Annotated in this window: 52 protein-coding genes and 1 pseudogene (2 of these 53 only partly in view); 28 read left to right on the forward strand and 25 right to left on the reverse strand. The window is 74.9% G+C overall.

Annotated elements, in window-relative coordinates; genetic code table 11:
• Nucleotides 1-738, reverse strand: partial view of a glycosyltransferase family 2 protein gene (locus BUE41_RS15475; protein WP_200803928.1) — the start only. 750 nt of this gene lie to the left of the window's left edge; 738 of the gene's 1488 nt are visible here — the first part of the coding sequence; it begins with the start codon at nt 736-738; the stop codon falls past the left edge of the window.
• Between the two features lie 440 nt (nt 739-1178).
• On the opposite strand from BUE41_RS15475, the pseudogene BUE41_RS32435 reads away from it, so the two are divergent.
• From BUE41_RS32435 to BUE41_RS15490, 3 genes and pseudogenes are all read left to right on the forward strand, one after another.
• Nucleotides 1179-1679 (forward strand): annotated as a pseudogene (locus BUE41_RS32435) (glutathione peroxidase); the annotation flags it as partial.
• Nucleotides 1680-2154: 475 nt separating this feature from the next.
• The gene (locus BUE41_RS15485) at nt 2155-2613 is read left to right on the forward strand and encodes a peptidoglycan-binding domain-containing protein (RefSeq protein ID WP_073457817.1); all 459 of its coding nucleotides are present in this window, start codon (nt 2155-2157) and stop codon (nt 2611-2613) included.
• A gap of 158 nt (nt 2614-2771) precedes the next feature.
• Nucleotides 2772-3473: a DUF4386 domain-containing protein gene (locus BUE41_RS15490; protein WP_073457818.1), complete on the forward strand. Its 702-nt coding sequence runs from the start codon at nt 2772-2774 to the stop codon at nt 3471-3473.
• A 3-nt stretch (nt 3474-3476) separates the two neighbouring features.
• Here BUE41_RS15490 and BUE41_RS15495 read toward each other — a convergent pair whose 3' ends face one another.
• On the reverse strand, nt 3477-4802 hold the full coding sequence (locus BUE41_RS15495; protein WP_073457819.1) for an FAD-dependent oxidoreductase: 1326 nt from the start codon (nt 4800-4802) through the stop codon (nt 3477-3479).
• Nucleotides 4803-4880: 78 nt separating this feature from the next.
• Between BUE41_RS15495 and BUE41_RS15500 the strand changes: the two genes are divergently transcribed.
• The gene (locus tag BUE41_RS15500; RefSeq protein WP_159444915.1) at nt 4881-5570 is read left to right on the forward strand and encodes a TetR/AcrR family transcriptional regulator; all 690 of its coding nucleotides are present in this window, start codon (nt 4881-4883) and stop codon (nt 5568-5570) included.
• On the opposite strand, the gene BUE41_RS15505 is transcribed toward BUE41_RS15500, so the two are convergent.
• The 3 genes from BUE41_RS15505 to BUE41_RS15515 form a co-directional block, all read right to left on the reverse strand.
• Complete coding sequence (locus tag BUE41_RS15505; protein ID WP_073457821.1) at nt 5522-7921, reverse strand: phosphoketolase family protein; 2400 nt, start codon at nt 7919-7921, stop codon at nt 5522-5524. The two genes, BUE41_RS15500 and BUE41_RS15505, sit on opposite strands and share 49 nt — an antisense overlap.
• Nucleotides 7918-9114 carry an acetate/propionate family kinase gene (locus BUE41_RS15510; protein ID WP_073457822.1) on the reverse strand — a complete coding sequence of 399 codons (1197 nt, stop codon included), beginning with the start codon at nt 9112-9114 and terminating at the stop codon, nt 7918-7920. The genes BUE41_RS15505 and BUE41_RS15510 overlap by 4 nt, the downstream gene beginning before the upstream one ends.
• 65 nt (nt 9115-9179) lie before the next feature.
• Nucleotides 9180-9602 (reverse strand): hypothetical protein, encoded by a 423-nt coding sequence (locus BUE41_RS15515; RefSeq protein ID WP_073457823.1) that lies wholly within the window; start codon nt 9600-9602, stop codon nt 9180-9182.
• 267 nt (nt 9603-9869) lie between these two features.
• Between BUE41_RS15515 and BUE41_RS15520 the strand changes: the two genes are divergently transcribed.
• Nucleotides 9870-11579 (forward strand): sensor histidine kinase, encoded by a 1710-nt coding sequence (locus tag BUE41_RS15520; protein WP_073457824.1) that lies wholly within the window; start codon nt 9870-9872, stop codon nt 11577-11579.
• A gap of 179 nt (nt 11580-11758) precedes the next feature.
• Here BUE41_RS15520 and BUE41_RS15525 read toward each other — a convergent pair whose 3' ends face one another.
• Entirely contained in the window at nt 11759-12409 is a 651-nt protein-coding gene (locus BUE41_RS15525; RefSeq protein ID WP_073457825.1) for a response regulator, read from the reverse strand.
• Between the two features lie 276 nt (nt 12410-12685).
• Between BUE41_RS15525 and BUE41_RS15530 the strand changes: the two genes are divergently transcribed.
• Both BUE41_RS15530 and BUE41_RS30795 read left to right on the forward strand, forming a co-directional pair.
• On the forward strand, nt 12686-13588 hold the full coding sequence (locus tag BUE41_RS15530; RefSeq protein ID WP_073457902.1) for a universal stress protein: 903 nt from the start codon (nt 12686-12688) through the stop codon (nt 13586-13588).
• Nucleotides 13585-13725, forward strand: a complete 141-nt coding sequence (locus BUE41_RS30795; protein ID WP_159444916.1) for a hypothetical protein — start codon at nt 13585-13587, stop codon at nt 13723-13725. The genes BUE41_RS15530 and BUE41_RS30795 overlap by 4 nt, the downstream gene beginning before the upstream one ends.
• Nucleotides 13726-13996: 271 nt before the next feature.
• Here the strand turns inward: BUE41_RS30795 and cydD are convergent, their stop codons facing one another.
• The 5 genes from cydD to BUE41_RS15555 all read right to left on the reverse strand — a co-directional run bounded on the left by cydD (nt 13997) and on the right by BUE41_RS15555 (nt 21790).
• Nucleotides 13997-17434, reverse strand: coding sequence for a thiol reductant ABC exporter subunit CydD (cydD, locus tag BUE41_RS15535; protein WP_073457826.1), 3438 nt, complete (start codon nt 17432-17434; stop codon nt 13997-13999).
• Nucleotides 17431-18516, reverse strand: a complete 1086-nt coding sequence (gene cydB, locus BUE41_RS15540) for a cytochrome d ubiquinol oxidase subunit II (protein WP_073457827.1) — start codon at nt 18514-18516, stop codon at nt 17431-17433. Before cydB ends, cydD begins: the two co-directional genes overlap by 4 nt.
• Nucleotides 18517-18526: 10 nt before the next feature.
• Complete coding sequence (locus tag BUE41_RS15545) at nt 18527-19933, reverse strand: cytochrome ubiquinol oxidase subunit I (RefSeq protein WP_143172184.1); 1407 nt, start codon at nt 19931-19933, stop codon at nt 18527-18529.
• A 256-nt stretch (nt 19934-20189) separates the two neighbouring features.
• On the reverse strand, nt 20190-20609 hold the full coding sequence (locus BUE41_RS15550; RefSeq protein WP_073457829.1) for a CBS domain-containing protein: 420 nt from the start codon (nt 20607-20609) through the stop codon (nt 20190-20192).
• 122 nt (nt 20610-20731) lie between these two features.
• Entirely contained in the window at nt 20732-21790 is a 1059-nt protein-coding gene (locus tag BUE41_RS15555; protein ID WP_073457903.1) for an Acg family FMN-binding oxidoreductase, read from the reverse strand.
• Between the two features lie 999 nt (nt 21791-22789).
• Here BUE41_RS15555 and BUE41_RS15560 point away from each other — a divergent pair.
• The 7 genes from BUE41_RS15560 (at nt 22790) to BUE41_RS15590 (ending at nt 29468) form a co-directional block, all read left to right on the forward strand.
• A complete protein-coding gene (locus BUE41_RS15560) occupies nt 22790-23344 on the forward strand; it encodes an Rv1733c family protein (RefSeq protein ID WP_073457830.1) in 555 nt (184 codons plus the stop codon).
• Nucleotides 23345-23378: 34 nt separating this feature from the next.
• A complete protein-coding gene (locus BUE41_RS15565) occupies nt 23379-23825 on the forward strand; it encodes a CBS domain-containing protein (RefSeq protein ID WP_073457831.1) in 447 nt (148 codons plus the stop codon).
• Between the two features lie 13 nt (nt 23826-23838).
• On the forward strand, nt 23839-24429 hold the full coding sequence (locus BUE41_RS15570; RefSeq protein WP_084755119.1) for a CBS domain-containing protein: 591 nt from the start codon (nt 23839-23841) through the stop codon (nt 24427-24429).
• Between the two features lie 125 nt (nt 24430-24554).
• Nucleotides 24555-25466 (forward strand): universal stress protein, encoded by a 912-nt coding sequence (locus BUE41_RS15575; RefSeq protein WP_073457832.1) that lies wholly within the window; start codon nt 24555-24557, stop codon nt 25464-25466.
• A 213-nt stretch (nt 25467-25679) separates the two neighbouring features.
• On the forward strand, nt 25680-25871 hold the full coding sequence (locus BUE41_RS15580; RefSeq protein ID WP_073457833.1) for a hypothetical protein: 192 nt from the start codon (nt 25680-25682) through the stop codon (nt 25869-25871).
• A gap of 81 nt (nt 25872-25952) precedes the next feature.
• Nucleotides 25953-28628, forward strand: coding sequence for a bifunctional acetate--CoA ligase family protein/GNAT family N-acetyltransferase (locus tag BUE41_RS15585; RefSeq protein ID WP_073457834.1), 2676 nt, complete (start codon nt 25953-25955; stop codon nt 28626-28628).
• Between the two features lie 33 nt (nt 28629-28661).
• Entirely contained in the window at nt 28662-29468 is an 807-nt protein-coding gene (locus BUE41_RS15590) for a hypothetical protein (RefSeq protein ID WP_073457835.1), read from the forward strand.
• A 47-nt stretch (nt 29469-29515) separates the two neighbouring features.
• Here the strand turns inward: BUE41_RS15590 and BUE41_RS30800 are convergent, their stop codons facing one another.
• From BUE41_RS30800 to BUE41_RS15605, 4 genes are read right to left on the reverse strand one after another with little or no spacing between them, the layout of a single operon-like run.
• Nucleotides 29516-29686: a hypothetical protein gene (locus BUE41_RS30800; protein ID WP_159444917.1), complete on the reverse strand. Its 171-nt coding sequence runs from the start codon at nt 29684-29686 to the stop codon at nt 29516-29518.
• Entirely contained in the window at nt 29683-30039 is a 357-nt protein-coding gene (locus tag BUE41_RS15595) for a proteasome activator (protein ID WP_073457836.1), read from the reverse strand. Before BUE41_RS15595 ends, BUE41_RS30800 begins: the two co-directional genes overlap by 4 nt.
• Nucleotides 30036-30923 (reverse strand): hypothetical protein, encoded by an 888-nt coding sequence (locus BUE41_RS15600; protein WP_073457837.1) that lies wholly within the window; start codon nt 30921-30923, stop codon nt 30036-30038. Before BUE41_RS15600 ends, BUE41_RS15595 begins: the two co-directional genes overlap by 4 nt.
• A gap of 23 nt (nt 30924-30946) precedes the next feature.
• Nucleotides 30947-31855: a universal stress protein gene (locus BUE41_RS15605; protein WP_073457838.1), complete on the reverse strand. Its 909-nt coding sequence runs from the start codon at nt 31853-31855 to the stop codon at nt 30947-30949.
• 158 nt (nt 31856-32013) lie between these two features.
• Here BUE41_RS15605 and BUE41_RS15610 point away from each other — a divergent pair, with 158 nt between their 5' ends.
• The 3 genes from BUE41_RS15610 to ppsA are packed head-to-tail and all read left to right on the forward strand — an operon-like array spanning nt 32014 to nt 35713.
• Entirely contained in the window at nt 32014-32535 is a 522-nt protein-coding gene (locus BUE41_RS15610) for a flavodoxin family protein (protein ID WP_073457839.1), read from the forward strand.
• Entirely contained in the window at nt 32532-33419 is an 888-nt protein-coding gene (locus BUE41_RS15615; protein ID WP_073457840.1) for a universal stress protein, read from the forward strand. Before BUE41_RS15610 ends, BUE41_RS15615 begins: the two co-directional genes overlap by 4 nt.
• Nucleotides 33416-35713: a phosphoenolpyruvate synthase gene (gene ppsA, locus BUE41_RS15620; RefSeq protein WP_073457841.1), complete on the forward strand. Its 2298-nt coding sequence runs from the start codon at nt 33416-33418 to the stop codon at nt 35711-35713. The genes BUE41_RS15615 and ppsA overlap by 4 nt, the downstream gene beginning before the upstream one ends.
• Nucleotides 35714-35810: 97 nt before the next feature.
• Here the strand turns inward: ppsA and BUE41_RS15625 are convergent, their stop codons facing one another.
• The 5 genes from BUE41_RS15625 to BUE41_RS15645 form a co-directional block, all read right to left on the reverse strand.
• Complete coding sequence (locus tag BUE41_RS15625; protein WP_073457842.1) at nt 35811-36218, reverse strand: CBS domain-containing protein; 408 nt, start codon at nt 36216-36218, stop codon at nt 35811-35813.
• Nucleotides 36219-36255: 37 nt separating this feature from the next.
• The gene (locus BUE41_RS15630; RefSeq protein WP_084755121.1) at nt 36256-37284 is read right to left on the reverse strand and encodes an Acg family FMN-binding oxidoreductase; all 1029 of its coding nucleotides are present in this window, start codon (nt 37282-37284) and stop codon (nt 36256-36258) included.
• Nucleotides 37281-38135: a universal stress protein gene (locus tag BUE41_RS15635; protein WP_084755124.1), complete on the reverse strand. Its 855-nt coding sequence runs from the start codon at nt 38133-38135 to the stop codon at nt 37281-37283. Before BUE41_RS15635 ends, BUE41_RS15630 begins: the two co-directional genes overlap by 4 nt.
• A 109-nt stretch (nt 38136-38244) precedes the next feature.
• Nucleotides 38245-39693 (reverse strand): bifunctional aminoglycoside phosphotransferase/ATP-binding protein, encoded by a 1449-nt coding sequence (locus BUE41_RS15640; protein WP_073457906.1) that lies wholly within the window; start codon nt 39691-39693, stop codon nt 38245-38247.
• Nucleotides 39690-40595, reverse strand: a complete 906-nt coding sequence (locus BUE41_RS15645; RefSeq protein ID WP_073457844.1) for a universal stress protein — start codon at nt 40593-40595, stop codon at nt 39690-39692. The genes BUE41_RS15640 and BUE41_RS15645 overlap by 4 nt, the downstream gene beginning before the upstream one ends.
• A gap of 352 nt (nt 40596-40947) precedes the next feature.
• Here BUE41_RS15645 and BUE41_RS15650 point away from each other — a divergent pair, with 352 nt between their 5' ends.
• Nucleotides 40948-41613 (forward strand): CBS domain-containing protein, encoded by a 666-nt coding sequence (locus BUE41_RS15650; RefSeq protein ID WP_084755127.1) that lies wholly within the window; start codon nt 40948-40950, stop codon nt 41611-41613.
• A 181-nt stretch (nt 41614-41794) separates the two neighbouring features.
• Here the strand turns inward: BUE41_RS15650 and BUE41_RS15655 are convergent, their stop codons facing one another.
• Genes BUE41_RS15655 through BUE41_RS15665 form a run of 3 tightly spaced genes read right to left on the reverse strand, consistent with a single transcriptional unit; the run spans nt 41795 to nt 44393 of the window.
• On the reverse strand, nt 41795-42784 hold the full coding sequence (locus BUE41_RS15655; RefSeq protein WP_073457845.1) for an Acg family FMN-binding oxidoreductase: 990 nt from the start codon (nt 42782-42784) through the stop codon (nt 41795-41797).
• Nucleotides 42781-43428 (reverse strand): universal stress protein, encoded by a 648-nt coding sequence (locus BUE41_RS15660; RefSeq protein WP_073457846.1) that lies wholly within the window; start codon nt 43426-43428, stop codon nt 42781-42783. Before BUE41_RS15660 ends, BUE41_RS15655 begins: the two co-directional genes overlap by 4 nt.
• Entirely contained in the window at nt 43425-44393 is a 969-nt protein-coding gene (locus BUE41_RS15665; protein WP_073457847.1) for an Acg family FMN-binding oxidoreductase, read from the reverse strand. Before BUE41_RS15665 ends, BUE41_RS15660 begins: the two co-directional genes overlap by 4 nt.
• Before the next feature lie 186 nt (nt 44394-44579).
• On the opposite strand from BUE41_RS15665, the gene BUE41_RS15670 reads away from it, so the two are divergent.
• The gene (locus BUE41_RS15670) at nt 44580-44849 is read left to right on the forward strand and encodes a DUF1918 domain-containing protein (RefSeq protein ID WP_073457848.1); all 270 of its coding nucleotides are present in this window, start codon (nt 44580-44582) and stop codon (nt 44847-44849) included.
• 5 nt (nt 44850-44854) lie between these two features.
• Nucleotides 44855-45700: a universal stress protein gene (locus BUE41_RS15675; RefSeq protein WP_073457908.1), complete on the forward strand. Its 846-nt coding sequence runs from the start codon at nt 44855-44857 to the stop codon at nt 45698-45700.
• A 174-nt stretch (nt 45701-45874) separates the two neighbouring features.
• Here BUE41_RS15675 and gap read toward each other — a convergent pair whose 3' ends face one another.
• Complete coding sequence (gap, locus tag BUE41_RS15680) at nt 45875-46888, reverse strand: type I glyceraldehyde-3-phosphate dehydrogenase (protein ID WP_073457849.1); 1014 nt, start codon at nt 46886-46888, stop codon at nt 45875-45877.
• A gap of 274 nt (nt 46889-47162) precedes the next feature.
• Between gap and BUE41_RS15685 the strand changes: the two genes are divergently transcribed.
• The 5 genes from BUE41_RS15685 to BUE41_RS15705 all read left to right on the forward strand — a co-directional run bounded on the left by BUE41_RS15685 (nt 47163) and on the right by BUE41_RS15705 (nt 51109).
• Complete coding sequence (locus BUE41_RS15685; protein ID WP_073457850.1) at nt 47163-47396, forward strand: hypothetical protein; 234 nt, start codon at nt 47163-47165, stop codon at nt 47394-47396.
• Nucleotides 47397-47406: 10 nt separating this feature from the next.
• Complete coding sequence (locus BUE41_RS15690) at nt 47407-48096, forward strand: CBS domain-containing protein (RefSeq protein ID WP_073457851.1); 690 nt, start codon at nt 47407-47409, stop codon at nt 48094-48096.
• Nucleotides 48097-48151: 55 nt separating this feature from the next.
• Nucleotides 48152-49150, forward strand: coding sequence for a zinc-dependent alcohol dehydrogenase family protein (locus tag BUE41_RS15695; protein ID WP_073457852.1), 999 nt, complete (start codon nt 48152-48154; stop codon nt 49148-49150).
• Between the two features lie 152 nt (nt 49151-49302).
• Nucleotides 49303-50436 (forward strand): inorganic phosphate transporter, encoded by a 1134-nt coding sequence (locus BUE41_RS15700; RefSeq protein ID WP_073457853.1) that lies wholly within the window; start codon nt 49303-49305, stop codon nt 50434-50436.
• A gap of 181 nt (nt 50437-50617) precedes the next feature.
• Entirely contained in the window at nt 50618-51109 is a 492-nt protein-coding gene (locus tag BUE41_RS15705; protein WP_073457854.1) for an STAS domain-containing protein, read from the forward strand.
• Nucleotides 51110-51114: 5 nt separating this feature from the next.
• Here BUE41_RS15705 and BUE41_RS15710 read toward each other — a convergent pair whose 3' ends face one another.
• Complete coding sequence (locus BUE41_RS15710; protein ID WP_073457909.1) at nt 51115-53601, reverse strand: cation-translocating P-type ATPase; 2487 nt, start codon at nt 53599-53601, stop codon at nt 51115-51117.
• A gap of 258 nt (nt 53602-53859) precedes the next feature.
• Between BUE41_RS15710 and BUE41_RS15715 the strand changes: the two genes are divergently transcribed.
• The 3 genes from BUE41_RS15715 to BUE41_RS15725 all read left to right on the forward strand — a co-directional run.
• On the forward strand, nt 53860-54162 hold the full coding sequence (locus BUE41_RS15715) for a DUF3040 domain-containing protein (protein WP_159444918.1): 303 nt from the start codon (nt 53860-53862) through the stop codon (nt 54160-54162).
• A gap of 203 nt (nt 54163-54365) precedes the next feature.
• On the forward strand, nt 54366-55232 hold the full coding sequence (locus BUE41_RS15720; protein ID WP_084755135.1) for a universal stress protein: 867 nt from the start codon (nt 54366-54368) through the stop codon (nt 55230-55232).
• Nucleotides 55233-55302: 70 nt separating this feature from the next.
• A protein-coding gene (locus BUE41_RS15725; protein WP_073457910.1) for a SulP family inorganic anion transporter crosses the window boundary here: on the forward strand, nt 55303-55438 show its 5' portion. It continues 1607 nt past the right edge of the window; the window shows 136 of its 1743 coding nt (coding positions 1-136); the start codon lies at nt 55303-55305; the stop codon falls past the right edge of the window.

Raw genomic sequence — 55438 nt, forward strand, 5'->3', positions numbered from 1 at the left:
CGCGGCGGCGCCGCGGCCGCGCTGGGCGTGCACGAAGCGGGCGATCGCCGCGCTGGTGTCCACGTCGACGCCGGTGTCGTCGTCCATGTGCAGCACCCACACGTCGTCGCGGGCCTCGCCCTCGCGGATGCGCAGCTCGTGGGCGTAGTGGTTGGCGCGGGCCTTGAACCGGGTGCCGGCGGGGGTGCGGTAGGCCCGGGGCACGATCACGATGCGCACCTGCGGGCCGGCGAGCAGGGCGATCCGGCCGAGCGCCTCGCAGCCCTCCTCCACGACGACGTCGACGCGCATGCGGGGGAAGTGGGTGGGCAGGGCGCGGCGGTAGGAGCGCACGACCCGCTCCAACGCCGGGTAGGTCGCGAACCGACCGATCGTGGGGACGACGACCAGCAGCTTCGCGTCGTGGACCGGCGGCGGGGGCGGCTCGCGGCGCAGCCCGCGCAGGCGGCGGAGGGTGCGGATCGCGCCGGCGATGCCGATCAGCGAGGCGCTGCACGGCAACGTCCAGAGGATGGTGGTGACCCACGAGAGGGTCCCGGTCGTGGCGCCCTGCTGGGAGAAGGTCCAGCCGGAGACCGAGATCGCCACCAGGAACGTCACGACGAACGACGTCACGCCCGGCCGTACCGGGCTCGGGGGCTGCAGCCGGGGCGGGACCTGAAGCCGGACGGTGGGCTGCGGGCTCGCGGGGTACCGGGGAGTGGGTGTGGTGGCGGCGGTGCTCCCGGTCGTCGTCACGCCTCCCCCCGACGTCGATCGTGGACCGCTCTCGACAGACCGAGCAGCAGCGGCACCGGACGATGCTGCACCGATCGATGTTGTGACGGTCGCCACCGCCGCCCCGGTACCCCCGCTCGCCATGGCCGCAAGCATCGCCGTCCGGGGCCGGGAGCCGGAATGCCCGCGGCGGGACGTGATCGTCGCGCGGGCGTCAGCCTTTGCTTACCGACCGGCAACCCCGGCCGGCGCCGACGACGGTTCCTGCAGGTCAGGATCGGGTTGGCCACCGTCCGCCCGTCCACCGTCGTGTTCCTTCCCAGCGCCGACCGCCGCCCCGGCGATGCCGGTCGGCCGTTCCGGGGAGCTCCGCAGCGCCGGGGAGTCGTCCCGAAAGTCCACAATGGAATCTTCCCGCGGTCCCCGACGCGGCTCCCACCACCCCGGTCGCACCGCGCAAGATGTGCGGTGTGAGTGCTGACACGAGCGTGTTCGACGTGGACCTGGTCGCCCTCGACGGGTCCCCGCTGGATCCGGCGACGCTGCGCGACAAGGTGGTGCTGGTCGTGAACGTGGCGTCGAAGTGCGGGCTGACCCCGCAGTACGAGGGCCTCGAGGAGCTGCAGAAGCGCTACGGCGACCGCGGGTTCACCGTCCTCGGCGCCCCGTGCAACCAGTTCGCCGGCCAGGAGCCGGGGACGCCGGAGGAGATCGCGACCTTCTGCTCGGCGACCTACGGGGTCACGTTCCCGCTGCTGGAGCGGCTGGACGTGAACGGCCAGTCGCGCCACCCGCTGTTCACCCGGCTCACCGCGCACCCCGACGCGGAGGGCCGGGCCGGTGACGTGGAGTGGAACTTCGAGAAGTTCCTCGTGTCGCGGTCCGGCCAGGTGATCGGGCGGTTCCGGCCGCGCACCGCCCCGACCGACGAGGCCGTGACCAGCGCGATCGAGGCCGCCCTCGACGCGTCCACCCCGAGCGGCGAGCAGGGCTGGGAGAAGGGCGTCGCCGCCGACGTCCGGCCGGGCGACCGGGTGCGCGTGCCCGCCCGCGACGTCGAGCTGCAGGTGACCCGGATCGATCCGGCCTTCTTCGGCAACGACGCCATGGTCGCGCTGATCGAGGACACCCCGAGCCGGTGGTTGAAGGTGCCGGCGCAGGTGGACACCGAGGTGGAGATCCAGCGCGCGAGCTGACGGGTACCGCGTCACGACGGAGCCGCACGAGGACGGTCCTCGTGCGGCTTCCGTGTTCTCGGGCGCATGTTCCCGGGCGCGTGTTCCCTGCAGGGGGGGCGACCCGGGGGTCCACCGATCGGCCGACACCGGGTTCGCACTGGACACCGGCCGCTCGCCCGACGGTGCCGGAAGCCGGTTCGCGAGACCTTTGTGGCACCGGGGAAACACCCCGGGGAACACCACGAAGGAGCTGATCCAGATGATCACCACCACCCCCGCCCCCGCTGCTCCGGTCGCGCAGAAGAACGGCCGCGGCCGCGGCATCGCCCTCGCCGCCGCCGGCCTGCTCGCCGGTGCCGGGATCGCCACCGGTCTCGTGATCGGCCTGGGTGGCACGTCCGAGCAGGCCGTGCCGGCGCCGTCCGGTGCGGTCGTGATCGACGGCGGGTCCGCGCACGGCGGCAGCGCGCACCACCACGTGACCCCGCCGGTGAAGCCCTCGGCCGCGATCGAGAAGCTGCAGAACGAGCTCGCGCAGCTCAACTACTACCAGGGCCCGATCAACGGGATCATGAACGCGCAGACCAGGCAGGCGATCACGTACCTGCAGCGCGACGCGGGGCTGCCGCAGACCGGTGAGATGAACGCCGCCACCCAGGCCGCGCTGGCGAACTTCCTGGCCCACGGCAACAACCAGATGAACGGGATGAACAACTGACGCAGGGACGCCTGACAACAGAAGACGGCACCACCGCGCCGAGGAGCGACGACCCCCACCCACCGTGGACCGGTCGCCGCTCCTCGCCGTCCGCGGGTAACCCGGCGGTCGCGCCGAGCGAGTCAGAGTGGTTCCGGTATCCGCAGAGAGGCACGGCCATGACCGCCGTCGACACCGCAGTTCCCACGCAGAGGCTCGCCCGGATCGCCGGCGGCTGCTACCTGCTCACCTTCGTCTCCATCCCGACGCTGGTCCTCTACGGCCACGTGCACGAGCCGGACTTCCTCACCGGCGGCGCGCCCTGGGAGCCGGTGGTGGTCGGCGGGATCCTGGAGGTGATCGTCGCCGTCGCGTGCATCGGGACCGCTGTCGCGCTGTACCCGGTGCTGCGCCGGTACGCCGAGGCGCGGGCGCTCGGGTTCGTCGCGGCGCGGATCGTCGAGGGGACCGCGATCCTCGTCGGCGTCGCGAGCCTGCTCGCCGTCGTCGCCATGAAGCGGGTCGAAGCGGGCGAGCTGCCGGTCGCCCGGGCGCTCGTCGCCTTCTACGACGCGGACTTCCTGCTCAGCCAGGGGCTGATCCCGGCGGCGAACGCGCTGCTGCTGGGCAGCGTGCTCCACCGGTTCCACCTCGTGCCGCGGGTGCTGGCGCTGATCGGGTTCGCCGGAGCGGCGCTGCTGCTGGCGTCGGACCTCGCCACCCTGTTCGGGCTGTGGGACCGGGTGTCCCCGGTGTCCGCGCTCGCCGCCCTCCCGATCGCGGTGTGGGAGTTCTCGCTCGGCGTGTACCTGGTCGTGAAGGGCGTGCGGGTGGCCGACCCCGGGCCGGGCGGGATCCCTTCGGCGCCGGCCACGGTGTAGGGGTCAGGCTGCCGCACCGGCCCGGGCCGGATCGGCGGGCGTCTTCGGCGGTGCGCCGTGGCGCAGCGCGGCGGCCACCACGGGCGGGGCGAAGAGCGCCGCGGGCGGTGCCATGAGGTGGGTGACCGAGGTGAACGCCAGGTTCGCCCGGTCGTCGACGGCGGCCGCCCGGAGCACGCGGGACACGTAGGCGTTGATGCGGGCCTGGTCGCGCGGACGGGGGCCGGTCGTGCGGGCGTAGGTGAAGTCCGCGCCCGTCGACAGGTGCCACGGGGCATCGGCGATCTTCGCCAGCGCCTTCGGTGCGGCGGCCGCGAGCGAGGGGCCCACGCCGTACCGGTCGACGAGCCGGCCCAGCTCACGCACCTGCAGCAGCGCCGAGCTCATGCCCTGGCCGTAGATCGGGTTGACGCTCGCCACGGTGTCCCCGACCGCCACGAAGCCCGGCACCGGTCGGGCCATCCGCTCCCAGTGCCGGCGCAGGCCGCTGCGGAACGTGTACCGCCGCGGCCGGTCGAGGAACGGCCGGTCGAGCAGCTGCGCGAGGACCGGGTCGGCGAAGGCCGCGGCGGCGTACTCGCGGACCTCCGCAGGGTCGGTGGGTCCGGCCTCGCCGAAGAACGCGCCGAACCCGACCTGCCAGAGCCCGCCCTCCATCGGCAGCGCGATGCCCATGCGCGGGATGCGCGGGGTGTGCTGGACCGCCGCGACCACCGCGCCGTCGAGATCACCTTCCTGCCGCTCGACGAGGAACGACGTGTAGCGGATGTCGACGCCGACCTCCGTGACCGGCGGATCCGGCACCCCGGTGGGCACGCCGCGGCCGCGGCCACCGGCGTCGATCACGAGATCGGCCTCGATCGTCCGCCCGGAGCGCAGCGCGACGCCGTGGACGGCACCGCCGCGCCCGACGGCGGTGGTGACCGTGTCGTGCTCCCGGCGCACGTTCGGGATCCGCTCCACCGCCGCCCACATCTCCTGCTGGATCAACTCGCGGCTGCAGAGGCTCCGGCCCCGTCCGACGTCGGGGAAGCGCAGCTCGTGGCGCACCGCCCCGGCCGCGGCCCAGTGGCACGGGACGTGCGTCGGATCGGGCCCCGGTGGCACCGCACCGCGGACGCGCAGGCGCTCGTCGAGGCCGGGGAACAGCTCGTTCAGGACGAGCGCGCCGGAGAGCAGCATCGCGTGCGGCAGCCCGGCCTGCGGGGGCAGCGCAGGCGCGGGGTGCCGTTCGACGAGGACCACCTCCCCGGCACGGCGCGCCAGCACCGCCGCGGCCGCGAGGCCGGCGATCCCGCCACCCACCACGACGACCCGATCGATCTCCATCGCTGTCACCCCGTCCCTAATTTCGTTACGCTGATACGTTACGATGTAACGTTACAGGCATACGTTAGGCTGTCAAGCGTGGGACGACGGCGGGTGCACGACGAAGCGACCGGCGAGGCGCTCCTCGACGAGGCACTCGCCCTGCTGCGCGCGGGCGGGCCGGAGGCGGTGACCGTGCGGGCGGTCGCCGAGGCGGCCGGCACGAGCGCGCGAGCGGTTTACTCGGTGTTCGGGTCGATCCAGGGCATGCTCGACGCACTGGCGCAGCGCGGGTACGCGCGGCTCGTCGATCTGGTCGCCGCCGTGCCGGAGACCGACGACCCGGCCGGCGACCTGGTGACGGTCGGGATGCAGGGCTTCCGCACGTTCGCGCTCGAGGAACCGGTCCTGTTCCGGCTCACCTTCGAGCAGGTGTCGGCCGAGCTGCTCGAGAACGAGGCCGTGGCGCAGACCGCCTACGACACCTACCGGGCGCTGCGGAGCCGGGTCCGTCGGCTGCGCGCGGCCGGCGGTGTGCACCCCGACCGGACGGACGTGGCGTGCTGCTTCGCCTTCCACGCCACCTGCCAGGGGCTGTGCTCGTCAGAGATGTCCACCTGGCAGCCGCCGGACGGCCCGGGCTTCTGGGGGATGCTCCACGGCGCCGATCTCGCGCCCGTCTGGCACGACACGCTCACCGGGCTGGTGGCGCGGTTCCGGCACCCGCCGGGCGAGGCGGATCAGCCGGGCCAGACCCAGTCGGCGACGTCCGGGGCGTCCACGCCGTAGGTGTAGGCGTGGCGGCGGCAGCGCAGCCGCTCGTCGAGCATGTGCTGGCGCAGCGCCGCGTGCTTGACCGCCAGGCCCGGCACCCGGTCGATGACGTCGGCGACCAGGTGGAACCGGTCCAGGTCATTGCGCATCACCATGTCGAACGGCGTGGTGGTCGTGCCCTCCTCCTTGTACCCGCGTACGTGGATGTTCGAGTGGTTGGTCCGCCGGTAGGTGAGCTGGTGGATCAGCGACGGGTAGCCGTGGTGGGCGAACACGACCGGCTTGTCGGTGGTGAACAACGCGTCGAACTCGCGATCGGCGAGCCCGTGCGGGTGCTCGCGGGCGTCCTGCAGCCGCAGCAGGTCGACGACGTTGACCACCCGCACCTTCAGCTGCGGCAGGTGCTCGCGCAGCAGCGCGGCCGCGGCGAGCGTCTCGATGGTGGGGACGTCGCCCGCGCAGCCGAGCACGACGTCGGGCTCGGCGCCACCGTCGGTGGAGGCCCAGTCCCAGATGCCGATGCCGCGCGCGCAGTGGGCGATCGCCTCGTCGACGGACAACCACTGCGGGCCCGGGTTCTTGCCGGCCACGACGACGTTCACGTAGTCGCGGGTGCGCAGGCAGTGGTCCATCGTCGACAGCAGCGTGTTCGCGTCCGGCGGCAGGTAGACCCGAACGACTTCGGCCTTCTTGTTCAGCACGTGGTCGATGAAGCCGGGGTCCTGGTGGGAGAACCCGTTGTGGTCCTGGCGCCACACATGGCTGGACAGCAGGTAGTTCAGCGACGCGATCGGCCGCCGCCACGGGATGTGCCGGCTGGCCTCCAGCCACTTCGCGTGCTGGTTGAACATCGAGTCGACGATGTGGATGAACGCCTCGTAGCAGTTGAACAGCCCGTGCCGGCCGGTGAGGACGTAGCCCTCCAGCCAGCCCTGGCACAGGTGCTCCGACAGCACCTCCAGCACCCGGCCGTGCTGTGCGGTGTGCTCGTCGGTGGGCAGGATCTCGCCGACGAACTGGCGGTCGGTCGCCTCGAACACCGCCTGCAGCCGGTTCGACGCGGTCTCGTCGGGGCCCACGATGCGGAAGGTGGTCGGGTTGGCCCGCACGACGTCGGCGAGCCAGGCGCCGAGCGTCCCGGTCGCGCTCGCCTGGGTCGCGCCGGGCCGCGGCACGTCCACGGCGTGCTGGGTGAAATCGGGCAGCTTCAGATCGCGCAGCAGCACCCCGCCGTTCGCGTGCGGGATCGCGCTCATCCGCGCGTCGCCCGACGGGGTCAGCGCAGCCAGCTCGGGCCGGGGCGCGCCGTCGTCGTCGAACAGCTCCTCGGGCCGGTACGAGCGCAGCCACGCCTCCAGCTGAGCCCGGTGCTCGGGGTTGTCGCGGGTGCCGGCCAGCGGCACCTGGTGCGCCCGCCAGGTGCCCTCGACCGGCAGACCGTCGACCTCCCGCGGCCCGGTCCAGCCCTTCGGCGTGTGCAGGATCAGCGCGGGCCAGCGCGGCCGGTCCACGCGGCCCTCGGCGGCGAGCTGCTCGGCGGCGCGGGTGCGGATGCGCGCGATCTCCGCGACGATCTCGTCCATCGTCGCGGCCATCCGCTCGTGCACGGCCATCGGGTCCTCGCCGTCGAACCCGCCCTCCACGACGTACAGGCGGTGCCCGTGCCCCTCCAACTGGGCGATCAGCTCCTCGCGGGTGATCCGGGCGGTGACGGTCGCGTTGGCGATCTTGTAGCCGTTGAGGTGCAGGATCGGCAGCACCGTCCCGTCGTGGACGGGGTGCAGGAACTTGTTGCCCTGCCACGACGCGGCCAGCGGACCCGTCTCGGCCTCGCCGTCGCCGATGACGCAGGCGACGAGCAGATCCGGGTTGTCGAACGCAGCCCCGTACGCGTGGGCGAGCGCGTAGCCCAGCTCGCCGCCCTCGTGGATCGAGCCGGGGGTCTCCGGCGCGGCGTGGCTGGGGATGCCGCCGGGGAAGGAGAACTGGCGGAACAGCTCCTTCATGCCGTCCGCGTCCTGCGACACCCGCGAGTACCGCTCCGAGTACGTGCCCTCCAACCACGCCGTCGCCACCACGGCCGGGCCGCCGTGGCCGGGCCCGGTCACGTACAGGACGTGCAGGTCGTCGCGGACGATGACCCGGTTCAGGTGCGCCCACAGGAACGTCAGGCCGGGGGTGGTGCCCCAGTGACCGAGCAGGCGCGGCTTGACGTGCTCCGGGGCGAGCGGCTCGCGCAGCAGCGGGTTGTCCATCAGGTAGATCTGCCCGACGGCCAGGTAGTTCGCCGCCCGCCACCAGGCGTCGAGCAGGCGCAGATCGGTGCGGTCGGCGGAGGCCGGCGCGGGGTGCTCGGTAGTCGTCATGCGGTGCTCCGATCGGCTGGACGGGTGGCGACGAGGGCGCGGGCCTCGTGGGCGACCTCGCTCTCCTCGTCGGTGGGCACGACGAGCACGGCCACGGCGGCGTCGGGCGGGGAGATCGTGCGCGGGCCGGACTCGTCGGCGGTGTTGCGGTGGGGATCGACGGCGATCCCGAGGTGGGCGAGCCCTCGGCAGACCTCGGCGCGCACGGCCGGGTCGTGCTCGCCCACGCCGGCGGTGAACACGAGCGCGTCGAGCCCGCCGAGCGCGGCCGCGTAGGCCCCGACGTGGCAGCGGATGCGGTAGCAGTACAGCTCCAGCGCCTCCGCGGCGGCGCGGTCCCCGGCGTCGGCGCGGCGGTGCACCTCGCGCAGATCGCTCGCCCCGGCCAGGCCGAGCAGCCCGCTGCGGCGGGTGAGCAGGTCCTCGATCTGTTCGGCCGGCAGCCCGGCCTCACGGTGCAGGTGGAACACCACGCCCGGGTCGGCGTCGCCGGCTCGGGTTCCCATGACCAGCCCGTTCAGCGGGGTGAGCCCCATCGACGTGTCGACGGAGCGGCCCCCGGAGACCGCGGCGGCGCTCGCCCCGTTGCCCAGGTGCAGGCTGACCATGGCGAGGTCCGTGAGCGGGCGGCGCAGGTGCTCGGCGGCGCGGCGGGCGACGTAGGCGTGGGAGATGCCGTGGAACCCGTAGCGCCGGATACCGTAGCGGTCGGCGAGCTCGCGGGGCAGCGCGTAGCGGTGCGCCCGCGCAGGCATCGTGTGGTGGAAGGCGGTGTCGAACACGGCGACCTGCGGCACCCCGGGGTAGTGCTCGCGGGCCACGTGGATCCCGCTGATCCCGGCCGGGTTGTGCAGCGGCGCGAGCGGGGTGAGCTCCTCCAAGGCGGCCAGCACGCCGTCGTCGACGAGGGTGGCCTCGGTGAACCGGGCGCCGCCGTGCACGATCCGGTGCCCGACGGCCAGCAGCTGGTCCTCAGGGTGGCCCAGCTCGGCGAACAGCAGCCGGTATCCGGCGGCGTGATCGTCGATCCGCTCCTCGACGACGCGTTCGTCGCCCCCGCTGCGGTGGACCAGCCGCGACCCGGTCTCGCCGATCCGCTCGACCAGGCCGCCGGCGACCGCCGCGCCGGATTCGTCGAGCAGCCGGTACTTGATCGTCGACGAGCCCGCGTTGAGGACCAGGACGTCGCTCATCGCCGGTCACGCTCCTCGGTGCTACCGGTGTCGGTCACCCTCGCCCCTCTCGGCACGACCCGCTCTCATCCTGTCCCGGTCCGGCGGTGTCCGCAGTACGGCAACCGCGTGGCCGCCCATCCGGTGAGCGCGGCGACCACCGCGGCCATGACGAGCCCGCCGAGCGCCCCGATCGCGGCGACCAGCGGTCCCGGTTGCCCGGACTGCCACAACGGGCCGGTCACGGTCGCGAACGCGAGCAGCCCGGCCACCCAGGCCGCGGCCGTCGCGGGGATCCACCAGGCGGCTGCGAGCACGACCCGGCGCAGCACCAGCCACTGCGCGGTGCCGATCGACGCGAGCAGGGCGGTGCCGAGCAGGAGCCCGCCCGCGACGCCCGTCAGGGCAGCGCCGATCGCGGCGGGGACGAGGAAGCCGAGCGCCTCGGCTGCGGTCGCCGTCCGCCACCAGTGCCACCAGAGCGCGGACGTGCGCATCGGCTGCCGCATCCGAACCGTCCTCCGGTGGGGTGGTGTCCGCCCTGATGATCTGCCGGGGCGCGCTGCCCGGGGCAGGGCCGCAAGGCCCGGACCGATCGGGTCGAGAGCGCCCGGGCTCCCAGGCCACCCGGCGCGGTGGGGTCGTCCCGCACGTCGGGGTGGTGATCGACGTCGCCTGACCGACCGGGGCGGGGCATGCGCCCGCGGGCCTGTGCGCTGCCGGGAGCGCCCGGCATGATGACGTTCGGTACGGCTGCGTGTTCGCGAGGAGCATCGATGTCTGGTTCGACCGGAGGTGAGCCGCTCAAACCCGGTCTGCTGTCCGGGTTGCGGCTCGACGAGCTGCTGCGCGAGGTGCAGGACCGGCTCGCGGAGATCATCGCCACCCGGGACCGGATGCAGGGGTTGCTGGACGCCGTGCTGGCGGTGGGTGCCGGGCTGGAGCTGGACACGACGCTGCGGCGGATCGTGGAGGCCGCGGCGGAGCTGGTGGATGCCCGCTACGGGGCGCTGGGCGTGCTCGGCCCGGGCGGCGGGATCTCCCGGTTCGTCTACGTCGGCATCGACGACGAGACCCGGGCCAAGGTGGGGCGGCTGCCGGAGGGCAAGGGGCTGCTCGGGCAGCTGATCGTGGACCCGCATCCGCTGCGGCTGCCCGATCTGTCCGCGCACCCGGCGTCGGTGGGCTTCCCGCCGCACCATCCGCCGATGCGCACGTTCCTGGGCGTGCCGGTGCGGGTGCGGGACGCGGTGTTCGGCAACCTCTACCTGACCGAGAAGGCGGGCGGGCAGGAGTTCACCTCGGCCGACGAGGTCGTGGTGCAGGCGCTCGCGGCGGCGGCCGGGATCGCGGTGCAGAACGCTGACCTGTTCGAGCAGACCAAGCTGCGGCAGCGGTGGCTGGAGGCGACCGCGGAGATCCGGGCCGAGCTGCTCGCGGGCGCCACGGAGGAGGACGCGCTGCTGCTGGTGGCGCAGCGGGCGCTGGAGCTGACCCGGGCCGAGGCCACGTTCATCGCGCTCGGCCCGCACGACGACGGTTCCTTCACGATCGCCGCCCGGCGCGGCTACGGCGCCCACCCGGCGGACCGGGTCGAGCCCGGCCACCCGCTGCTCACCCAGGTCGCGGACTCGGGTTCGGTGGTGCTCGCCGACGTCGCCCACGAGCTGCTGGTCGACCCCGTCGCGCGGGAGCAGTTCGGTCCGGTGATGGCCGTGCCGCTGCAGGCCACGGAGTCCATCTGGGGTGTCCTGGTCGCGGTGCGCACCCGAGGTGACCAGCCGTTCCAGCCCGGCGAGGTGGAGCTGCTCACCTCGTTCGCCGAGCAGGCGACGCTGGCGCTGGACCTGGGGGAGAAGAACAAGGCGCAGCAGCAACTGGCGGTGTTCGCCGACCGCGACCGGATCGCGCGCGACCTGCACGACCACGTCATCCAGCGGCTCTTCGCGACCGGGCTGGCCCTGCAGAGCACCCTGCGGCGCACCGACGATCCCGTCGTGCAGCGGCGCATCCAGCGGGCCGTCGACGATCTCGACATGACCGTGCGGGAGATCCGCACCGCGATCTTCGACCTGCACACCTCCGGCGAGGGTGAGGCCGGTGGGCTGCGGCGCAGACTGCTCGACACGGCCACCCAGGCCGCGTCCGGGTCGAGCATCACGCCGACCGTGCGCATCTCCGGTGCGGTGGACACGCTGGTCCCGCAGGACGTCGGGGCGCACGCGGTGGCCGTCGTGCGGGAGGCGGTGAGCAACGCGATCCGGCACGCCCGGCCGAAGGAGGTCGTGCTCACCGTGGAGGCGACCGAGCAGGAGCTGCTCGTGGACGTGTGCGACGACGGGATCGGGATCGATCCCGGAGTGGCCCGCAGCGGGCTGCACAACCTGGAGGAACGCGCGCTGGAGTGCGGCGGCGAGTTCGCGGTGCGGCCGAACGGTGCGTCCGGCACCCGGCTCACCTGGCGCGTTCCGCTCGCCAAGCGTTGAGGGGCCGCGGGCACTGCTGCCCGTCGTGCCCGCGGCCCGTCATCGCAGGACCGCCGCGCGGTGGTGCGCGTCCGCGCGCGGTCGAGGTCGGGTGGTTGTGTCGTCGGGCATGCCGCGACTCGGGTGCGCAGAGCTCGGGTGCGCAGAGCTGGAGTGCGCAGTGCTCAGGTGCCGGCAGCTCAGTTGTGCTGGCGGCCCCGCAGCTCAGCGGCGTACACGGCGGCTTCGGTGCGCCGGGACATGCCGAGCTTGTGCAGGAGCGAGGACACGTAGTTCTTGACGGTCTTCTCGGCGAGGTACATCTCCTCGCCGATCTGGCGGTTGGTGAGCCCGTCGGCGATCAGGTCGAGGATGCGCCGCTCCTGAGGGCTCAGCGAGGCGTAGCGCGGGTCCTCGGGTTCGTCGCCGCGCCGCAGCCGCTCGAGGACGACGGCGGTGGCCTTCGGGTCGAGCAGCGACCCGCCGGCCGCGACCGTGCGGACCGCACCGACCAGGTCGACGCCGCTGACCTGCTTGAGCAGGTAGCCGGACGCGCCGGCCATGATCGCCCCGAAGAGCGCCTCGTCGTCGGAGTACGACGTCAGCATCAGGCACGCCGGGGGCGGGGTGACCGACGAGCGGATCTCGCGGCACACCGTCACGCCCTCGCCGTCGGGCAGGCGGACGTCGAGGATGGCGACGTCGGGCCGCAGCGCGGGGATGCGCGCCATGGCCTGCGCGGCGGTGGCGGCCTCGCCGACGACCTCGATGTCGTCCTCGAGCTCGAGCAGCTGTGCGATGCCCCTGCGGACGATCTCGTGGTCGTCGAGCAGGAACACGGAGATGGTCATGTCGGTGGCCTCCTGTCAGCTGCTGGGAAGACAGTACGACGGTTACCCATGGTCCGGCACTCCCGCGGACGTCCCTTGATCGCGGGTCGAAGGTCCCTCGACGGCGGGCCGCTCGGCTCGCAACCTGACGACAGGGGCGGTGCGGTGCGGGCCGGTTCGCCGTAACCTGCGCCCGGGGCCGTTGGTCCGTGCCGGACGCGACCTGCGCCCCTGCCCGCGCGCACGCGGCCGCGTGAGGGTGGGGGAGGACCCCGGTCGAGACGCTTGGAGGCGCTGATGCCCACCGATCCCGATCCGCGACCGGTCGTGGCCGCGGTCGACGAGTCCGGATCGTCCCGGGACGCCGCGCTGTGGGCGGCCGACCTGGCCGCCGACTGGTCGGCGCCGCTGCACCTGCTGCACGTGCCCGAGGGGGATCCGCAGGACCCGCCGAGACCGGCCCCGGACTGGCTGGCCGAGCTGGCCGACGGCGCGCGGCGGTCCGGTGCCGACCCGGTGACGACGGAGGTGCAGCCCGGCGAGGTCGTCCCGACCGTCGCCGGCCGCGCGGTCGGCGCCCGGATGGTGGTGCTGGGAAGCTACGGCCGGGGCGCCGCCGCGGGCATGCTGGCCGGGTCGGTCGCGCTCGGCGTCGCCGGGCGGGTGGCCTGCCCGATCGCGGTCGTGCGCGGGTCGGCGTCGCAGCTGCCGCCGCCGCGCAGCGGCCCGGTCGTCGTCGGCGTGGACGACTCGCCGGCCGGCTCGGCCGCAGTGGCGTTCGCCGCCGATCTCGCCGAGTCACTCGGGACCGAGCTGCTCGCGGTGCACGCCTGGACCGACGTCGTCGTCGATCCCGAGGGCGTCCCGGTGCGGCGACGCGAGTCGCCCACGGAGCTGGCCGCGGAGGCCGAGGAGGTCCTGGACCGGCGCCTGCAGCCGGTCCTCGCCGCGCAGCGCCGCTCCTCGGTGGTGCGGCGGTTGGTGGAAGGCACCCCGCTGCAGGTGCTGCTCGACGCCGGGCGCTCCGCGCGGGTGCTGGTCGTCGGCACCCGCGGCCGCACCGGGTTCACGGGGATCCTGACCGGCTCGACCAGCACCGCGCTGATCGGCTTCGCACCCTGCCCGGTGATCGTCGTGCACCCGCGGGCCACGAACGGCGAACGGACCGGGGAAACCGTCTCTGGGGAGGTGTCGGCATGAGCCGCATCGGTGAGGCTCTGTCCACGACGTCGTCGCTGGTGGTCGGGCTGCTGCTGGCAGTCGCGGTCATCCTGTGGGCCGCGGTGGCGGGTCTGGTCCTGGGGATCGCCTCGCTGATCCAGCGCGCACTGGGCTGAACTGATCGGTCAGGGCATCGACTGATCAGGCAGGGCACGGGCTCGAGGTGAAGAGGGAGTCGGGTCCGTGCCCGGCCCATGAAATCAAGGCCCGGAACCCCGGCCGGGAACCAGGGCCCTTGCACAACGAACGGCGCTTTCGTACGTGGTGGTGCTTACGGAAGTGCCGTTCGTAGGTTCTCGGGCCGCGCTGTGCCGGGAGGCCGGGGCTGGCGGGGAGTCCGGGCTCATGAGTCCGGGCACGGGATGAGTCCGGGCACGCGGGCCCGGCCTAACCCACCCGCACGCTGCCGGTCTCACCCAGCCGCAGCTGCGGCAGCCCCGAGGTCTGGTCCGGCCGGTGGGTGACGATGATCGCCGCCCGGTCCTCGGTGGCCGCGAGGATCTCCTGCGCCAGCGCGTCCGCGGTGTGGGGGTCCAGGTGTGCGGTCGGCTCGTCGTAGATCGTGATCGGCCGGTTCGCGAGCAGCGTGCGGGCGATGCCGATGCGCTGCCGCTCCCCGCCGGAGACGGCGCCGCCGTGCTCGCCGATCGGGGTGTCGAGCCCCTCGGGCAGGCTGTCGAACCAGTCGCCGAGCCGCGCGGCGCGCAGGGCGGCGATGAGGGTCTCGTCGTCGACGTCGTCCGGGTCCGGAGCAGCCAGCGCGAGGTTGGCCCGTAGCGTGGAGTCGAACAGGTGCGCCTGCGGCCCGCACCACGCGACCGCCTGCCGCACCTGCGCAGGGGCGAGATCGGCGGCGTCGCGGCCGTCGGCCAGCACCCGGCCCGACACGGGCGGCAGCGTGCGCATGAGCGCGGCCACCACCGTCGACTTCCCGCACCCGGACGGCCCGGTGATCACGAGCCGCCGGTGCGGGCCGACGTCGAGCGTCACCCCGCGGACCGCGTCCCGGTCGGCGCCCGGCCAGCGGACGGTCAGCTCCTCCGCCCCGAGGCGGCGCGGGGTGCCGACGGGCGCGGCGGGGCGGTCGGGCACGGTCTCGGGGGCGCGCTGCAGCTCGGCGAGCCGCTGCGCGGCCGGGGTGGCGGTGAGCAGCCGCATCGCCGCGTCGGGCAGTGCGGCCACGACGTCGCCGAGCGCGAGCGGGGTCAGGGCGAGCACCGCGAGCGTCGGCCCGGGCAGCTGCCCGGCGCGCAGAGCGGCGATCCCGACGACGGTCGCGACGACCGACGTCGCCCCGATCGCCAGGACGGATGCGCCGGAGCCGAGCCCGCGCGCCACCGCACCGCGGCGCAGGAGGTCCCGCAGCCGCAGGTCGGCGTCCACGACGCCGCGCAGGCGCCGGTCGGCGGCACCGAACACGATCAGGTCGGGGGCGGCCTCCAGCAGTTCCAGGGTGCGGGCGCTCACCCGCCCGCGCGCGTCCGCGGTGCGGCGTTCGCTGCGCAGCGCGGCCCACGCCGTGAGCGCGGGTGCGATGACCGCGGCCGCGACGAAACCGATCGCCGCGACGACGCCGGCGGCCGGCAGCACCGCCGCCATGCAGGCGACCACGCCGATCCCGACCACGGTCGAGGCGCCCACGGGCACGATCACGCGGGCGACCAGGTCCTGCTGCGCGTCCACGTCGCCGACGAGGCGGGTGAGCAGGTCGCCGCGGCGCAGCCGCGCGGTGCCGGCCGGTCCGATGCGCACCAGCGCTTCCCAGATGTGCACCCGCAGCGCGGTCCCGGCGCGCAGCGCGACGTCGTGGGTGACCAGGCGTTCGGCGTAGCGGAGCACGCCCTTGCCGATGCCGAACGCCCGGACCGCGACGATCGCGACCATCAGCGTGAGCACCGGCGGCTGCAGCGCCGCCATCGAGATCAGCCACGCGGACGTGGCGGTGAGCGCGACGCCGCTGCCCAGCGCGAGCGCGCCGAGCGCGACCGCCAGGACGACCCGGCCGCGCAGCGGGCGGACGACCTCCAGCGCCGCCCGCAGTGCAGGGAGCGGGGCGATCCGACCGACCGGGTGACGGTCGCCCGTCACCCGGTCGGCGTGTCCCGGATTCGGGGGGCGGTCCTCCGGGACATCCGTGCGGCCGGTGGGCGGCTGCCCGCCGGCCGGAACCTGGGCGGGATGCCGCTCCTGCCGCTGCGGTGCGCCGAGGTCGAGGACCCGGTCGCACGCGGCCAGCACCTCGTTACGGTGGCTGACGACGACGGCCGTCCGACATGCGGTGATCGCCGGGAGCGCGGCGATGATGGCGGCCTCGGTCTCGGCGTCGACGCCCTCGGTGGGCTCGTCCAGCAGGAGCAGCGGGCGGTCCGCCAGCACGGCCCGCGCCAGTGCGACGCGCCGCCGTTGCCCGGTGGACAGGCCGCTGCCGCCCTCGCCGACCGGTGTGTCGAGCGTCAGGCCGGGATCATCGAGCAGGGCCGCGGCCCGCGCGGCCGCCGTCACCTCCGCGACGCTCGCCCGCGGGTTGCCGAGGCGGATGTTGTCGGCGACCGTTCCGGCCACCAGCACCGGCCGCTGCGGCACCCACGCGACGCGGCGCAGCCAGGCGTCGCGCGGGACGTCGGCCAGATCGATGTTGCCGACGAGGACGGCGCCCTCGTCCGGGCGGCGCAGCCCGAGCAGCAGGTCGAGCAGCGTCGACTTGCCGGCGCCGCTCGCCCCGCGCACCCCGAGCACGGTGCCGGGATCGACGTGCAGATCGAGCCCGTCGAGCACCCGGCCGCCCCGCCCGTCGACGACGACGCCGCGCAGCCGCAGCGGCGCGTCCGCCGGGTCGGGCACCGGCACCGACGCGTCCCGCGGAGTCTCGGCGGGCGTCTCCAGCACCGCGAACGTCTCCGCGGCCGCGGCCAGGCCCTCCGCGGAGTCGTGGAAGCGCGCCCCGACCGCCCGCAGCGGTAGGTACACCTCGGGCGCGAGGATCAGGACCAGCAGGCCGGTCGCGAGGTCGAGGCGGCCCTCGACCAGCCGCAGGCCGATCGACACCGCCACCAGCGCGACGGACAGCGTCGCGAGCAGCTCCAGGACCAGCGCGGACAGGAACGCCACCCGCAGCGTCCGCATCGTGGTGCGGCGGTAGGCGTCGGCGAGCTCGCGGATCCGCCCGGCCTGGCGGTGTTCCCGGCCGAACGCGACCAACACGTCCAGGCCGGCGACGACGTCGAGGAAGTGGTGGCCGAGGACGGCCAGGCTGCGCCACTGCCGCTTGGTCTGCCGCTCGGTGTGCAGCCCGACGAGGATCATGAACACCGGGATCAGCGGCACGGTCAGCGCCACGATGAGCCCGGACAGCGGATCGGCGAACAGGATCCGCGCCGCGACGACGGCCGGCACGACCGCGGCCACCAGCAGGGCCGGCAGGTAGCGGCTGAAGTAGCCGTCGAGGCCGTCGAGCCCGCGGGTGGCGAGCGTGGCGATCTCCGCGGTCGGCGGGACCTCCGGGCGGCGGGGGCCGAGCCGCAGCACGTGCGCGAGCAAGCTGCGGCGCAGCTCCCCGATGACGTCGGCGGCCGCGCGGTGGGCGGCCACCTCGCCCGCCCACGACAGGAGCGCTCGACCCACGACCACCGCGAGCAGCGCGCCGAGCGCGGGGGCCAGGACGTCCAGCGCGGCCCCGCCGAGGAAGGCGTCGGCCAGGACCCCGGACAGCAGCTGCGCCTGGGCGAGCACGAGCACCGCCGCGAGGACAGCGACACCCGCGGTCAGCAGGACGAACCGGCGCGCGGCGGACGCGTGCCGCAGCAGTCGTGGGTCGAGCGGCTTCATGGCGTGGTGGGGGTGGTGGCGGGACCGGCGGTCCCGGCCGACCCGGTGGTGGACTCGGTCGTGCGCGCGAGCGGCGGCAGCCCGCCCGACGGCGGGATGTCGGCCCGGCCGATGCGCTTGCGGAAGACCCAGAACGTCCAGGCCTGGTAGGCCAGCACGATCGGGGTCATGATCACGGCGACCCAGGTCATGATCGTCAGCGTGTACGGGGTGGACGCCGCGTTGGCGGTCGTCAGGCTGAACGCCGGGTCGATCGTCGACGGCAGCACGTTCGGGTAGAGCGAGCCGAACAGGGTGACCGTCACCCCGATGATCGCCACCGCCGTGGCCGTGAACGCCCAGCCGTCGCGGCCGCGCAGCGTGAGCGCGAGCCCGGCGAGCAGGCCGACCGCGGCCACCGCCGCCGACACGGCCGTCCACATGACGCCCTTGTCGAGCAGCGTCCAGGCCAGGAACGCGCCACCCGCGACGACGGCGGTGCCGCCCACGGCGGGCACGACGTGGCGGGCCCGGTCGCGGACCTCACCGGTCGTCTTCAGGGCGAGGAACACCGCGCCGTGGAAGGTGAACAGCGCCAGCGTCGCCACGCCGCCCAGCAGCGCGTACGGGTTGAGCAGGGTCAGCAGCGTGCCGGTGTACTCGTGGTCCGCGTCGAGCGGCACGCCGTGGACGATGTTCGCGAACGCCACGCCCCACAGCAGCGCCGGCAGTGCGGACGACGCGGTGATCGCGATGTCCCAGTTGCGCCGCCACCGAGGGCTGTCGAACTTGCCCCGGTACTCGAACGCGACCCCGCGCACGATCAGCGCGATCAGGATCAGCAGCAGCGCCAGGTAGAAGCCGGAGAACAGCGAGGCGTACCACTCGGGGAAGGCGGCGAAGGTGGCGCCGCCCGCGACGAGCAGCCACACCTCGTTGCCGTCCCAGACCGGGCCGATCGTGTTGATCGCGACGCGCCGGTCGGTGTCGGTCTTGCCGACGACCGGCAGCAGGGTGCCGACGCCGAAGTCGAATCCCTCCAGGACGAAGTAGCCGGTCCACAGGACGGCGATGAGCAGGAACCAGATGTCGGTGAGCTCCATGCCGGTCTCCTCAGTACGCGACGGCCAGCGGCCGCGGAGCCTCGGGGTCGTCGGGTGAGGCCTCGGCGATGCCGGCAGGCGGCGGCCCGGCCTTGGCGTAGCGGACCATCAGCACGCCCTCGATCACCGCGAGCACGCCGTAGAGCAGCGTGAACACGATGAGTGAGATCAGCACGGAGGCGGTGCTGACGCCGGGGGAGACGCCGGCAGCGGTCGGCAGCATCCCGTACACCAGCCAGGGCTGGCGGCCCATCTCGGTGAAGATCCACCCGACGGTGTTGGCCGCGAACGGCGTGAACAGCGCGAGCAGTGCGGCGGTGAAGTACCAGCGCGGCACGGGCTTCTGCGCCCGGCGGCGCATGAACCACAGCCCGAGGATCGAGACCAGCATGGCCAGCGCGCCGAAACCGATCATCAGCCGGAACGTCCAGTACGTGACCGGCACGTTCGGGATGTAGTCGCCGGGGCCGTACGTGGTCTCCGACGCGCGCTGGACGTCGTTGATGCCCTCGACGAGGCCGTCGAGCGAGCCGGTGGCCATGAACGACAGCAGGCCGGGCACGCGGATGCTCCACAGCTCCTGGCTGCCGTCCAGCGTCCCGACGGTGAAGATCGAGAACGACGCGGGTGCGGCGGACTCGTAGAGCGCCTCGGCCGCGGCCATCTTCATCGGCTGCTGCTCGGTCATGAGCCGGGCCTGGATGTCGCCGGAGACCATCACGCCGATGCTGGCGATCAGCACGGTCACCAGCCCGAGTCGCATCGACGGCGTGGCGACGTCGGTGAACTTGTCGCGGGCCAGGTGGTAGGCGCTGATCGCGACGATGAACACGCCTGCGGTGACGAAGCAGGCGGTGATCGTGTGGAAGAACGCGGCGACGGCCGTCGAGTTCGTGAGCACGGCGCCGAAGTCCACGAGCTCGGCGCGGCCGCGCTCGTCGTTGATCACCGAGCCGACCGGGTGCTGCATCCACGCGTTGGCGGCGAGGATGAAGTACGCCGACAGCGCGGTGCCGATCGCGGCGAGCCAGATGCACGCCAGGTGCACCTTCTTCGGGAGCCGGTCCCAGCCGAAGATCCACAGGCCGAGGAACGTCGACTCCAGGAAGAACGCGAGCAGGCCTTCGATGGCCAGCGGGGCACCGAAGATGTCACCGACGAACCGGCTGTAGTCGCTCCAGTTCATGCCGAACTGGAACTCCTGCACGATGCCGGTGACGACGCCCATGGCGAAGTTGATGAGGAAGAGCTTCCCCCAGAACTTCGTCATGCGCAGATATCGCTCGTCCGAGGTGCGGACCCACGCAGTCTGCATGCCGGCTACCAGCAGGGACAGCCCGATCGTCAACGGGACGAACAGGAAGTGGTACACGGTGGTGATCGCGAATTGCCACCGTGCGAGATCGAGGTTCATCACATCCTCCGTGAGCGGGCCGTCGGGCGGTTCCGAAGCCGGGCCCAGCGTCGCTCGGGGCGGTGTGACCGGGGCAGAGTCGCCGGTCCCCGATCATCGGGACCGGCGGACCCCCGGTCCGGCCCATCGGCGGCGACGGCGGGGGACCTTCGGCCCTCTCCGTCCGACCGGGACGCCGGACCGGCGTCACCCCCGGGAGGGAACGCGGGGCGGACAACCCCTCCCTCCTGTCCGCCCCGCGGCTCGGCCGCCGATGCCGTCAGCGCGACGCGCCGGCGAGCGAGCGCACCAGGTCGGTCGCGGTGACGATGCCGACGACCCGGTCTCCGTCGACGACCAGTGCGGCGTCGACGCGGTGCTCCACCATGCGGCGGGCGACGGCCGTCCGGCGCGTGTCGGCCGGGATGCCGGGCAGCACCACGCGGAACTGCCGCAGCGGGGCGTCGGGCCGGTCGTCGGCCACGGCGCGCAGCACCGACGCCTCCGTGACAGCGCCCTCCTCACGGTCACCGACGCGCAGCACGAGGTGACGGACCCCGTGCCGGGCCATCTCCCGCAGGGCAGTGCCGGGCCCGGCGTCGGCGTCGACCGTGACGACGTCGCGGGTCATGAACGTGCTGACCGGCGGATCGTCGTCCACGGCCTCCGGCGGCGCGGCGAGCAGCGGCGGTTCGGACATCGGCTCCCCTCCTGGCTCGCCGTGGGAGCCTGACTGCTCCGCGCCGGCCGCGGGAGGGGTCGCAGGGCGGAACGCCGCGGCCGAAGGGCCGTAGCGGGTCGGGACGTTCGGCCTGTGCCGGATCAGGGGATCCCGGCACGCAGCCCGGCGTCGACGGGGCGCACGCCGGTGCGCCGGGACACCAGCGGCGGCGTCACCAGCAGCGTGTCCTCCGGCGGCCGGCGCGGCGTCGCGGGGACCGGCCAGCCGTGCCCGATCCGCAGCACCGCCTGAGGGCTGTGCGTGCCGTGGATCAGGTTCCGGAGGCGATCGCGCGTGGCGTCGACCTCGATGATGTGGGACAGGAACGACGCCGACAACCCCAGCGTCGTGGCGGTCAGCAGCACCCGCTGCAGCGCCTGGCCGGCGGCGACCTCCGAGGTCGGTCCGAACATCTGCGCCGACAGGACGACGAGCGCGGGCTCGTTCTCGAACAGCACACCCGTCTCGGCGGTGGTGCGCCCCGCGCCGTGGGTGAAGTCGCGGGCGACCCACCGGTCGTGCGCCGCGGGACGGTGCTCGTTCGGCAGGGCGGGCACTCCGTCGGGTCGGTCGGGCTCCACCGCGGTCCAGCGCTCGAACTCCTCCCGGAACGCCGGGTCCCCCTGCTGCGCGGCGTGCGCATCAGCGGAGAGCTCCAGCAGCCGCGTCCGCTCGGCCGGTGTCGCCACGACGTGCAGCCACGCCCCTTCCGCCATCGCGGCGTTGCGCAACGCCATCAGTTCCGCGGTCGTCACCGGCTCGTCCGTGAACGGGCGCCGGTTGGTCCGCCGCCGCGGCACCGCCGCCAGCAGCTCCCGCTGCAGCGCCGTCGGCGCCTTCCGCCCTCCGTGCCGCACGGCCGCCAGCAGGTCCGGGAACGCCCGATCCGTGTGCAGCGTCACCAGCGGCCGGATCCCGTGCGCGTGCAGGGCGAGCCGCAGGTTGAACAGCGCCGCCCCGCACGCGAGCCGCTGCTCGCGCCCGTGCGGATCGGCTGCGGGCAGCTGCCGCTCCGGGTCGGCCCACAGCTCGATCCGGTCCGGCTCGACCCGGAACCGCCACGGCTGGCTGTTGTGCAGGGACGGAGCCCGTCCTGCCACGGCGAGCAGGCCCGTGACGTCCTGTGACGTCAGCCCGAGTGCAGCAGGAATCTGGCTCATGGCCACGATGATCACCCCCTCGCGCGCCGCCGAACACGGTCCAAAGACCCTTCCCGGACGGGCCTCCCGAGCATCACCACCGCCGGGCCGAAATGCGCGGCGACGCGCCGTCCGGCCCGATCGCCCTGCGGCGCCAGGACTTTCGACCACCGTTTTCCGGAGAGGTCGCCGCGCCACCCCGATTTCGTGCAGGTGATGGTGGGAATCACACGACTCGTCGCCGTTCAGGAAACGTGCGCCCCGTCCCGACGCCGCACCGGCTGGTCGTGTGCTGGATGCGCCCGTCGCAGCGCGGCGCGCGGCATCCCGGCCGACACGGGCGGGGATGATCGTGGCGAGGTGCCCGCGCGAGCCGCGGCTGCGGATCTCTCCGCCGACGACGACGCCTTCGCAGGTGGAGCGCTCCGGCGATCATCCGACCCCGCACGCGGGATCTCCGCGCGCGACCACGCCCCGTGCGCGATCGAGGACAGAGTGCAGATCGCGCGAGGTCCGACGATTCCGGTCACCAGGCGAAGGGGTCGGCGCGCGGTCGCCGGAAAGTGGATTCACCGCCATCTCTCGGCGGGAAAATGGCTTTCCTGCCGCTCGCTCGCCTACGCCCTGCCCACCGCAGGCAGCGCACGAACTGCTGAGCGGAGCGAAAGCGTCAGCGCCGGTCGGCCGCCCCGACGAGGCCGCGCCGGCGCGGGGGTGAGAACGCCATTCCTCGGCATTTCCGCCGGTGCGCCATCACCGCGACCGCGATGGTGGCGCCGCCGATCTCCACCTCCCGAGAGCGCCTCGGGTGGAGGCGGTCAGGGGCGGGAGCCCCCGGCGACGGGGCGCAGGGCCGAAGCGCCCGGAAGCGGACCCGAGGCCCAAGCGCTCCTGCCTACCGACACCCCGCATCAGGACCTCCGGCCGTGTCCCCACCACCCCGCGGCGACGCACCGTGGATCGAGAACCCACCCGCCGAACGAATGGACGCGCGCATGACTCACGAGCGCGGAGGCCGCCGTGGCTGACCGGAACCCGCTTCGCCGGTCCACGGACGTGCTGCAGTCCCGGATCGGCGCGGCGCTGATCGCCCTGGCCGCTGCCGCCGCCTGCGCCGCGATCCCGATCGGCGTGGACGTCCACCAGGACATGGCCGAGAAGGCGGCCCAGGCCCAGGCGACGTACAAGCTGGTGACCGCCCAGGTCCTGGAGTCCACGACCGTGGTCCTGAACCCCTCGGCCGCCGCCCGCCCGCAGACCTACGCGGCCGTGCGCTGGCAGACCGACGACGGCACCCCGCAGCAGGGCTACTCGATCGTCCCCGCGACCAAGGAGGCGGGCGAGCCCGTCGAGATGTGGCTCGACCAGGACGGCCACCCGGCGCGGCCGCCGCTGACCGCGACCGACGCGGTGCTCTGCGGCATCGTCGCCGGCCTCGGCACGATCGCGGTCGCCTGGAGCGTGCTTGCGCTGTGCTGGCTCGGGATCCAGCGGCTGGCGTTCGCGGTGAACAGCCGTCGCTGGGCCGAGGAGTGGGCCGCGGTGGAGCCGCTGTGGCGGCGCGAGTTCCGGTGAGCCCACTGCCCACCGGCCGATGGAGGAGGAGCCCATGCTGGTCCGCGACGTCATGCGTCCCCATCCGGGGACGGCCCGCCCGCACCACCCGGTCCGGGCGGTGGCAGCGCTGGTGCTCGACCAGCAGGTCGTCGCCGTTCCGGTGGTGACGGCCGAGGGCGAGCTGTGCGGGATCGTCGACGAGACGCGCCTGGTCCGCGCGCTCACCGCGGATCCCGAGCCGGCGGTCGTCTGCGAGGTGATGGTGCCCGCGCCGCGCCGGGTGGCGCCCGACGACGATCTCGAGACCGTCGTCGAGGCCCTGGCCGACCGGGCCGCCCCGCTGGTCCCGGTCGTGGAGAACGGGCGACTGGTCGGGGTGGTGACCGCTCGCGACCTGCTGCGCCGGTTCGTCCGCGTGGACGGGACCGCGGAGGTGCCGGGCCGGCTGTCCGTCTACGACGCGGTGACCCGGGCGCTGACCGCCACCCCCACCGGCTGATCCGGAGGTCGCCGTGCTCGTCCGTGAGATCATGACCACCGACGTGGTGACCGTGCGGCCCGGGTCGGCGATCCGGGAGGCCGTCGGGCTCCTGGTGAAGCACCGGTTCACGGCGCTCCCAGTGGTGGACTCGGGCGGTGACCTGGTCGGGATCGTCACCGAGACCGACCTGACCGCGTTGCGCCGCCACGATGCGCGCTCGCCTCGGCTGCGGGAGGAGATGGCCGGGCCGGTACCGGTGTGCGTGGCCGAGGTCGCCACCCCGAACCCGATCACCGTGCAGCCGTGGACCGACGTCGCCGACGCGGTGGCCCTCATGCGCGAGACCGGGCACCGGTCGCTGCCGGTCGTCGACGGCCACCGGCTGGTGGGGATCGTGACCCGCGGCGACGTGCTGCGCGCCGACGATGTGCCGGACAGCCGCATCGTCGCGGGCGCCCGGCGGATGCTCGACGGCTACCTGGGACCCGGCCGCGGCGAGGTGTCGGTGTCCGACGGCGTGGTCGTCGTGCGCGGGGTTCCCGACGCGGAGCGGCACACCGTGGCCGTGCTGGTCCACCAGGTGCCCGGCGTGCGCGCGGTGGAGATCGCCGAGGCCTCCTGATCCGCGCCGACGGGCCTCCCGCCCCCGGGCCGGAGTGCCCGCAGGGCGGGGCCCTGAGCCGGTACCGGCGGATCTGCGGCAGCGAGACGGTGGCTCGAGAGAGCCGATGGAGGAGGGCGTCAAGGATGAGTGCCGAGACTGCGGGCAGGAAGATCGTCGTCGGTGTGGACGGCAGCCCGGGAGCGCTGCGCGCGGTGCGCTGGGCCGCGCGGGCGGCGGTGCGTCGCAAGGCGGACCTGCACCTGGTGGCCGCGGTCCTGTGGGCCGAGGAGCGCCTGCCGGGGCTCCCGGCGATCGGCCGCGACCGGACCGGGGACGTGCTGAAGAAGCTGGCCGAGGCCGCGCTCGACACCGCCGACGCCGTGGCCACCGTGGCGGCCCCCGAGGTGACGACCGTGCGCCGGGAGATCGTCGGCTTCCCCGCCGCGGTGCTGCGCAAGGAGGCCGAGGGCGCCGAGCTGCTGGTCGTGGGCGATCGCGGCCGGGGCCGGCTCGCCTCACTGATCGCCGGCTCGGTGGCGGTGGCCGTGGTGGCGCACGCGCCGTGCCCGGTCGTCGTGGTGCGCGGGGAGATCGACCAGAAGAAGGGCGACGACACCGAGCCGGTCGACGGCCCCGTGGTCGTCGGGATCGACGGGACACCGCGCAGCGAGGCCGCGCTGAAGTTCGCGTTCGAGGAGGCGTCGGCGCGGCAGGCCCCGCTCGTCGCGGTGCACACCTGGTCGGACGCGCTGAACGATCCCTACCTCGCGCCGATGATCGACTGGGACGTGGTGGAGACGGAGGAGGAGCTGCAGCTCGCCGAGCGGCTCGCCGGCTGGGGCGAGAAGTACCCGGACGTCCCCGTCGAGCGGCTGGTGACCCGCGGCCGCGCCGCGTCCGTGCTGCTGGACCGCTCGAAGGGCGCGCAGCTGGTGGTGGTCGGCTCGCGCGGGCACGGCGAGTTCGCGGGGCTGCTGCTCGACTCGGTGAGCAACGCGCTCATCCACGGCGCGTCCTGCCCGGTCGCGATCGTGCGGAACACCGAGGAGAGCTGATCCGCTGGGTACGCCAGCCGCGAGGAACGGTACGCAAGCCGCAACGAACGGCCCTTTCGTCCACCCCGAGTGGACGAAAGGGCCGTTCGTTGCGTCCGGGCGCACATCGGGGGATCGGTGGGCTCGCGGCGCCGGGGTCCTCCGGCCGTACCGGTGCTCCGACCCGGGGCGCACCCTGGACTCGACATCCGGACTCGGCGCAGGGAGGACTCCATGGACACCACGCAGCGCATCGCGGTCAGCGACGCGGGCATCCGCATCGGACCCGTCGACGCGTCCGGGATCGTGCGCGACGACAGCGGCGTCCGCGTCGGTGAGGTGCTGCAGGACGGTGTGGTCGTGGACTTCGCCGGAGGCCGGCTCGGCCGCGCGGTGACGGTGCGCTCACCAGCACCGTCACGCTGATCCGGAACAGGGGCCGAACCACCCGCCGGACCAGGACCAACGCCGCTGCCGCTGCGGCCGGGACCCGCGTGGAATCGGTGCATGCCGACCGACCTGACGCCCGGCCACCGCGGAGCGCGCCGCCGCCTGCTGTCCGACGGGGCCGCTGTGACGGTCCGCAGGCTCGGCCCGGAGGATCGCGACACCGTCGCCCGGCTGCACGCCGGGCTGCCCCTCGCCGACCGCTACCTGCGGTTCTTCGGGGTGTCGACGGAGCACATCGACGAGCTCGCCGACCGGGTGGTGAGCCCGGAGTGGACGGCGGTCGGGGCGTTCGAGGGCGACCGGCTGATCGGGGTCGCCCACTACTACCGCGCACCCGGCCAGGCGCACCCCGAGGTCGCCGTCGCGGTCGCCCACGAGCACCAGCACCGCGGCTGCGGCACGGTCCTGCTGGAGGAGCTGGTCGGCATCGCCCGCGCCGCCGGGATCACCCGCCTCGACGCCGACGTCCTCGCGATCAACCACGACATGACCGAGGTGCTCGACCACCTCGGTCTCACCGTGCGCAGCCGCCGCGCCTACGACGTGCGCGAGGTGACGCTCGTCGTGCCGCCCGCGGGCACCACGGCTGCGGCCGAGCGGTTCGCCGACGCGGTGCTCGACCGGGCGACCACCGCGGAGGTCGCCGGTCTGCGCCCCGTCCTGCGGCCGCGGTCGGTGGCGGTCATCGGCGCCGGGCACCGGCCCACGTCGGTCGGCAGGTTGATCCTGCGCCGCATCGTCGAGTGCGGGTTCACCGGGTGCGTCGAGGTCGTGGCCCGCAACTCCGCGGCGGTGGCCGGGATCCCCGCCCGGTGCAGCGTCGACGATCTGCCCGACGGGATCGATCTCGCGGTGATCTGCGTGCCCGCGCCCGCCGTCGTCGACGTCGCCCGCCGCTGCGGCGAACGAGGCGTCCGGGCGCTGCTGGTGATCAGCTCCGGCATCGACGAACCCGACGAGCTGCTGCGCGTCGCCGCCCGCTACGGCATGCGCGTCGTCGGCCCGAACTGCCTCGGGCTGTCCAACACCGAACCGGACGTCCGCCTGCAGGCGACCTTCGGCCCGATCGCCGACCCGGGCTGCGTGGGCCTGGCCACGCAGTCCGGCGGTGTCGCGATCGCGTTGATCGACACGCTGAACCGGCTCGGCCTCGGCCTGTCGACGTCGGTCTCGCTCGGGGACGGGATCGACGTCGGCGCGGCCGATCTCGCGGCGTGGTGGCTCGCCGACGAGCGGACCCGGGCCGCCGTGCTCTACCTGGAGTCGATGCCGGATCCGCGCACCCTCGCCCGGCACCTGCGCCGCCTGGCCGCCCGCGTGCCCGTCATCGCGATCCGGCCCGCCGGATCCGCCGCCGCCGAACGCGCGGCCGCTGCCCACACCGCGGCCCGCGCGGCTCCGCGGGCGCACCGTGAGGCGCTGCTGCGCCAGTCCGGCGTCATCGTGCTCGACGATCTCGACGACGTCCCCGGCCTGCTCGCCCTGCACATCTGGCAGCCCGCTGTGGCCGGGCGGCGCGTCGCGATCCTCAGCAACGCAGCCGGGCTGGGCGTGCTGGCCGCCGACGCCTGCGCCGACGCCGGCCTCGACGTGCCCACCCTGTCCGAGGCCACCCAGGAGGTGCTCACCGCGTGTCTGCCGGCCGGTGCGGTGGTGACCAACCCGGTCGACGCGACCGCCACCGTCGCACCGCAGGCGTTCGCCGACGCGGTCGACGCCCTGCTGGCCGCCCCCGAGGTGGACGCCGTGCTGGCGCTCGGCGTGGCGACCGCGGAGGGTGATCCGCTGGCCGGGTGCGAGCCGCGGACCGTCGGGGAGGGGAAGCCGCTGGTCCTGGTCCGCCCGTCGACCGGGGTCGTCGTCACTCGGCACCGGCTGGGCGGCCGGGACGTGCCCGTGTTCACCGAGGCCGCCGACGCCGCCCGCGCCCTCGCCACGGCGGCGCGGCGGACCCGGTGGCTGCGCACGGACCACCACCGGGTGCTGGACGCCCCGCCGGAGGTGCAGGAGGAGCCGGTCCGCGACGCCGTGCGGACGGCCCTGGCCACGCGGCCGGAAGGCGGCTGGCTGCCGGCCGCGGCCGCGCTCGCGATCGGCCGCGCCGCTGGGTTGCCCCTCTGCCCGACGTCGATCGTGCAGTCGGCCCAGCAGGTGGAGGAGGTCCGGCGCGAGCTCGGGGTGCCGGTCGTCGTGAAGCCCGACGTCGACGGGCTCACCGGCTGCGGCGGCGTCCACCTCAACCTCGACGGGCGGCCGGCGATCCGGGCGGCCGTGCGGGACCTGCGGGACCGGTTCGGCACCGACCTGACCGGCATCGTCGTGCAGCCGATGCTCGCGCCGGGGCTGGAGCTGCTGGTCGGCGCGGTGCGCGATCCCGAGTTCGGGCCGGTGCTGACCGTCGGGCTCGGCGGGGCCTCCGCCGATCTCGTGGACGACCGCGCCTACTGCACCGTGCCGCCCGAGACCGCCGAGCTCGACCACCTGCTCGACGATCTGCGCTGCGCCCCGCGCCTGCTGGCCCGGCCCGACTCCGCCGAGGTGGTCGCCGCGGTGCGCGACACCGCGGCCCGCGTGGCCTGGCTGGCCGACCGGTTCGCCGAGATCGCTGAGATCGAGGTCGCTCCGCTCGTCGTGGGGCCCGGCGGCGCCGCCGCGGTCGACCTGCGGATCCGTGTGACGCCGGTCTCGGGGATAGCGACCAACGCAGATCCGGTTCGGGCCTTCCGGCCCTGATCATCGAGCGTCGCGGCGCGAACACTCGAAGCTGTGACAGCCGACATGCTGATGGCACCGCGGACCGACCACCTGGGTCGGCCGAGCTTCGACCGCCTGCGGCAGCTCGCCCTGTCCGCCGTGGGGCACCCCGGGGGCAGACCCTGGCAGGTCTCCGCGATCGAGGGCGGTGCACGGATCCTGGCGAACGGGCCGACGATGGCCCGGATGAGCGCAGCCGGCCGCAAGACGGTCCTGCTCACCGCGGGTGCGGCGATGGCCACCATGCGGTTGGGCATCGCGATGAGCGGTCGGCGGCCGATCGTCTCGCTCCTGCCGGACCAGCGCCGGCCGGAGGTGTTGGTGATGCTGCGCCACGGCGTGCCCGGCGACCCGACCGATCTCGAGCGCGCGATGGCCGCGACGGTCCGCCCGGCGGCCCGGTACCTGCCCCCGGTGGCGGACCTGCCGGCGCCGCAGGGACTGCACCTGCGGGCCCGCGCGGCCGTGGAGAAGGAGGGGCAGTGGCTGCGCACCGTCGCCCCGGATGCGCGGGAGCGGCTCGCCCGCTACGACGCACGCATCGCGAACCTGCCGAAGACGGCTCTGCTGCTGGCCCTCGGCAGCACCCACGACGTCCCGGCCGAGCAGCTGAGGGCCGGTGCCGCGCTGCAGAACCTCGTGCTCACCGTGCGGCTGTTCGGCGGGGCGCTCTCGCTCATGGCCTGGCCCGCCGATCTGGAGGGGCGGTTGCAGCACGCCCGCGACGTCGGGGCCCTGGCGCCCCGCACGCACGTCCTGGTGGCCATCAGCGGCTGCCACCCGGTGGACCGAGGCGCGTTCCCGACGCCGTACAGCTGACCCACCACGTCGAGAACGAACTCGTGGTGATCAAGAAGCCCTGTTGATCACCACGGCTTCGTTCTCGACGCGCGTCCCGCTCGGCGCGGCCACGCGAGCATGCCGATGGCGTTGCCGGCGGTGAGCCCGATGCCGCCGACCGCGCTGACGCCCGCCAGGAGCTCGATCCCGATCAGCGCGATCCGGGCGGACCGCGCCGATCGGCCCGGCTCGGTCATCCCTCGTCCTCGGTGTACACGACGGTGGCGAAGTGCACGCCCTGGAACACACCCTCCAGCCAGCCGACCAGCTGGGCCTGGGCGATGCGCAGCTCGGCGTCGGTCACCGCGGCGCCCACCCTCAGGTGCGGGGCGATCGCCTCCAGCTCCCGGCGCAGCTCGGGCGGCAGGACCGCCTCGATCTCGGCGACGGCCGTCCGGTGCGCGGCGACGAGCCGCTCGCGGCCGCTCGCGTCCAGCGGCATCGCGTGGATCTCCTCCAGCGTCTGCTTGATCATGCTCCCGACCCGCACCAGCTTGTCGGCGTCCGTAACCGGGGAGTCGGGGGCGGGGGAGCGATCCTTGCTGGTCATGCTTGAACACTAGGTCCGCGGTGATCGCGCCGGCAGGGCCGACGGACGCCCCCGGGCCGGGGCTTTCGGCGCCCGCGCAGCGCCGTCGGCGGCGGGCGCAGCCCGGGCGACCCGGCCAGCACCAGCACCCCGGACGCTGCGAGCAGCACCCCCGCGGCCAGCGCCCAGCCCCAGCCGGGCCGGACCGGGTCGCCGAGGGCGAGGATGCCGGCGGCGCCGGGCACCATCGTCTGGGTCACCGACACGATCGCGGCCAACCGCGCCACCCCGGTCAGCTCCAGTGCCCGGGTGCGCGCGGCCACTCCGGTGATCCCGTACGCTGCCACGAGCGCGACCGCGAGCGGGAACGGGAGCGTGCCGGCGTCGTCGACGTGGTCGGCGCGCACGACCAGTGCGGTCCCGCCGAACGCGAGCCCGGTGAGCACCCCCAGCGGCCAGCCGCGCCCGGCGTCCCAGGTCCCCGCCACCGCCGCCGCGAGCAGAACCGCCGCCGACGCCAGCGCCGCCACGGTCCACCCGGACACGGCGAACGGGGCGTCGGTGCCGGTGGCCGAGGCGACCAGCGCCAGCCCCGCCGTGCACGCGACCGCGGCGACGTGGTCGCGGCGGCGCAGCACCACGGCGTAGCGGAACCGGGCCGCGTAGACGGTGAGCACCACCCCGCAGGCCAGCACCGACTGCACGAGCACGACGGGCAGGTGCTGCAGCGCGGCGACCGCGCACAGCCAACCCAGGCCGTCGAGCGTCAGCCCGGCCAAGTAGCGGGGCTGGCGCACGACCGGACGGCCGGGCCGCACGAACCGGGTCGCGTCCGACTGCAGGATCCCGGAGGCCGTGTTCAGGGCGGCCCCGAGCACCGCCCACCACAGCCCGGCGGCCAGCACCGCCTAACCGCCGGCCGACATCGTCAGCTGCGCAGGTCGGCGACCCCGACCCTGCGCGCCGGCAACCAACCCGCCTTGGCCGGTTGGGCGGGCGGCACCACGACGACCGGGCACGGCGGGCGCCGGGCCAGCACCCGGGCCGGCGAGGTGGCGACGCTGTCCAGCAGCGCACCCCGCGACGGACGGCCGAGGACGAGCAGCCGTGCGTGCATCGCCACCGCTACGAGCAGGTCGGCGCAGTGGTCGTCGACCACGAGCTCCTCTGCGACCACGTCGGGGTAGGCGAGCCGGCACAGCGACAGCTGCTGGTCCAGCTCGGTGGCGACGGCCTCGTGCGCGACGTCCCACCGGCCGGCTTGCCGACCCAGCGGGGCGGAGAGGTCGATCAGGGGATCGTGCCAGGTGCGGACGGCGAGCAGTCCGGCCGAGCGCGCCCCCGCCTCGGCGAACGCGAACTCGATCACCTCGCTCCCGGTCGCGGGGCCCACCGCCACCATCACCGGGAACGGGTCCTGCGAGTGCCGGGGCCTGCCGGGGCGCGGCGTCGGCGCCTCGTCCGGCACGACGACGACCGGGCAGTGCGCGCTCATCAGGGCTCCGTCGACGTGCGGCGACGCGGCCGGCAGCACGAGCAGCTCCGCCTCCGCCGAGGCGGCCAGCCCCGCCCGCTCGATCGGCTGGTCCACCACGACCGCCGAGACGACGACGTCCGGTTCGGTCTGCCGGGCGACCGACAGCGCGACGGCGAACGCGCGGTGGCAGCCCAGGTGGCGGCGGTGGTCGTCGGGCAGCAGCACGCGCACGTCGAGATCGCGGCGGCGCGCCTCCCGCACCGCCCACCGCATCGCCGCGGCGGGCGAGATCTCGGGCTCCACCACGGCCGCGATCCAGCCGCGCCGGCGCTGGTCCTCGGTCGGCCCATCGCTTCGCATGGGACCACCCTCCGCCGATCCGGCCGCGTGCGCTGCGGGCAGAAGGCCGTACGGACGTGGGCGTTGGTCCCGCAGGCCCGGGTGCCCCCGACCCTGGGCCGGCGCGCGGCCGGCGCGGAGTCTGCCGGGAGGAAGGCGTCGAGGGAGGCGGCAGGACCATGAAGGCACTCGTAGTGGTGGAGTCGGTGTTCGGCAACACCCGGCAGATCGCCGAGGCGATCGCGCAGGGGCTCGGCGACGAGGCACTGGTCCGGGTCGTCGACGTCGCCGACGCGCCCGCGACGGTGGACGGCGTCGACCTGCTGGTCGTGGGCGGCCCGACCCACGCGTTCGGGATGACCCGCGAGTCGACCCGTCGCGCGGCCGCCGAGCAGTCCGGCGGGGCGGTTCCCCCCGCCGCGGTCGGGCTGCGGGAGTGGCTGGCCGTCGTCCGGGTCGGCCCGGTGGCCGGGGCGGCGTTCGACACGCGGATGGACACGTTCCGATTGCCCGGGTCGGCGGCGAAGGGCGCGGCCCGCGCGCTGCGCAGGCTCGGGGTGCGCCTCGTGGACCGGCCGCGGACCTTCCGGGTCGTCGGCATGCAGGGGCCGCTGCGCGACGGTGAGCCCTTCCGCGCCCGCGCGTGGGGTGCCCACCTCGCGGCGCAGATGGCGCCGGTGCGACCGGGGGCGGGGGCGTGACGGGCCGGCCCCGCGGTCCGGTCGTCACCGGTGTCGACGGCTCGGACATCGCCCTGCGCGCGGTCCGCTGGGCGGCCCGGGAGGCGGGCGCCCGGAAGGTCCCGCTGCGGCTGGTGCTCGCGTTCACCCACGTCGCCGACCGCGTCGCGGGCCATCCGGGGCCCGGGCCGCGGCTGCGCGACCAGCTGCTCGACCAGGCCCGCAAGAGCCTGCGCGCCGCCGCGATCGCGGCCCGCCGGGAAGTCCCGGACGTGGTCGTCGAGGAGCACCTGCGGATCGGGTTCCCGACCTCGGTCCTCGTCGACGAGTCCCGCTCGGCTGCCCTCGTCGTGGTGGGGGAGCAGGGGCTCGGCCGGGTCGCCGCGGCCTTGACCGGCTCGGTCGCCGTCTCGGTCGCCGTCCACGCCGAGTGCCCGGTGGTCGTCGTCCGCGGCGAGGGCACCGGCTCCACCGAGGGCCTGCCGGTCGTCGTCGGGGTCGACGGCACCCCGATCAGCGAGGCCGCGCTGGCCTTCGCCTTCGACGCCGCGGACCGCCGCCGCGCCCCGCTGATCGCCGTGCACACCTGCCCCGACGCCCCGATCGACCCCGCCGACCCGGACGACGGCTTCGAGGCGGAGAAGGCGCTGCTCGCCGAGCGCTTGGCCGGCTGGTCGGAGAAGTACCCCGGCGTGCCGGTGCGGCGCGTCGTGACCGATGTCCAGCCCGTCCGGCAGCTGCTGGAGCTGTCCCGAAGCGCCCAGCTGGTCGTCGTCGGCAGCCGGGGCCACGGCGACTTCGTCGGCTGGGTGCTCGGCTCGGTGAGCAACGCCGTCGTGCACAGAGCGGCCTGCCCCGTCGCCGTCGTCCGCCCGGAGGTCACGACGGAAGGAGTTCTCCGATGAGCGCCTCGACCACGGACACCGCTCTCGTGCGCGGCCTGGACACCCTCCGCGCCGCCGATGCCCCGGCGGTCGGTGGGAAGGCCGCCAACCTCGGCGAGCTGATCGCCTCCGGCTTCCCGGTACCGCCCGGGTTCGTCCTGCCCGCCGACGCCTACCTGGACGCGATGGCCGCCACAGGGGTCCGCGACGAGCTGCGCGCCCTGCACGACCGAGCCCTCACCGCCACTGATCCCGCCGATCTCGACGCCCTGTGCGCCGAGGCTGCCGCGAAGGTACGGGCCGCCGGCATGCCCGACCGGCTCGCCGACGCCGTGCGCGCCGCCTACGCCGCCCTCGGGACGGACGGCCACGAGGCGTTCGTCGCCGTCCGCTCGTCCGCCGTCGGGGAGGACAGCGCGGACGACTCGTTCGCCGGCATGAACGCCACCTTCACCAACGTCCGCGGCGCCGAGGAGTTGATCGGCCGGATCATCGACTGCTGGGCCTCCGCCTACGGCCAGCGCGTCGTCGCCTACCGGGCAGGCCGCGGCTCGGCCGCGGAACCGGCCGTCGCGGTCGTCGTGCAGGTCATGGTGGCCGCCGAGCGGGCGGGCGTCGCGTTCACCGCGCACCCGGTCACCGGCCGCACCGACGTCGTCGTCGTGGAGGCCGCGCTCGGGCAGGGCGAGGTCGTCGTCAGCGGTGCCGTGCAGCCCGACACGTACGAGCTGGCTGCGACCCCCGGTACCCCGCTGCGCGGCATGCACATCGGCGAGCAGACCCACGAGATCGTCCGCGGCCCGGACGGTGTCGACATCGCCGTCGACCTCGATCCCGAGCTGGCCCGCGCCCGCGTGCTCGACGACGAGCAGGCCGCCGCCGTCGCCCGGCTCGCGCTGCGGGTGCAGGAGCACTTCGGCGTGCCGCAGGACGTCGAATGGGCCTTCCACGGGGACGCGCTGTGGCTGCTGCAGGCCCGGCCGATCACCACGCTGGCCGGTGATCGGTCCCGCCGCCCGCTGGTCACCGGCCTGCCGGCGTCCCCGGGACGGGCGAGCGGGCCGGTGCGGGTGCTCACCTCACCCGAGGAGGGCGCGCGGCTGCAGACCGGCGACGTGCTCGTCGCGCCGATGACGAACCCGGACTGGCTGCCCACCGTCCGGCGGGCCGCCGCGCTGGTCACCGACTCCGGCGGCACCACCTGCCACGCCGCGATCGTGGCCCGCGAGCTGGGCGTGCCGTGCGTCGTCGGTGCCCGCGACGCCACCACCGTGCTGCACGACGGGCAGGCGGTGACGGTCGACGGCGGCACCGGCGAGATCACCGCCGGTGCCGCGGCGAAGGCCGCGTCCGAACCCGTCTCCGCGGCCCCGGCGACCACGACGCCGCGGACCCCGCCGGCGCGGGTGGACGTGCCGATCGCGACGAAGCTCTACGTCAACCTGGCGATGCCCGACCAGGCCGCCGCGGTCGCGGCCGGGCCGGTCGACGGGGTCGGCCTGGTCCGCGCCGAGTTCATGCTCACCGAGGCGCTCGGCGGGCGGCATCCGCGCGAGGTCATCGCCCGTGGCGAGCAGCAGCTGTTCGTCGACGTGATGACGGCGTCGCTGCTGAAGATCACCGAGGCGTTCGCGCCGCGGCCGGTCGTCTACCGCACCACCGACCTGCGCAGCAACGAGTTCCGCGGGCTCGCCGGCGGCGAGTCCCACGAGCCGGTCGAGCACAACCCGATGATCGGCTACCGCGGCGCCTACCGGTACCTGCGCGAACCCGACCTGTTCGCGCTGGAGCTGCAGGTGCTCGCCCAGGTGCGCGAACGAACCCCCAACCTGCACCTGATGATCCCGTTCGTGCGCACCCGCTGGGAGCTGGAGGCATGCCTCGAGCTGGTCGACGCCAGCCCGCTGCGCCACCACCGCGGGCTGCACCGCTGGGTGATGGCCGAGGTGCCGTCCGTGCTGCACCGGCTGCCCGAGTACGTCGAGCTGGGCATCGACGGCGTGTCCATCGGCAGCAACGACCTCACCCAGCTGATGCTCGGCGTCGACCGGGACTCCACCGAGTGCGCCGAGCTGTACGACGAGACCGACGAGGCCGTGCTGGCCGCCGTCCGCGACATCGTGGCCACTGCGCGGCAGCTGGGCATCACCTCGTCGCTGTGCGGGCAGGCGCCGTCGGTGCACCCCGGCTACGTCGACCACCTCGTCGAGGCCGGCATCACCTCCGTGTCGGTCAACCCCGACGCGGTCCCGGCCGCCCGGGCGGCCATCGCCGCCGCCGAGAGGAGGCTGCTGCTCGACGCCGCGCGCCGCTGATCACACGCGCGCTGATCACACGGGCACTGATCACACGGAGAAGGGGCCCGGGGAAGCTCCCCGGGCCCCTTCTCCGTGTGCCTCTTCTCCGTGTGCCTCACACCCCGGCGAGCAGGGCGTCCAGCACGTCCCGCATGGAGACGATGCCGACGATCCGGTCGTCCTTGCGCACCACGACGTGCCGCACCCGGTTCTCGATCATCTGCCGGCCCACGTCGGCGATCGAGTCGTGGACGTCGGCGGAGACCAGATCCGTCGTCATGACCGCCTGGGCCTGCTCGTTGTCCAGGTCGGCGCCCATCGCCACCAGCGTGACGACGTCCCGCTCGGAGAGCACGCCGATCGGCCCCATCGGGCCGCCGACGAGGACGGCGCCGATCTCGTCCGCCGTGAGCTCAGCGGCCACGTCGCGCACCGAGTCGTGCTGCTCCACGTCGGCGAGCGTGTCCCGCATGATCGTCTTGACGGGTTGGGCGGCGGCGTCGCGATCGATGGTGTCGGTCATCTCGGGTCTCCTTCGGGACGTACGGGTCGAAGTCGGATCAGGGAACGGACGACGGTCCCGGCTCGGGCTCCCCCGGATCGGGGACCTCGTCGAGGTAGTCGTCCACGGGGCGGCGCGGGGTCGGCACGAGCGCTGCGGCGCCGCTGCGGGGCCACCCGATCCGCAGCACCACCTGCGGATGGACGGCCGGGTCGGCGAGCACCCGCTTCGCCACGGCGCGCCGGGTCTGCGGGTACTCGAGGACCTGCGTGAGCGGCGCGCACGCCAGGCCGCGGGTGGTCGCCCGCAGCAGCGCGGAGCTCAGTGCCTCCCCGGCCCGGAGCCTGCTGCGCGCGTCGTCGGCGTTCGTGACGAGCAGCAGCAGGGATGCCCCGTCGGAGGGGTCCGGCGGCTGCGCGAGCGTGCCGGGGGAGTAGCGCACCCCGCCGATCACGCCCGCCGGGTCGCGGGGTACGGCATCGGGCGGCACCCCGTCGTCCCCGGCGAACGCGCCGCTCCACAGCTCGGTCTCGGCCGCGATCTCCGGATCGTGGGCGGCCAGCCGGTTCGCCTCGGCCATGGCCGCGAGCAGCTCCTGGTGGGCGTGCGGGGCGGACAGGGTCACCAGCAGCGCTCCCTCGCCCGCGGCGGCCAGCCGCAGCGCTTCCACGTCGGCCTCGGTGATCGGGTGCTCGGTGAACCGGCGCCGGTCGGTGTGCCGGGCGGAGATCGCGCCGGCGAGCTCGGCCAGCGCGGGATCGGCCGCATCCGGGTGCAGGTGCAGCGTCGCGACGTGGTCGGGCTCCGTGGGGTCCGGGAACCGGTCCACGAGCGTGCCGACGTCGAGCGCGGCGAGAGCGGCCCGCAGGTGGTGCAGCGCCGCACCGCAGCTGAGCAGCAGGCCGCGGCCCTCCGGGTCGGTCCCCGGCAGCTGCCGGGTGCGGTCGGCCCACAGCTGCAGCGTGCGGCCGGTCCAGTGCAGCCGCCACGGCTGCGTGTTGTGCAGCGACGGCGCCCGGCCGGCCAGCTCGGCCGCGGTGCGGATCGAGCCGCGGCCCACCGCCGCCGTGGTTCTGGGCAGGTTCACAGCAGGGCCTCCCCACCGGTCTCCGCAGCCGGGGCCGTTGCGGCCGAGGCGGCCGGTGGCCGCGGGACGACCAGCACCGGGCACGGGGCGCAGCGCACGAGGTCGTGGGCGGTGGAACCGAGGATCGTGCGGGCCACCGCGCCGCGCGACGGCGAGCCGGCGACGACGAGGCGGGCCGTGTGCGCGGCGGTGAGCAGCACCTTGAGGGTGCCGCCGCGCGCGACCTGGACGTCGACCGCGACGCCCGGGTACCGCGCCCGCCACGGCTGCAGGTTCGCTTCGAGGCGCTCGGCGGCGGTCGGGTCGCCCGACGCATGCACGACCACGAGGCTGCTGCCGTGCAGCTCGGCATCGGCGAAGGCGGCGTCGATCACCGGCCGGTCCTCCGCGGCGTCGCCGAGCGCGAGCAGCACCGGTCGGCTCCCGTCGTGCCCTTGGTGGTGGCCGCGCACCACGGCGACCGGGCACGGCGCGTGCGCGGTGATGGCGGTGGCGACCGAGCCGATGAGCGCGTCGGCCGCGGTCTCGGCGATCATGCCGACCACGAGGAGATCGGCGTCCTGGGCGACCTCCCGCAGCGCGGTGCGCGGTTCGGGCAGCAGCACCCGGGTGGTGATCGGCAGGCCGCGCTCGTGCCGGGCGACCGTGCGGGCCCGGGTGAGGATGGCGTTCGCGTGCCGGCGGCCCGACTCGGTGTCCGCGTACGGTGCCGCGTGCACGATCAGCAGACCCGCACCGCGCAGCTTGGCCTCGGCGGCCGCCCAGGCCACGGCGCGCAACGCCGTCGTGGAGCCGTCGGTTCCGACGATCACCCCCGGCCGCGCTGATGGAGGGACGTGCTGGTGGTCCATGACGGTCTCCCTTCGCCTCGTCCGTGGTCCGATGGTCCGCCCGTCCCGGCGCACCGGGAAGGGGAACCAGCCCCGCCGGTCGGGACGGAGTGCCCGGGCGCCGTGGGTCTCATGCCGGGGGCCCGGCTTCCCAGGCGCGCAGGGCCTGCTCGAGCGACTCCCCGACGGAGCCGGAGGTGTCGACCACGGTGGCGCGCGGCCACGGGTCGGCGGCCTCGGCCATCGCGGCGGCGATCTCCGCCGTCGCGTCGGACGCGGTCGGACCGCGGGAGCGGATACGGCGGGCGGCTAGTTCGGCCGGCGCCCGGCACTGCAGCTCCACCAGGTCGCTGACCGTGCGCCCAGCGACGTCCGCCGCGGCCGCGCGGTGCTCGGCGCAGATCCACGATGCGTCGAGCACGACCGACTCACCGCGGGCGAGCAGCCGCTCCGCCCGCCGCAGCAGCTCGCCGTACAGCTGCTCGGTCCGCTCCGGCGCGTACAGGCCCTGGCCGAAGCCCGCGCCCGCCGGTGTGTGCGGGTCGAGCCCTGCGGTCTCCTTGCGGATGCGGTCGGACGACAGCAGCGCCGCGCTGCAGGCGTCCGCGAGTGCACCCGCGACCGTGGACTTCCCGGTGCCCGGCAGCCCGCCGACCAGTACCAGCCGCACCGCGCCCGTCCGCAGGTGGCGCAGCGCCATCGCCGCGTACGTGCGGGCCGTCTCCGCGTCGGTCTGCGCCCCGGTCTGGTCGTGGCGCAGGCACGCCACCTTCGCCCGCACCAGCGCGCGGTAGGCGATGTAGTGGTGGCGCAGCGCGGCGGGGGCCGGGTCGCCCGCGAACTCGGCGTAGGCGTCCAGGAAGTCCCCGGCGAGATCCGGGCGGCCCAGCCGCTCCAGGTCCATCGCGAGGAACGCCACGTCGTCGAGGCCGTCGACGTGCCGCAGCCGGGCGTCGAAGTCGAGGCAGTCCAGCACCCGTGGCCCGTCGTCCAGGCAGAAGACGTCGTCGGCGATGAGGTCGCCGTGCCCGTCCACGACCCGGCCCTCGGCGCAGCGGCTGCGGAACAGGTCTCCGCGGCCGTCGACGAACCGCAGGGCGAGCCGGCCGATCTCGTCGACGTCGGCCGCGGGCAGGACCCGGTCCCGGTAGGGCGCCAGCTCGGTGACGTTGGCCGCCCAGCGGCCGCGCAGCGCGGGCGCCCCGCCGTCCGCGGTGATCTCCGGCGTGCGCCGCGCTCTCGCGTGGAAGACCGCCATCAGCTTGGCGAGGTCGCGCAGCGCATCCGACACCGGGGCGCCCGCCGCGACGAGGGTGGCCAGGCGGCGCTCGGCCGGCATGCGGCGCATCACCAGCACCGCCTCGGTGCCGCCGTCCGGATCGGTGAAGGTGGCGATCCCGAGGTAGACGTCCGGGGCGAGCCTGCGGTTGAGCTCCAGCTCGCGGCACAGCGCGGCCCGGCGCAGCTCCGCCGTGGAGAAGTCCAGGAACGCCGTGCGCACGGCCTTCTTCGTCTTGTAGGCGCGGTCGCCGACCAGGACGACGAGACCGACGTGGGTCTCGGCGATCTGCGGTGTCACCACAGCTGGGCCCGGTCGTGCGGGTCGGCCGCCGTGGGGGAGAACTCGGGCACCGTCTCCGCGAACCGGTGGTCGGGCAGCGGGCCCGGCACGACCTCCACCGGGGCGGTCGCGCGGCGCAGCACCTCGCGGCAGGTCGTGCCCATCCGCACCCGCACCGGCGCTGATCGGCCCCGCGCGCCGATCACCAGCAGGCGCGCGCTGCGGGCCGCGTCGAGCAGTGCCGTGGTGGGGTGGCCGGCCGTCATCTGCCAGCGCACCTCCAGGTTCGGGTGGACCACGTCGAACCAACCCATGACCGCCTCGGCGTCCACGTCGGTGGTGGTGCCGGCGTGCAGCACCACCAGCAGGCACTTGTGGCGGCGCGCAGCCGCGGCGGCAGCCGCCAGCACGTCGGCGACCAGCGGGGTGGACGGATCGAGGCTGTCGATGCCGGCCACGATCGGCCGGTCGTCGTCCGCGGTGCGGGTGCGGCCGTGCACGATCACCACCGGGCACTCGGCGGTCTCGATCACCCGTAGCCCGACCGACTCCGTCGGCTCGCTGTTGGACCGCTCCGTGCCGCCGAGCACCAGCAGCTCGGCCCGTGCCGCCGCGGCTCCCAGCGCCGGCACCGGCGGTTGCAGCGCGCACCGGGTGGTGATCCAGGTGCCGGGGGCGCGCCGCCGCGCCAGCTTCGCCGCGTCCTCCAGCACCTCGCGCGCCCGGTCCCGGCCGGGGCCGGCTCCGTCGACGGCGTACGGGGCGGCGTGCAGGATCTGCAGCGGCAGACCGCGCAGCTGCGCCTCCGCCGCGGCCCACTGCACCGCGCGCGACGAGGCGGCGGACCCGTCGACGCCGACGACCACGCCCAGCGCACCCGCAGCATCGGGTTCGCCGGCCCCCTGACTCTCCCGCTCCATGGCTGTTCCTCCGTTCCGAGGGCAGCCTGCGCCGGAGGGGAGGGCGGTGCCCAGGGCCGTAGGGCCCGCGCTGGTGGGCACTGGTCACGAGTGCGTCGAGAACGAACCTGTGGTGATCAGAGAGCCGATCTGATCACCACAGATTCGTTCTCGTGGGGGATTGCGGCTTCCTCCTTCGGCGCACGTCATTCGCGGAGTGGTGCGGTCGGTGCCTTCAGGTCGGGTCGACCGGCCCGGCCTGGTCGGGACCTCGGCCGGTCGCCCGGGCCGGGCCGGTGCGGGCACCGTCCACGTGGGAGGCACGTGCGATCGGGAGGAGACGGCCGTGCGACGGAGGACGGTTCGCGACGTGATGACCGCCGACGTGGTCTGGGTGCGCCCCACCAGCCCGTTCGCCGAGATCGCCCGCCTGCTGCACGAGGCGGAGGTGCGGGCGGTGCCGGTGCTGGACGAGGACCGGCGACTGCTCGGCGTCGTCTCCGAGGCCGATCTCCTGCCGACCGCGGCCGAGGAGGGATCGGCGCCGCGCTGGTGGCGGCCCCGGCACATCCGGCGCGGCCGGCACCAGCCGCGCGCCCGCGGCAGCACGCCGGTGGCCGCCGACCTGATGACGACCGACGTCGTGACCGTGGCCCCTGATCTCCCGCTCGGCGCGGCGGCCCGCCGCATGCGTCAGCAGGGCGTCAGCTGGCTGCCGGTGGTCGACGCCGACGGCCGCGTGGTGGGCGTCCTCGGCCGCTCCGACGTCCTCTCGGTCTTCCTGCGCGACGACGAGGAGATCCGCCGCGAGATCGTCGACGACGTGCTGAAGCGGATGCTGGTGGTCGATCCGGACCGGGTGGCCGTCGACGTCCGCGGTGGCGTGGTCACCCTCAGCGGGGAGCTGGACACGCACGCCGAGGTGGAGCTGGCCGAGCTGTTCGCCGAGCGGGTGGACGGGGTCGTCGGCGTCGAGAACCGGCTGCGCGCCGCGATCGACGAGACGGCGACGGAGTACGGCATCGACCCGCTGTCCTGACCCGCTGTCCTGACCTGCGGGGCACATCGCTGTGGCGAACCTTCGCGGCGCGACCTCGGCGTGGCGCGACGGAGCCGTGAGCCAGCACGAGGATCCAGCACACGAGGATCCAGCACGACCACGACGTCGCCGTGATCAACAGGGCGATGTGGTACGCCGGCGTCGGCCTCCGCGCAGTCGATCAGCCCGTCATGAGCACCGCGTCGACGGATCTGCGGGGCGTGCGCGGCAGGGTGGTCGCGTAGGTGGCCGGCCAGCCGACGCGGATGATCAGCTGCGGGGTCTCCGGGATGCGCAGGACGTCGCGGCGGATCGCGGTGCGCGTGCTCTCGACCTCGATGCCCTGGCTGAGCGGCGTGGTCGCGAGGCCTTCCCGGGTGGCGGCCAGCAGGACGGCGCTGGTGGCCTCCCCGGCCCGCAGCCGGTCGACGACGTCGTCGCCCGCGGTGACGACGACCAGGAACTCGGCCGCATCGTCGGGGACCGCGTGCGCGGGCACCTGCTGCGGCTGGCGCAGCGCGGCCTCGGTGAAGCGGCGCAGCGGCCACCGGCCGGGCAGACCCGGTGGTACCGCGGCGACCGTGCGGGGGTCGACGCCGTCGCGAGCGCCCGCGAACCGGTGGGTCCACCGCGCCAGCTCGGCCGCGTAACCGGGCACCTTCGCCTGTGCCGCCTCGGCCTCGGCGAGCGCGCGGTCGAGCCGGGCTCGCATCGGCCCGGCGGTGACCGGCACCAGCAGCGCACCCCGCTGCTGGGCTTGGGCGGCGAGCCGTTCGATCACGTCCGGCGGTACCGGGCGGTGGCTCATGCGGCGCCGCTCGGTGCGGCGCTCGGCGATCGCCGGGAACAGCTCCGCGTCCGCCGGATCGGGTTCGCCGTCGACGAGCTCGATGCGGGCGAGCAGGTCGCTGCGGTCGGGGTCGGGTGTCCGCTCGACCCTGGTGGCGTGACCGGCGGCGGCGAGCACCACCCGTAGGTGGTGCAGCGCGGCGCCGCAGGACAGCACGAGGTCGCGCCGCTCCGGGTCGGTCGCCGGGAGGTGGCGGTGCGGGTCGGCGTACAGCTCGACCCCCCGGCCGTGGATCCGCCAGCGCCACGGCTGCGTGTTGTGCACCGACGGGGCGCGCACGGCCTGCTCGACGGCGGCGACGAGGTCGGGTTCCCCGCTCATCGGGCCACCGCCCGCGGTACCAGCAGCACCGGGCACGCGGCGTGGTGCACCGCGCTGAGCGCGACCAGCCCGAGCGCGCCGTCCGCGGTCGGGCGCGGCCCGCCGAGCAGGAGGAGATCGGCCTCGACGCGCTCGCCGACGACCTCGTGGGGATGCGCGCGCACCAGCCGCACGGTCACGTCGGCGTCGGGCACGAGCCGGCGCGCCTCGTCGAGGATCTCGCAGCCGCGGTCCAGCGCGTCCCGCAGCCCGACGCTCTTCTCCCCGAACGACCGCGGCACGGCGTGCAGCACCTCGATCGCGGCGCCGAGCGCGGCGGCGCAGCGCGCCGCCTCCTCGACGACCGGCGCGTCCTCGGGCATCTCCTGCACGCCGACCACGACGCGCCCGCGCGGGGCGGCGGGCCGGTCGGCGGTGCGGATCAGCAGGACGGGGCAGCCGCGCCGGGCCGCGAGCGCAGCCAGCTGCGGCGTGACGAGCCCGCCCGGCTCCTCGACCGGGGCGGGCACCGTGCGCAGCGTCCGCCCTGTGCTCCGCCGCCAGCGGTCCACCCACTCCGGCACGTCCCCGTCGTCGGTGAGGACCACGAGGTCGTCGCACTCGGTCCGGCCTCGGGGACGAGGCAGCGTCCGCGCGGCGATCATCGCGGGATCCGCTCGATCATGTCCTCGACGGGCCGGCGCGGGGTGAGCGGCAGCGGATCCGCCGGGGCCCACCCGACCCGCAGGATCACCTGCGGCATGAGTGCTCCGTCGAGCAGACCGTCGCGGATGGCGCGGTAGGTCGTCTCGACCTCCAGCGGTTCGGTCAGCGGGCAGGTCGCCAGGCCGAGATCGGTGGCGTGCAGCAGCATCGCCGACAGCGCCTCCCCGGCGCGCAGCTGGGAGAGGGCGTCGTCGGAGGCCGTGCCGAGCACGAGCAGCGCCGCGCCGTCGGTGCCGTCCTCCTGCACGATCGTGCCGGCCGGGAACCGGCGGGCCAGCCCGTCGCCGGTGGTGGAGTCGGCGAGCAGGCTGGTGGCGCGGATGCCGTCGTCGCCGCCGAGCCGCCCGGTCCACACCGCGGTCTCGGTCAGGTACTGGTCCACCTCGCTGCGCAGCGCCGCCGCCACCCGGATCGCCTCGACGACGGCGGCCCGACCGCCCGCCCCGTCGAGCGCCCGCGCCACCACGCCCTCGGCGGCCGCGCGCTCGACGAGCTCGTCGAGGAACGCCGGTGGCACCGGCCAATCGGTGTAGCGGCGGCGGTCGGTGCGCCTGCGGGCGATCATCGACGCCGCGCGCATGTCGGCGTCGGACGCGGGCCGCGCGTGCAGCACCATCGTCGCGAGGTGGTCGGGATCGGCCGGATCGGGCATCCGCCGCACGGTCGCGGCCACCCCGGCGGCCGCCAGCGCGATCCGTGCGTGGTGCAGGGCCGTCCCGCACGACAGGAGCATGTCCCGCCCGGGTGCGTCGGTCGCGCGCAACCAGCGGCGCCGGTCGGCCCGCAGGTGCACGGTGCGGCTGTCGTAGCGCCACAGCCACGGCTGGCTGTTGTGCACGGACGGCGCACGCGACGCCAGCGCCAGCGCACTGCGGACGGTCGTCGCGTCGACGTGCTCGGTCATGGCGGAAGCTCCTCCGTCGGACGTGTCCTCGCCAGCGAGGCTCCCCGGGATCCGCGGCGCGCGGAAGCGTCGTCGGACCTCTGCGACCTGGGCCGACCGGCCTGTGGAGCGGGGTCCGCCGCAGGTACCGACGGCCCTGCCCGAACGGGGATCGTGAACCCGTACCGACGACGGAGGTGTGCTCCCATGTCCGCTCCTGAGCAGCACGAGGCCGAGCCGCGCCCGCCGGGCGCGCCGGGCGACTGGCTGGTCGTGCCCGGCCCGCTCCACCAGCACGAGTGGCGCTGGGGCCGCATCCGCGAGGTGCTCGTCGGCGAGGACGGCGCCGTCCGCTACGTCGTGCGCTGGCTCGGCGACGAGGCCGACTCGGTGGTCGTCCCGCCGCCCGACGCGCGGGTCGAGCCGGCCGAGCGCTGGCCACGGCCCGGCGGGGACGCGGTCGGGGTCTACCGGTGATCGCCGTGACCGCAGCCGCGCCACCCGTCGTGGTCGGGATCGACGAGTCCGCGGATGCGTTGCAGGCCGTGCGCTGGGCGGTCCCCGCAGCACAGCGCCGGGGCGCCCCGCTGCACCTGGTCACGGTCTTCCCCTGGGCGGCGCCGCCACCTCCGCGGCAGGTCCGGCGGGGTGCCGCCTACCGCGACACGCTGGAGCAGCGCGCCCGTGAGCACCTCGCCGCGGCGACGCAGCTCGCCGAGAGCCTCGCCCCGGACCACCCGGTGGAGTCGATCCTGCGCACCGGCAACCCCGCCGCCGAGCTGCTGGCCGCGGCATCGGGTGCGCAGCTGGTCGTGGTCGGGCGCTGCGGGGACGCGCAGCTGCGCCCGATAGCCGGATCGGTCGCGATGGCCATGGCGACGCACGCGCCGTGCCCGGTCGTCGTGGTCCGCGGGCTCGGCGGCGCCGGATCGGCGAACGGGGCCGATCAGCGCCCCGTCGTCGTCGGGATCGACGGCACCGAGGGCAGCGTCGCCGCGACCGCGTTCGCCTTCGAGGAGGCGTCCGCTCGCCGGGTCCCGCTGATCGCGGTCCACGCCGTCGGCGGCCGGCCCGCCGACGCCCCCGCGCACCGCGCCCTGCTCGACGAGCGGCTGCGGCCGTGGACGGAGAAGTACCCCGACGTCGACGTGCGGTCCGTGATCACCCTGGAACGCCCGGTCGTCCGGCTGCTCGCCGAGGCCGAGAACGCGCAGCTGCTGGTCGTGGGCTCGCGCGGCCGCGGGGAGCTGGCGAGCGTCGTGCTGGGGTCGGTGAGCAGCGACGCCGTGCACCGCGCGGCCTGCCCGGTCGCCGTCGTGCGGGCGTGAGCCGCCGACGACCCGCGGTCCGGGTCCCGGGCCGTGGTTGCAGGAAAGAGCTGCAGGAAAGAAAGAGTTGCAGGAAAGCCCTTCTCCCGCCAGGAAAGGTGCCGGAAAGGGCTTTCCTGCACCTTCTTCCACCCCGGTCGAACGGGTCACGAAGCTCCGGTTGAGCCGCTCCTCTCACCCCGGCAGCAAGCGGACCACCAGGTCCGTGAGGTCCACGGTCCGGTTCGCGTACCCCCACTCGTTGTCGTACCACCCGAACACCTTCACGCTCCGCCCCACCACCCGGGTGAGCCCCGTGTCGACCAGGCACGACGCCGTCTCACCGAGCACGTCGTGCGACACGACCGGCTCGTCGGTGCACCGCAGGATCCCCTTGAGGCTGCGCTCGGCCGCGGCCCGGAACGCGCTGTTGACCTGCGCGGCCGTGGCCGGTTCCCGCAGCCGCACGGTGAGGTCCACCAGCGAGGCGTCGACGACCGGCACCCGCACCGCCACACCGTCGAGGCGGCCCGCCAGCTCCGGCAGGACGAGCCCCACGGCCCGGGCTGCCCCCGTGGTCGTCGGGATGACGTTGACCGCGGCCGACCGGGCGCGGCGCAGATCGTGGTGCGGGCCGTCGAGGAGGTTCTGGTCGGCCGTGTAGCTGTGCACGGTCGTGAGCAGCCCCTCCTCGATGCCGAACGCGTTGTCGAGGACCTGCGCCATGGGGGCCGCGCAGTTCGTGGTGCACGACGCGTTGGAGACGACGTCGTGGCGCAGCGCGTCGTAGTCGGTCTCGTTGATCCCCATCACGACGGTCACGTCGACGTCCGCGCCCGGCGCGGTGAGGACGACCTTCCGCGCGCCCGCGGCGAGGTGCGCCGCGGCGGACTCGCGGGTGCGGAACCGGCCGGTCGCCTCGACGACGACGTCCACGCCCAGCTCCCGCCACGGCAGCGCGGCCGGGTCGGGCTCGCGCAGGACGCGGATCGGGTGGTCGTCGATCGCGAGGAAGTCACCGGCCAGCTCCACTCGCCTCGCCCACTGCCCGTAGGTGGAGTCGTGGCGCAGCAGGTGCGCCACCGTCGCGGGCTCCATCACGTCGTTGACCGCGACGACGTCGAACGACCGCTCGGGCCGGTCGGTCGCGATCCGCAGCACGTCGCGGCCGATCCGGCCCATCCCGTTGAGCCCCACACGTACCCGCATCGCTTCCGTTCCTTCCCCGGGGATCGCGCGCCCCGGCCTCACCCGCGATGCTCCGCCGCACCCGGCGACCCGAACCACGGCCGATGAGGCCCCGCTGCCGGGCCGGACGTCCCTCATCGGGTGCGCCGGATGCCCGGCGCGGGCCGGTCGACCCCGCTCGATCCCGCACCGACCGGCCGCCGACCCCGGGTCTTCGGTCCCTCGTGCACCGCGGCCGCATCCGGCAGCGTCGGACGCGGCGGTCCGCCCGGGCCGCCGGACGAGAGGAGCTCACATGGACACCGCACGAGTGCAGACCGACGGTGTGCTGGCCGTCCGCCCGGCGGCGGAGATCGTGGTGCAGAAGGTCCGCCGGCCCGCGAAGGTGCGGATCCTCGCCCTCGCCGTGCTGGTCGACGACGACCACGAGCCGATCGTGTCCGGCCGCCACCGGGTCGCGATCGACGGGGTGCTGCTCGGCTCGGCCGCGAACCCGGTCGTGCGCGGCACGTTCGTGGCGGACGGGTGAGGAGGCCGCCGTGCACCACGTCCTCGTCTCCGACGTCATGACCACCGACGTCGTCTCGGTGCGCCCGGACGACTCGTTCGCGCAGGTCGTGCGCGTCATGAACGGAACAGGGGTCCGCGCGGTGCCCGTGCTGTCCGAGCACGGGGCGCTGCTGGGCGTCGTCTCCGAGGCCGACCTGATGGCCACCGCCGCCCGGCCCGCCGGTGAGGAGCGCCCGTGGTGGCGGCCCCGGCACGTCCACCGCCGCCACTCCGGCGCGAAGGCGGGCGCGGCGACCGCCGAACAGCTGATGAGCACCCACGTCGAGACCGTGCACCCGTGGACCCGGGTCGCCGCGGCCGCCCGCCGCATGCGGGCCGGTGAGCTGCGCTGGATGCCCGTCACCGATGCAGAGGGCACCGTCGTGGGTGTGCTCAGCCGTTCCGACGTGCTCGGCGTCTTCCTCCGCGACGACGAGGAGATCCGCGCCGAGATCGAGCGCGACGTGTTCGGCCGGGCCCTGTCCGCGGATCCCGAACGGGTCCGCGCCGAGGTCGATGACGGGGTGGTCACGCTGCTCGGGGAGCTGCCGACCCGCTCGGACGTCGAGATCGCCCGGCACCTCGTCTCCGGCATGGACGGCGTCGTCGCGATCGTCGACCGGCTCCACTACCAGGTCGACGACCGCGGAACGGACCTCCCCGTCGTGCCCTTCGCCTGACGCGCAGGGCCGACCGGCTCTGGGCGGCGGCCGCCGCAGCGCCGACACTGGACGCATGCGGGCATGGATCGTCGAGACGCCGGGGCCGATCGCGAGTGCTCCGCTGCGGGCGGTGGAGCGGCCACGACCGCGACCAGGACCGGGAGAGGTGCTGGTGCAGGTGCGGGCCTGCGGGGTCTGCCGCACCGACCTGCACCTCGCCGAAGGCGATCTCGCCCCGCGCCGCCCGGGCACCGTGCCGGGGCACGAGGTGGTGGGCGAGGTCGTGGAGCTCGGCTCGGGCACCGGCCGGTTCGCGCGCGGCGACCGGGTCGGCATCGCGTGGCTGCGCGGCACGTGCGGGCGCTGCCGGTGGTGCCGTGCCGGCAAGGAGAACCTCTGCCCGGACGCCGTCTTCACCGGTTGGGACGCCGACGGCGGCTACGCCGAGTACGCGGTCGTCCCCGAGGCGTTCGCCTACCGGCTCCCGGACGCGCTCGACGACGTCACCGCCGCGCCGCTGCTGTGCGCCGGCATCGTCGGGTACCGGGCGCTGAAGCGGGCCGGGCTCCCGCCGGGCGGCCGGCTGGGAATCTACGGGTACGGAGCATCGGCGCACATCGTCGCCCAGGTCGCCACCGCGCAGGGCGCCACCGTGCACGTGCTGACCCGCTCGGCCGAAGCGCAGGAGTTGGCGCTCGAGCTGGGCGCGGCCTCCGCCGGACCGGCCGACGCCCAGCCGCCCGAGCCGCTCGACGCGGCGGTGCTGTTCGCCCCCGCCGGCGAGCTGGTGCCGGTCGCGATGCGCGCGCTCGACCGCGGCGGGGTCCTGTCCGTCGCCGGGATCCACCTGAGCGATGTGCCGCGGCTGAACTACGCCGAGGAACTGTTCCTGGAGAAGGAGATCCGCAGCGTCACGGCGAACACGCGCGCCGACGGCGAGGAGTTCCTCCGGCTCGCGGCCGCGCTGGAGATCCGGCCGCACACCACCCCGCGGCCGCTGGCCGAGGCCGACGCGGTGCTGTCCGATCTGGCGGGCGACCGGGTCACCGGCGCCGCTGTGCTCGTGCCGTAGGCCCCGCCCGGCTGGTGGGGAGAGATCCGCTACACGGGGCCGGACAACCCTGGCGGCGCCGCTCGGCCGGGGAGCATGCTGGAGCCTCAGAGCTGCACCGTCGCCGACCGGGCGCTCGGTACCGTACGTCGGCGGAGGAGCAGCGCTGTCGCATGGACGTGTCCTTGATCGTCGTGCTGGTGATCGGCACGGCGCTCGCGTTCGACTTCACCAACGGCTTCCACGACACGGCCAACGCGATGGCCGCCTCGATCGCCACCGGCGCGCTTCGGCCCCGCACAGCCGTGACGAACTCGGCAGTGCTGAACCTGGCGGGCGCCTTCCTGTCGGTGGAGGTGGCCGCGACGATCTCCGGCGGCCTCGTCGACGACGCCGCCATCACCCCCGAGGTGGTCTTCGCCGGGCTCGTCGGGGCGATCGTGTGGAACCTCGTGACCTGGCTGGTCGGCATGCCGTCGAGCTCGTCGCACGCGCTGTTCGGCGGCCTGATCGGGGCCGCGTGGACGGCCGCCGGCGCCGGCGCCGTCCACCTCGGCGGCCTCGTGGGGAAGGTACTGCTCCCGGCCGCGATCTCGCCCCTGATCGCGGGCGGGCTGGCCTTCGCCGGCACGGCCGCCGTCTACCGCGCGTCCGGCAGGCGCAACGCCCGCCGCTACCGCGCCGGTCAAGTCCTCGCCGCGGCGCTGCTCTCGCTCGCCCACGGCACCAACGACGCGCAGAAGACGATGGGCGTGGTCACCCTCGCCCTGATCACCGCCGGCGTGCTCGCCCCCGGCTCGCCGCCGCCGTTCTGGGTGATCCTCGCGGCGGGCCTCGCCATCGCCGCCGGTACGTACTCCGGCGGGTGGCGGATCATCCACACCCTCGGCCGCCGGGTGTCCACCGTCGAGCCGCCGCAGGGGTTCGCGGCCGACACCACCAGCGCCACGGTCATCCTCACCTCGTCCTGGTTCGGGCTGCCGCTGTCGACCACGCAGGTGTGCAGCGGATCGATCGTCGGCGCCGCCGCTGGTCGGAAGTCGGCCGACGTGCAGTGGCGCATCGCCGGCCACATGGTCGTCGCCTGGTTCGTGACGCTGCCCGCGGCCGCGCTGGTCGGGGCCACCGCGGCGTGGTGCGCATCGGTCACCGGGCCGTGGGTCGTGGCCGCTGCCGGGGCGCTCGTCGTCGCCGGGATCATCGCCGCCTCCCGGCGCCGCCCGGTCACCGCGGAGACGGTCGCTCCGCAGCAGGTCCGGACCCTGCCGTCCCCACCGGACGAGCCGACCGACCGCATCGCCGCCTGATCCCGCCGCCCCTCCCGCTGACCGACCCTGCTGATCGACTCCGCTGATCGACTCCGCTGATCGACATGGGTCGCTGGTCAGGGCCCAGCACGGGACGAAGGTCCCTGTCGGGCGGGTCGATCGCCGGGCAGTCTCGAGATCACAACTCGACGACTTCCTCGGCAGGGGACAGGAGGAGCGGATGACCGCGCGTCCGTTGCAGATCGCCGTCGATCCGACGGTGGCGGGCGTGGCAGGGGTACGGGTCGGGGGCGACCTCACGGCGGAATCGGGGCTGCGGCTGCTCCGACTGCTCGACGACCTGCTCGGCCGGGCCGCCCGGCGGGGCGACGTGTCGTTGCTGCGGATCGACCTGGGCAACGTCCGCACCTTCGAACCGGCGGGCGTGCGGCTGCTGCGGCACGCCCGGGCGAGCGCGGCCCGCGCGGGCGTCGTGCTGTCCGTGACCGGGATCGGCGGATACCGCCCGACCCTGCCGCAGCCGGTCGCCGCGCTGCTGGACGAGCTGGCGACCGCGGAGGAGCGGTCGGCCGAGCGGACCGGGTCGGCAGCGGTCCTCGCCGGGGACATCTCCAGGGAGATCTCCAGAGGCATCACCGCAGACATCACCGGGGACGTGGCCGGCGGCATCTCCGCGGGAGACGACGTCGGGAGGTTCGCCGCCGCGCGCTGACCCCGTCAGCGCGCTCGCCGCACCGCCAGCACGCCCAGCGCGGCGACGGCGGGCACCGCCGCGACCCCCAGCGAGATCATCAGCTCACGCACGCCGAGCGGCTCCGTCCCGAGCAGGTCCGCGAGGCCCGGCAGCCAGACGGCGGCGGCCAGCCCAGCCAGGCTCACCGCGACCGCGGCGTACAGCGGCCGGTTCGCCGACACCGGCACCCGCCAGGCCGGGCGGACGTCCGAGCGGGTGGCCAGGGCGATGCCCAGCTGGGAGACCGCGAGGGTCACGAACACCATCGTCTGCCAGGGCAGCCCGGCGGCGCGGGCCCACACGGCGAGCGCGAGGCAGCACACCGCGACGATCCCGCCGAGCACCGCGATCTGGCGCACGAGCCGACCGTCCAGCACACCGGTGGCCGGGTCGCGCGGCGGGCGGCGCAGCACGTCCGGCTCGGCCCCCTCCGACCCGATCGCCACGCCCGGCAGCCCGTGCGTCACCAGGTTGACCCAGAGGATCTGGCCGGGCAGCAGCGGCAGCGCGAACCCGAGCAGCGGGCCCACCAGCATCAGCAGCAGCTCCGCGAGCCCGCCCGCGACCGCGTAGCGGACGAACCGGCGGATGTTGTCGAAGACCCGCCTGCCCTCCTCGACGGCCGCGACCATCGTCAGCAGGCTGTCGTCGGTCAGCACGACGTCGGCGGCGGACTTCGCGACCTCGGTGCCGCGCCGGCCCATCGCCACCCCGATGTCGGCGGCGCGCAGCGCGGGTGCGTCGTTGACGCCGTCCCCGGTCATCGCGACGACCTCGCCCGCGCCCTGCCAGGCCCGCACGATGTCGAGCTTGCCGCCGGGATCGGTGCGGGCGTAGACGGTGCGCAGCCCGCGCTCGGTGTCGGGCGCGAGCCGCGCCTCGATGCCCACCTCGCGGGCCACGGCAGCAGCGGTGCCGGGATGGTCCCCGGTGATCATGATCGGGCGGATGCCGGCGTCGCGGATCGCGGCGATCGTCGCGGGCGCGTCCGGGCGGGCCGGATCGGTCAGCCCGACGAGGCCGAGCAGCTGCAGCGCCCCGGGCTGGCCCGCCGCGACGGCGAGGACCCGCCTGCCCCCCTCGGCCCAGGCGGCCACCACGTCCGCGCCAGCGCGGGCGGGATCGATCTGCGCCAGCACCTCCGGCGCGCCCTTCACGACCTCGTACGGCTGTCCGTCCGGGCCGCGGTGGCGGGTCGTCATGCTGCGGCGGACGGCGTCGAACGGGACGACGTCGGTGCGCGGCCAGTCGCGCCGCACCTGCTCCACGTCGATGCCCGCACGTTCGGCGGCGGTGAGGATCGCGCCCTCGGTTCCGGTCGTGCCCGGGGCGGCGTCCGAGCACAGCGCGACGGCGCGCAGCACCGCGCGCACCCCCTCCGGGGCCTGCGCCGGCCCGGAGTCCGGGAACTCCCACTCGCCGCCGTCCGGCGTCCACACCGCGGTGCAGGCGATCCGGCCGGTCGTGAGGGTGCCGGTCTTGTCGACCGCGAGCACGGTGACCGACCCGAGCGCCTCCGCGGCGGGCAGCGACCGCACGATCGCACCCCGCGCGGCCATCCGCCGGGCCGCGCCGGCCAGCGCCAGCGCCACCACGGCGGGCAGCGCCTCCGGGATCGCCGCGACCGCGAGGCTCACCCCGGCCACGGTCATGAGCCGCCAGTCGCTGCCCTGCACCAGCCCGATCGCCACGACCAGCGCGCAGGCGGCGACGACCGCGGCGGCGAGCCTGCGGCCCAGCACCGCGAGCCGTCGCTGCAGCGGTGTCGGGGGAGCACCCTGGTCGTGCAGCAGGGACGCGATCCCACCCATGCAGGTCCGGGTGCCGGTGGCGACCACGACCGCTGTCCCGGAGCCGTGGGTGACGAGGGTGCCGGCGTGCACCATCGACGTCCGGTCGCCGACCGCCACCTCCTCGTCCGGGGAGCCGGTGGGGGCGGTGTCCCGGTCGGACGGCTGCGACTCGCCGGTCAGGATCGCTTCGTCCACCTGCAGCGCGAACGCTTCGATCAGCCGCGCGTCCGCCCCGACGACGTCGCCCTCGGCGAGCACGAGCACGTCACCCGGCACCAGGTCAGTGGTCGGGACGCGCTGCTGGTGGCCGTCGCGCAGCACCCGGACGGCCGGCGCGGAGGCCGCGCGCAGCGCGGCGATCGCACCGATGGCCCGTCGCTCCTGCGCGACCCCGACCACGGTGTTGACCAGCACGACCAGCAGGATCACCGCGCAGTCGGACAGATCGCCGGTCGCGGCGGTGAGCACGGCGGCGGCGAGCAGGACGAGCACGAAGGTGTCGCGCAGCTGGGCGCCGATCGAGCCGGCGAGCGACCGCGTCCGCTCCGCCGGCAGGTCGTTGGGGCCCGCGGCGGCGCGGCGGCGGAGCACCTCGTCGGCGGACAGGCCCACCTGCGGATCGACGCCCAGCTCGTCCGCGACCTCGGCCGCCGACCGGGCCCACGGTGCCCGCGTCACGGTGTGGCCCGTGGTCTCGACGCTCACCGGTCCGGCCGGCCGTCGACGTCGTCAGCCCGGCGCGTCCCGCCGTCCATCGAAACCTCCTCGATCGCGCATGTCGCGCCACCCAGTCTTCTGCCGCGGCCACCGGATCCGTCAGGGCCCTTCGACCGGCGCCCCTGGTCCGAGGTCCCGCGGCGGCCGGGCACCTCGTGGGTGGCCGGGCCGCACGACGTCGCGGCATGGTGGAGAATGGGTCGAAGGGAGCCGGAGATGTTGAGCGAGCACGATCGCAAGGTCCTCGACGAGATCGAGCAGGAGCTCGTGCGGTCCAGCCCCTGGCTGGTGCGGAAGCTGCGCCGGGGCCCCAAGAGCCTGCTGCCGCTCCTCTACGACGCGGCGGCCGTGCTGTCCGGCCTGACGGCGCTGCTGTGCCTGCTGGTGATCAAGCAGGGCACGGCGGGCGCGGCGCTGCTCGCCGGGATCCTGATGGTCGTCATCCTGGCCGCGCGCCACCACCAGTTCCCGCGCCGGTCAAAGAACGGGTCCACCGACGGATCGGGCCTGGCCCGCACCTGACACCGCGTCCACCGCAACTCCGCGCCGATCACAACTCCGCGCCGATCACAACTCCGCGCCGATCACAACTCCGCGCCGATCACCCTCGCGCTCACCGCAACCACGGGCCGTTCGTCCCCGCCCGCACCGACCGAGTCCCCTGGGCGCCACCGGGTGCGCGTGGTGCGCTGGACCGCAGCGCACGCACCACCGGAGGCGTCATCATGCAGCCCACTCCCGATCCGCGACCGGTCCTCGTGGCCGTCGACCCGTCCGACTCGGCGCGCGACGCCGCCGTCTGGGCCGCGGAGGTCGCCGCGGACTGGTCGGTCCCGCTGCACCTGCTCCACGTCGTGCCCGGCCGCTCCACCGACCCGCCGCTGCCGCCGCCGCGCTGGCTGCAGCAGCTCGACGCGCTCGCCGTCCACACCGGCGTGCCCGACCGCGTCCACGAGGTCGTGCAGGGCAACGTCGTGGAGATCGTCTCCGCGCGGGCCAGGGACGCGCGGATGGTCGTGCTCGGATCCTACGGTGACACGGGCTGGTCGGGCGGGCTCAGCGGGCCCGTGTCGATCGCGGTGGTCGGGCGGGTGCAGTGCCCGGTCGCGGTGGTGCGCGGCACCGCCCCGCGCGTCGCGCCGCCGCGGGGTGGCCCGGTCGTGGTCGGGGTCGACGGGTCCGCCGCTGGTGCCGCCGCGCTGGGGTTCGGGGCCGGGCTCGCCGCGGACCTCGGCACCAGCCTGGTCGCCGTGCACGCCTGGTCCGGGGATGCGGACGACGGCTGCGCCGCGGCGTGGCGGCTGCTGGCCACCAGCCTCGCCGACGTCCGCCGGGCTCACCCGCTGCTGCCGATCGACCAGGTCGTCGAGCAGGACACCCCGCTGCGCGTCCTCTACCGCCGCGCCGAGGGCGCGCGGATGCTCGTGCTCGGCAACCGCGGCTGGTCCGCGCCCGAGCGCACGCCGCTGAGCGAGACCACCCGCTCGCTCGTCGAGTCCGCGCCCTGCCCGGTGGTCGTGCTGCACGCCGCGGTGCCGGCCGCGGTCCCGGTGGGGACGCACTCCGGACCCGCGCGGTGCCCCCAGGCCTGACGCGACGAACGGCACTCTCGTCCACCCCGAGTGGACGAGAGTGCCGTTCGTCGCCACCCCGCATCCGGCGATGACCCCTGGGTTCCGCCGGATCGTCGCGCGGTGCACCGGGCGCGTCGTGGGGGCGGGGCTGCGGCCCGGGCTGGATGCGCTGCGTCGCCGCGACGGCCGGGCCGTGCGGCGCGATGCCGTCGCCGGGGTGACGG

The organism is Pseudonocardia thermophila, assembly GCF_900142365.1.
GTDB lineage: Bacteria > Actinomycetota > Actinomycetes > Mycobacteriales > Pseudonocardiaceae > Pseudonocardia > Pseudonocardia thermophila.

What these genes read in the sequence shown, in the direction of transcription:
- BUE41_RS15485 (WP_073457817.1), top strand. Translation starts at nt 2,155, where the DNA reads ATGATCACCACCACCCCCGCCCCCGCTGCTCCGGTCGCGCAGAAGAAC.
- BUE41_RS15490 (WP_073457818.1), top strand. Translation starts at nt 2,772, where the DNA reads ATGACCGCCGTCGACACCGCAGTTCCCACGCAGAGGCTCGCCCGGATC.
- BUE41_RS15495 (WP_073457819.1), bottom strand. Translation starts at nt 4,802, where the DNA reads ATGGAGATCGATCGGGTCGTCGTGGTGGGTGGCGGGATCGCCGGCCTC.
- BUE41_RS15505 (WP_073457821.1), bottom strand. Translation starts at nt 7,921, where the DNA reads ATGACGACTACCGAGCACCCCGCGCCGGCCTCCGCCGACCGCACCGAT.
- BUE41_RS15510 (WP_073457822.1), bottom strand. Translation starts at nt 9,114, where the DNA reads ATGAGCGACGTCCTGGTCCTCAACGCGGGCTCGTCGACGATCAAGTAC.
- BUE41_RS15515 (WP_073457823.1), bottom strand. Translation starts at nt 9,602, where the DNA reads ATGCGGCAGCCGATGCGCACGTCCGCGCTCTGGTGGCACTGGTGGCGG.
- BUE41_RS15520 (WP_073457824.1), top strand. Translation starts at nt 9,870, where the DNA reads ATGTCTGGTTCGACCGGAGGTGAGCCGCTCAAACCCGGTCTGCTGTCC.
- BUE41_RS15525 (WP_073457825.1), bottom strand. Translation starts at nt 12,409, where the DNA reads ATGACCATCTCCGTGTTCCTGCTCGACGACCACGAGATCGTCCGCAGG.
- BUE41_RS15530 (WP_073457902.1), top strand. Translation starts at nt 12,686, where the DNA reads ATGCCCACCGATCCCGATCCGCGACCGGTCGTGGCCGCGGTCGACGAG.
- BUE41_RS30795 (WP_159444916.1), top strand. Translation starts at nt 13,585, where the DNA reads ATGAGCCGCATCGGTGAGGCTCTGTCCACGACGTCGTCGCTGGTGGTC.
- cydD (WP_073457826.1), bottom strand. Translation starts at nt 17,434, where the DNA reads ATGAAGCCGCTCGACCCACGACTGCTGCGGCACGCGTCCGCCGCGCGC.
- cydB (WP_073457827.1), bottom strand. Translation starts at nt 18,516, where the DNA reads ATGGAGCTCACCGACATCTGGTTCCTGCTCATCGCCGTCCTGTGGACC.
- BUE41_RS15550 (WP_073457829.1), bottom strand. Translation starts at nt 20,609, where the DNA reads ATGTCCGAACCGCCGCTGCTCGCCGCGCCGCCGGAGGCCGTGGACGAC.
- BUE41_RS15555 (WP_073457903.1), bottom strand. Translation starts at nt 21,790, where the DNA reads ATGAGCCAGATTCCTGCTGCACTCGGGCTGACGTCACAGGACGTCACG.
- BUE41_RS15565 (WP_073457831.1), top strand. Translation starts at nt 23,379, where the DNA reads ATGCTGGTCCGCGACGTCATGCGTCCCCATCCGGGGACGGCCCGCCCG.
- BUE41_RS15575 (WP_073457832.1), top strand. Translation starts at nt 24,555, where the DNA reads ATGAGTGCCGAGACTGCGGGCAGGAAGATCGTCGTCGGTGTGGACGGC.
- BUE41_RS15580 (WP_073457833.1), top strand. Translation starts at nt 25,680, where the DNA reads ATGGACACCACGCAGCGCATCGCGGTCAGCGACGCGGGCATCCGCATC.
- BUE41_RS15585 (WP_073457834.1), top strand. Translation starts at nt 25,953, where the DNA reads ATGCCGACCGACCTGACGCCCGGCCACCGCGGAGCGCGCCGCCGCCTG.
- BUE41_RS30800 (WP_159444917.1), bottom strand. Translation starts at nt 29,686, where the DNA reads ATGACCGAGCCGGGCCGATCGGCGCGGTCCGCCCGGATCGCGCTGATC.
- BUE41_RS15595 (WP_073457836.1), bottom strand. Translation starts at nt 30,039, where the DNA reads ATGACCAGCAAGGATCGCTCCCCCGCCCCCGACTCCCCGGTTACGGAC.
- BUE41_RS15605 (WP_073457838.1), bottom strand. Translation starts at nt 31,855, where the DNA reads ATGCGAAGCGATGGGCCGACCGAGGACCAGCGCCGGCGCGGCTGGATC.
- BUE41_RS15610 (WP_073457839.1), top strand. Translation starts at nt 32,014, where the DNA reads ATGAAGGCACTCGTAGTGGTGGAGTCGGTGTTCGGCAACACCCGGCAG.
- ppsA (WP_073457841.1), top strand. Translation starts at nt 33,416, where the DNA reads ATGAGCGCCTCGACCACGGACACCGCTCTCGTGCGCGGCCTGGACACC.
- BUE41_RS15625 (WP_073457842.1), bottom strand. Translation starts at nt 36,218, where the DNA reads ATGACCGACACCATCGATCGCGACGCCGCCGCCCAACCCGTCAAGACG.
- BUE41_RS15635 (WP_084755124.1), bottom strand. Translation starts at nt 38,135, where the DNA reads ATGGACCACCAGCACGTCCCTCCATCAGCGCGGCCGGGGGTGATCGTC.
- BUE41_RS15645 (WP_073457844.1), bottom strand. Translation starts at nt 40,595, where the DNA reads ATGGAGCGGGAGAGTCAGGGGGCCGGCGAACCCGATGCTGCGGGTGCG.
- BUE41_RS15650 (WP_084755127.1), top strand. Translation starts at nt 40,948, where the DNA reads ATGACCGCCGACGTGGTCTGGGTGCGCCCCACCAGCCCGTTCGCCGAG.
- BUE41_RS15655 (WP_073457845.1), bottom strand. Translation starts at nt 42,784, where the DNA reads ATGAGCGGGGAACCCGACCTCGTCGCCGCCGTCGAGCAGGCCGTGCGC.
- BUE41_RS15660 (WP_073457846.1), bottom strand. Translation starts at nt 43,428, where the DNA reads ATGATCGCCGCGCGGACGCTGCCTCGTCCCCGAGGCCGGACCGAGTGC.
- BUE41_RS15665 (WP_073457847.1), bottom strand. Translation starts at nt 44,393, where the DNA reads ATGACCGAGCACGTCGACGCGACGACCGTCCGCAGTGCGCTGGCGCTG.
- BUE41_RS15670 (WP_073457848.1), top strand. Translation starts at nt 44,580, where the DNA reads ATGTCCGCTCCTGAGCAGCACGAGGCCGAGCCGCGCCCGCCGGGCGCG.
- gap (WP_073457849.1), bottom strand. Translation starts at nt 46,888, where the DNA reads ATGCGGGTACGTGTGGGGCTCAACGGGATGGGCCGGATCGGCCGCGAC.
- BUE41_RS15685 (WP_073457850.1), top strand. Translation starts at nt 47,163, where the DNA reads ATGGACACCGCACGAGTGCAGACCGACGGTGTGCTGGCCGTCCGCCCG.
- BUE41_RS15695 (WP_073457852.1), top strand. Translation starts at nt 48,152, where the DNA reads ATGCGGGCATGGATCGTCGAGACGCCGGGGCCGATCGCGAGTGCTCCG.
- BUE41_RS15700 (WP_073457853.1), top strand. Translation starts at nt 49,303, where the DNA reads ATGGACGTGTCCTTGATCGTCGTGCTGGTGATCGGCACGGCGCTCGCG.
- BUE41_RS15705 (WP_073457854.1), top strand. Translation starts at nt 50,618, where the DNA reads ATGACCGCGCGTCCGTTGCAGATCGCCGTCGATCCGACGGTGGCGGGC.
- BUE41_RS15720 (WP_084755135.1), top strand. Translation starts at nt 54,366, where the DNA reads ATGCAGCCCACTCCCGATCCGCGACCGGTCCTCGTGGCCGTCGACCCG.